Source organism: Vibrio sp. 811, assembly GCF_033339195.1.
Map to the genome: position 1 here is coordinate 461,371 of NZ_JAWOUB010000001.1, position 57,671 is coordinate 519,041.

Genomic DNA, 57,671 nt, shown 5'->3' on the forward strand with positions numbered 1-57,671 from the left:
AAAGAGACCAAGCTATGCTTAGTCTCTTTTTGTTTTTTAAGCGAAGTACTTTATTACAGCACTGCTTTCTCTTTATCGCGTAATAGTCTATCCATTTCATCTCTGTTCGCGACAAAAGTAGCCATCTCTTTCTTAGGAACAGAACTCGCCATTGGGATATTTGCTCGCATAGCGTTAACTGGACGGCCGTATTCAATCAACTCATAGTGAAGGTGTGGCCCAGTCACTCGACCTGTTTTACCAGAAAGACCGATACGCTGGCCTCGAGAAACCTTTTGCCCTTTCTTCACCAAAATCTTACTTAGGTGTAAGTAACGGGTTTTGTATTTGCTGCCGTGCTCAACAACCACGTAGTTACCCGCATAGGGGTGTTTACGAGTCATGATCACTGTACCATCACCAGTAGAAACGACTGGTGTACCGGTTGGTACAGCAAAGTCAGTGCCGTTGTGCGGCGCAACACGCCCCGTTACTGGATGTAAACGATTAGGGTTGAAGCCAGAACTGATACGCCAACGGCTACTTACAGGGTAACGCTGGAATGCGCGCTGTAAGCTTTCACCTTTGGCATTGTAGAATTGACCATCAGTATGAAGGTAAGCGGTGATCTCGCGGCCGCGATTATAAATCTTAATCGCCTCAATTTCGTTCTTACCTGTTGGTACACCATTGATGCTTTGTGAGCGACGAACAACTTCAAATCGATCACCTGCACGAAGGTCACGTCCAAAGTTAAGTTGTTCTTTGAGTAAGCTTACGACTTGACTCACTTCCGCCGACGTTAAACCTAAACGACTCGCAGAAGAAGAAAAACTGCCTTGAATAACGCCAACTAAAGGCTCTTGGCTCCACACGCCAGGAATGGAAATATCAGTAAAGTCATAGCTACCATCACTATTCAGCTTGTAGACCACTTTATCTGCAATAGAAAATTGCAGTTCCATTTTCGCTAACTCGCCTGTCGCATCATCACGCCAGAAACGGAGCGTATTGCCCGGCTTAAGTGTATCAAGTGCCAAGTAGTTCAAATCCGTTTCCATTACTTTCATTAACGAGCTGTAACCGAAACCGAGCTGACTAAAAATAGTGCTTAGGTTGTCACCTGCTTGGATTTGATATTCGAAGTTCGGGGGAGTGACAACTTCGGCAGTTGTCGCATCAAGAATTTTTTCAACGACCTGAGATTCAGGTAGGTTCAATGCGATGGTTTTGGTTAAAGATGACTCTTTGAGAGAGTGAGAAACACCAATCGCAACTAAAACTGGCAAGGAGTATAACAGCAGCGCTCTACGACTTGTCAGATTCGGCAACCGTCTTGTAATTTCATTTGTAGACACGGGAATTACTATCTCCTTTCAAACAAGGCTCATAGCTTATGCATTCCCGAATAAGAAATCACTAGGAAATTTCGAGATCTAGCGCAGAAAATACTGAATTTTTACAGAACTCAAAAAAAATTCATCACTGTTGCATATGTAAGTTATTCCCTACACGCTGTAATGTGGATGAATTGAATTGATTTGGCGTGTCTGCCATTGCTTGATCGTCACCGTGCGCTAAATATGAAAGCGTGATAGTTGTATCACTTTTCCATTCGAGCTGAGTAAATTTCACGCGGTCACCAACAAAAATACTGTCTAAAAGTACAACTCGGCTCGGCACGGGGTCAAACTTGAACAAGCCAACATAGTTAAACGAACCGCTACCTTGTGTCGTTACAATCATCGGTGCAACAACCCATGAAACACCTTCAATCTCACGCTGACTAATCGACGCAGTTGGGACAAGTACCTGACCTTTCGTCGCACCTGCATCATAGTCACCTATCAAATAGCCGTTTTCTTTATCCCACTCATCAAGAAAAGTGACCGCACCCTGCTCGGGGACTTGGATCGTCCAAGGATTACGTGCAGTGATACCAAGCGTCTCTTGCACAATAACGTTAGTTTCTACTTCTGTTTGAGGAAACTTAGCCATGATCTCGTCATCAGACAAACTAAAACGATAAACACCCGCGATCACAACCACAACTAATAAAACGATTGGAATAAGTAGAATAAGTGGTATCGGCAGGATTTTTTTGTGAGTCATGAAAGCTTCCTTGTTTCAAGGTATAAACGAAAAGCGAGTATACCATTGTATACCCAAATGATTTCACCTCTTCAAGTGTTTCAAAATTAAACTAAACTGATTATATCCAAATAGTTTCAAGTCCAGAGCTCATAACGAGCTAGTGACACAAGCTCTGTGCTCTAGGTCTATTGGTGTATTGGGACAAATAGGTAATCACGATGACAAAAACCATTCATACATGCGAGTGCGCCTGCGGTTTAGTTGAGATCCGTTGTAAAGGAGAGCCCACCCACACGTCTGTCTGCCATTGCTTCGAATGCCAAAAACGAACTGGCAGTGTTTTTGGGGTACAAGCTCGCTTTGAAAAAGAGCACGTCACTTTAAACGGTGAAGTCACTAGCTATACCCGAATTGGCGATGATGGCAGTGAGGTTCAGTATGACTTTTGTCCATCCTGCGGCACGACAATGAGGTTGTTCGTTGCTGCATACCCAGAAATCATTATCATTCCCGTCGGTCTATTTACCGATAAAGAGTTCCACCAACCTACCGTTTCAGTCTATGAACAAATGAAACACGGGTGGGTGAGTTTCGAATGCACAACGGAACACATCTGCTAGCGGGCAATCCACGTTCACATATTTACTTTGGCTCGGACAAACACCCTATAAGTGAGATTTTTTTGAGAATGATCAATCGAGTTTTACTGTAAAGGGTTTCGTAACTCGGTGTGAGCGTTATAATCGGCTCCTAATATTTGGTGGGGGTTTATTGTGATTTCCAGACTTCCTCGTTGGGTGGAATATGGCGCGTTTCTACTAGCTCTTCTCGCGGGCTGCGTCAACGCCGTTGGTCTTCTCGGCTTTCAACACCAAGCGATAACTCATCTTTCGGGAACCGTAACTCAGCTAGGGAACAGCTTGCTAACAGGTGTGGATAGCTCCATTCACCTGCTCTTCATCGTATTTAGCTTTTTGATTGGCGCTGCCTTTAGCGGCTTTTTTATTGAAAGCAGTGCGTTAAAGCTAGGACGAAGATATGGTGTTGCACTGTGCATAGAAGGAAGCTTGCTCTTACTCAGCTTGGGCTTTTTGGTGCAAGGGGATTTGTACGGCCAATATCTAGCATCAGCAGCATGTGGATTACAAAACGCAATGATCACCACGTTTAGCGGCGCAGTAGTCAGAACCACACATATGACCGGAATCATCACCGATCTAGGGATTATGATTGGAGAGAGCTTGAGAGGTCGTCAATTTGACCGACGTAAAGCAAAATTATTCCTATTCATTTTCTTTGGCTTTTTGTTTGGCGGCGTCGCGGGAGCGGCTCTATTTACGGTATATGGTTTATATACGCTGGTTTTCCCAGCAATATTGGCTTTTTCTACAGCTCTGATTTACTGGAGTTACCTATACATACTTAGCCGTCAACAAAAAGCATAAAATTTCGATCCGATTGAAGCGACATGCTTCAATCGGATTTGGCTCAATAGGTTCACACTGCAACGGTACAAGAAACGCTGAACGGTATTTTGACACCACTAAAAACCTTAAAATAGATAAGGCTAACTGAATTTCTGGCAAAGAAGTTAGTTAGATCAAAATCACATTTGTTTACCATTTTATTATTCCAGTCACAATGCGCCCCATAATTCACTGCGCAATTCGCCTCTCGTGCTACAATTTTCTAACACAAGCAACATATTCGCATACACTTAGACGTTATTTGACCAATTACCCGACAAATCGGCTGAATAACTAGATGTATTTAATGAATAGTATTGCAATGGATGCAGTTTGCGGGTACCCTCCGCAAAACTGTGATTAAATACGGATGTTTAGTGAATATTTATGTCATGGAAATGGCAAGTATTGACTAGTAGTAACACGAGACAACTATGCATAACACCACTAATGCTACTGAAGCTCCTAAGGGCAACTTTTGGATGTTTTTCATCCCTTCCCTAATTGGTCTTCTACTCTTTATGGCTCCGATCTCTTACGATGGCGGCCTAACCATTCCCGTTGCCGTGATGGCAAAAGTCATCCCAGCGGTGTTAGGCGATACCTTGATTGCTATCGTCACCAGTATCATCGCTTTCATGGCCGTTGCTTCTGTTCTTTGCAAAATTTTTAAGCCAGCTGCAATTTTACGTAATGGTTTTTTAAACGGTCTCTTCAACCCATCTCCACTTTGGCTCGTTGTTCGTTTAATCGGCGGCGCTGCCGTGTTAATGACGTTCTTCCAAGTGGGTCCAAAAGCAATTTGGGAAGAGAACACTGGCGGGCTTGTTCTTACTGGTCTCCTACCTACTCTGTTTGCCGTTTTCATTTTCGCGGGTTTACTGCTTCCGCTTCTTTTGAACTTCGGTCTTCTGGAGCTATTTGGTGCGTTACTCAGTAAAATAATGCGTCCGGTATTCAACCTACCTGGCCGCAGTGCAATTGACTGTATGGCATCTTGGTTAGGCGACGGAAGTGTTGGTATCTTGCTAACCAGCAAGCAATACGAAAATAAGTTCTATACTCAGCGTGAAGCGGCTGTTGTCGGGACCACTTTCTCAGCAGTATCGATCACGTTTAGCCTAGTTGTTATCGCTCAGGTAAAACTAGAGCACTTATTTTTGCCTTTCTACGGCGCTATCTGTCTAGCTGGAATCGTAGCTGCGATTATCATTCCTCGCCTGCCTCCGCTTAGTCTGAAGAAAGATCGCTACATTGACGGCAGCAACCCTGATAAAGACGCAGATGCAGTACCAGAAGGCCACACCACATTCTCTTGGGGTATGGATCTAGCTCTTAAGCGAGCTGGTCAAGTCACATCGGTTCAGTCTGTATTTAAAGAAGGCGTACACAACGCAGTCGACATGGTATTTGGCGTACTACCTGTAGTGATGGGTCTTGGTACCGTTGCATTGGTGATTGCAGAATACACGCCTGTATTTGCAATTCTGGGTCAACCGTTTATCCCATACCTAGAGCTACTGCAAGTCCCTGAAGCTGTTGCAGCATCACAGACAATCGTTGTTGGCTTTGCGGATATGTTTATTCCAGCAATTTTAGCGGCCTCAATCGATAACGAAATGACACGTTTTGTTATTGCGGCAATGTCAGTAACTCAGCTTATCTACATGTCGGAAGTAGGTGCCCTACTGTTAGGCAGCAAAATTCCAGTAAACATTGTAGAGCTCTTCGTAATCTTCATTTTACGTACGTTAATCACGTTACCTGTGATTGCTGGCGTTGCTCATCTTATTTTCTAAAATCGAGACGTCAATAAACAAAGGCTCCGCATCGTCGGGGCCTTTTTTATACCCAAAACTCCGTTCACATTAGGCTTTTAGTAAAAAGCTCATAATTTACAAAGACAAAACTTCAACAAAACACCTGCCAGCACCAACAAAATTTTCATCACCTCACCTGCAAAGCCAGTTGATGCCACTATTTGTTAAGCAATTCTTTTCATTATGACGATTTCATTAATCGAGCTCGCAAACATGATCACACTCACAAGTTTTAACGTAAACTACCGTTTTGTTTAAATTTAGTTAAAAAAGACGACAAATGAGTTCATGTTTTTGACAAAGATGTCGATAAAAATATAACCAAACACAATAGGTTTCTCTTTATGCCCAATTCGCTCGGTTTAAAAGAGGCGAAAGCAAAGTGGAACCAACCGGGAGAATCAGAGGAAAGCTCATGAAATTCAGACATAAGGTTGTCACAGCCTCTTCATTTTTGCTGCTAATTACCGTGTCGTTATTGTCGACACAACAAGTTATGACCATCCGCTCCCAAACTCAGGAGCAAATCGACTCAAGTGTAAACGAGATATTGACCAGTGTTGGTAACACTGTGCAATCAGAAATGAATGCAAAGAAGGATCTCGCTCGCTCCATTACTGAAGTGATTGAGCTTGACCCCAGTTCACATAGCTATGTTCAAAACATACTTGAAAGACCCACGCCAAAAAGCAGCTTCCTTGCCATCGGTTTTGGTTATGAAAGTAATGGCTTTGTGATTGAAAATGACGACGGCTGGGATGCGGGCCCAGACTACGACCCACGTCAGCGTCCTTGGTTTATTGCAGCTAAGAGCAAAGGCGATTTGGTCGTAACCGATCCGTACGTCGATGCGTCTTCGAAAAACGTTATCATCTCTGTTGGTACGCCAGTAAAAGAAAATGGCCAGTTTTTAGCCGGTATGTTTTATGACCTCGAATTAACTACCCTTTCTGATCTCGTCAACCAAGTGAATCTGTTTGATGCTGGTTACTTATTTTTGGTCACCGCTGATGGCACAACCATTGCTCACCCTCAAAGTAAATACAACGGTGAGAAAGTCGGTAGCTACCTCCCACAAATCGAACTTACGCAATCAGCACAACATGTTGAGATTGATGGCAACCGCTACATGGTTAACCTGACTCACATTCCTGGCGAGAACTGGTACGTAGGTTCGGTGATCGATGAAGCTGTTGCCTATTCTGCCGTAGGAGAGCTTCGTAACAACGCTATTATTTATTCAATCATTGCCGTGATTGCATCTATTATCGCCCTAACTCTGTTGATTCGCACTCTCATGCGTCCTTTGGACACGCTAAACAATGCGATTAAAGATGTAGCATCAGGGAAAGGCGACCTTACACAACGCCTCGAAACAGATACTGACCAAGAGTTTTCTGAGCTTGCCACAAACTTCAATACGTTCATGGAGAACTTACAACAGCAAATCATTGAGTCGAAACGTATTTCTGATCAAATTTTAAATGGAACTCAAATCACCGCTGAGGGCGCAAAAGACTCGGCAGGCGCAATTCACACTCAGCTGCAAGAGCTAGAACAACTTGCTACCGCGATGCATGAGATGTCTGTCACCGCGACAGAGGTTGCTAATAATGCGCAAGGTGCGGCAAGTGCAGCCAAAGAAGCCGACCAAGCAACGGTTGAGGGGTCTTCTATCGTTGGTGAATCGACACAAACGATAAACATGCTTTCCGATAGCATTGACCTTGCAGTCGAAGAAGTACAAGTGTTGGAATCTGCTACCGCCAATATCGAAACGATTCTAAAAGTCATCAACGATATTGCGGACCAAACGAACTTACTCGCGTTGAATGCCGCAATCGAGGCTGCACGTGCGGGAGAATCTGGCCGAGGCTTCGCCGTTGTTGCAGATGAAGTACGTACACTGGCACAACGTACCCAAGAGTCGACAACAGAGATTCGTACTATGATTGAGCAACTACAATCTGGCGCTTCATCTGTGGCAAATGCCATGCATCAAAGCAAAGGTAGTGCTATAGAGGCCGTTGAAAAAGCGGGTTTAGCAAATAGTGCGTTACAACGCATTCGTGATGCGATTCAGCGTATTTCCGATATGAACTTGCAAATTGCCTCAGCAGCGGAAGAGCAAAGCCTCGTCGCTGAAGAGATCAACAACAATACGGTGAATATTAAAGACCTATCGACTCAAGTCGCCGAATCGGCAAATCGAACCAACGACGCGATGCAGGCGCAACAAGAAGATGTACATAAACAAGATCAAATCTTAAATAGATTTACTGTCTAACACTCATCTAAGCAAAAACAGCGAGCATCGGCTCGCTGTTTTTGTTTTTAACCCTCAACCCTAGTATTGGTCGATGTTACGTGTGCCATGTTGGTGCTTTTAAGCTCAACATTACAAGAACGCCGACTATGTGTCCTTTCAAGTTTAATTGAACTCGACATGGATATAGCGATCATTAGAACGACGATAATAGCGGTCGTCCACTTTTAGATAAGTGAAATCTCCAATCTTTATGTAGGTACTATTCCGAGGAATTCGGTCATGGTAATAGTAACTGCGCCTTGGTCGTCGGGTCTCCACATAAATAACGTCACGATGTTTGTGTTTATGCTTGTGCTTGCGCTTGTGTTTATGATGGTGGTGATGCGCATGATGGTGATCGTACCGATGTCGATGCTTATGCTTCGGGTCAGCCACCGCTTCTGTACTCAACACACCTAAAGACAACATAACGCCAACCATGGCAAAAGATAATTGCTTTGACACAACAGAGCCTCTTATTCATATCAACATCGATATAATAGAAGGGTGAATCACTGTACATGTCAGCCTTTCGCTAAGGAGTTTTACTAAAAAGTCAGCGCTAACCGTGATTATCAGAGAAACGTCAAACATCACAAATGCTGATGACTTTGAGTGGCCTGGGTTCGGCTATGAATACAAAAAAGCCGCCCGTTTGACTACGAGCGGCTCAGTTTTTAAATAAGCTAGCGTGATTTTATACTGCTTGGGCAAACAGCAAGAAACAGCCGAATAGGAAGATCATGCTCATTCCCATTGCGCCGCCACCAGCTTCATAAATATTGTCATCTTTTACCGGCACTCGGCGCACTTTCATGGTCATTGATAATGGGACAAAGACCGCGAGAAACACAAGAATAATCCCCGCGTAGCTGAGAATAGCTAGGAAGTGTTCTGGCGCAAATACAGCACCTAATAGTGGTAGCACAAAAGTAGTAACAAAAATCACTGGCTTACTTGCTTTCAGTAGGTCTGCATTTTGATCGTATAGCGCCATTGCAACACCTAAGAACGACGTTAGTAGTGCCAAACCAGTAAACATGGATAGGATGAACTCTAAGCCCTCGTATTGCTGACCTAGTACCGAGATCAACTCTGTTACGTTGGAGTATTGAACAAGCTCATGAGGTGGTAGGTTGCCGACAACCGCTAACAACCATAATAGGTAACAAACAAGCGGAATAGTTGAGCCCACGATAATCATATTACGCAGCTGTATTTTACTCGCTTCTTTGTTGTAAGTTACAAGCGATGGGATCACGACCATAAAACCGAAACTGGTGAAAAGCACCGAACTGGTTTTGATAAGTGCCATTTTATCGTCGCTCACAACCTCATCAAGTCCTTCAAACGAGACGCTTGGTGCAAGCGCAAAAAGTGTCAGGATCAGCGCTACGATCATGCCTAGGAACAAACCGCGATTCAGCTTATCTACTACCCCTGTACCTGCCGAAACAATGATACCAACTAAAAGAGTAAAACCGACTTGGCTTGAGATCGTAGATGTTGGAAGCCCAATTGAGGCTGTTACTTTTTGTACCAGATCACCCGCACCAATGATGTAAGCCATTAATAGACAAACTAACAGGGCGTAAAGCAAGCTGTTGGTTACCAACTGGCCTCCTTTACCAAGCGTTTCGCGAGCAATTGCATTCATGCTCACACCACCACCTACTTTGCAACTGGCTTCAAGAAGGAGCAGCGCAGCATAAGTCGTTCCAGCCCAGATGAACAACATAAGAAGAGTGCCCCAAAGGAGGCCAAATTGAGCAAGCACCATTGGTATAGCAAGCATACCAGCGCCAAGAGCAGTACCTGCAACGATCAGGGAGCTGCCGACAAGTTTTAGGTTCACGGTTAATACCTCTAAATTCAATCCGTTAATTTCTCGCCAGTTGTGCTTTATCTAAAGCACACAACAAAACGCTCCGACTTAGTCAAAATTTGGTTACAAGAGCACTATGTTACAAGAGCCCTGTATGGCTAAGAAAACACGCAACAAAAGGTGGTTAATCATTTGCACATGAACACTTGAGAGTCGTTTTTGGCGATGTCATCGCTGATGAAATGTGCGCAACTTTGGGTTCGAAGCAAAATTGTTCATCTTAATTCATCAACCCCATTCGTTATGAATGGATTTGGTTCGAAAAGATTGTAAGGCATAAGCAGGACGATTGAAAAGCAAAAGGTCAATCTTATAGCGATATATTTTAACAACTCTTATCTTTTACCTAAGATGCGTTGTTTTTTTCGTCACTAATTAGTCTTTTATCGCTTAAAGAGAAGGAAGAACGTGCTCAATGGCTCAATTTGGCTGGGTGTACAGATTAATTTACAGTTTAAGTGAAGGTGTTAGATTCCAAGGACGTAGCCTAGATCGGACAATATCGCTATTATTCGCTGCGTACCGACACTGTTCGGTTCACATACCTCTAAACACTGATTTACGGTTCGAAAATATAGGTAAATGAGTGTCCGAATGCTGGGTGTGGTTCCCCAGCATTTGCATCCTTTCTTTTAGATGTCATCAATTGATCGAAATTGCGTAAATCTTGTATCGCCCGACTTTACGACTGTGTTAATACGCTTTATCTAGAGCGCCAATGATATAAGTTAACACTGGAATACCCATATCGGCGACCTGCTTCTCAGTCTCACTCATATTTTCATGCGCCATCCGCAGCTCTACTTCACTTATCGATTCTTTGTGAAGGTAAAGCTCTTTGTAGTTCATCAATCGCTGTTGTGACTGTTGAATCAGTGTCACAACATTCTCTTTAGTCTCACGATGTTGCTGATCAATTTCACTAAATAAATGATCTAAAATGCGTTGCATTTTGCGAATAGAAGCTTTCGTTTCTATTGATTTGTATGATTGATACTTTTCCATTGAGTTAATAACTGACTAAAATATTTACGTTTTTATAAGACAGTTATTTTTATACTGATTGCAAAGCAGGTAAATATGTGGTGGTTAAACTGGTCCACTTCTTGCTCCGTTTAGGTCAAAACTGTCCTTTCAGGAGAGCACATGCAGGTAGACCCTATAATTCAAGCACTGATCGCAAGACGAAAATCGAATGGCCTCTCCCGTGAGCAAATGGCAAACATCGCTGGAATGAGCGTAAAAACATATCAAAGGATCGAGCGCGGAGAGTCCGATCTTAAACTCTCACAATATCGTGCCATATTGCGTTCGCTTCATTTGACTGACCTAGATATTGCCTTAGATGTACGTGATGTTAAGCATGTCACAGCAAATGACTTAACGGCCGTGGCGCGATTGCTCTCACCGGAAGCTCAGTCCCTGCTCGTTCGCCTGTTATCGTTAATCCTTGAACAAAAGAACAAGAAAGGTGATTAACGACATTGCTCATACCCAAACGATGAATGCCCTGTTGAGCGTTGAAACATGAATCGTTTAGACAAAAATAAAACTCGTCAAATGACGAGTTTTATTCTTTATATCAGTCCGTTACTCTAGGCTTTTCAATTCCGATGTATCAACGCCTTTTATTGCATCTTTCGCCACTTTATCAGGATCAAAGACATCACGTTCTTCATATGAATTATCAATCATGCCTTGTCCTATCGCGGTCGCCTGCTTTTGTAACTTGTTACCCTCTACCTCACCAGCATCCCAGCCTTGCCGATAATCTGAGTCGGTTTGATACCTTGTTTCGTCCTTAATATAGTGTTCAAAATCATTCCCTGCCTCTTGCATACCACTATGCCGACCGTCATGAAAGCCTTGGATATAAGCTTCATCATAACCGCTCTCTTTTAACGCGCTGTCACTCGTACCACAGCCTGAGAGGAGAACAAAAAATAGCGAAACGAATACCTTATGAAACATATTTAGGCCTCAAAGCTTTCAAATAAATTAATCATAGTTCGCGATTTCAACTTCTGCTTACTTCAAGCTACTAGATAGCATTGTGACTCGACGAAGCCTGTGAACTTGAGTCCCTACAGTGAGTACAAAGCTGGACAAAGCATCACACCTACTGATAAACATTATACTCAACGCGCGTTTAATACTTCCATCGCAAGTGCTTCATCATCTTGCTCAGCCAAACCGCTAATGCCAATTGCACCGACGATTTTCCCCTCTTGTTCTACAGGTACACCGCCCATAAAGCCCGTGATCTTTGGATCAGTCCAATAGCTCAACTGCTTACCCGTCTCACGAGCCCAAGCGCCCAGATTGCCACTAGGCTGACGGTCTCTAGCCGAGGTGTAGGCTTTGTTTTGTGCCAACAAACCTGCTTGCACGCTCACATCATCCATTCGGGCAAAACCGAGCAATTCGCCATGTGTATCAACCACGGCAACCGCAATGTTTTGCTTGCGATCAGCAGCAATTTCCAATGCCGTTTGAATCAGAGTTTGAACTTGTACGTATTTCATTTTTCTCTCCTACGGGATCTCATGACCAAGGGTTTTCTCGAACAATCCATACCAATGACTGCGTGATAGCTTGACGTTCTCTACTTGAGCACAAGCGCGAATACGCTGTGGGTTTGCGGTACCAATAACAGGCTGTATTTGGTTTGGATGACGCGTCAAGAAGGCTAAAACAATCGCCTCGGACGACACGCCATATTCAGCTGCTAGCGCCATCACCATCTCCGCCGTCTGTCTAATATTGTGATCATCAGAATGTAAGCCACGCTCTGAGAATCTGCCCTGCGCCATACTGCCCCACGCTTGCAGTTGGATATTGTGCCTACGGGCATGCTCCAGTGTTCCCGCAACGTAGTCAGATGCAGACGAAGGAAGCCCCATGCCCTGCTTGATGAAGTCAGACTTAGCCAGACTCATTTCCAACTGGTTCGCCACAACAACTTCGCCCGTTGCTTGTTGGAGAAGATCAATTTGAGCACTGTTCATGTTAGAAACACCGAAGTGGTTAACTTTGCCAGCTTGTTTCAGGGCTTGTAGCGCTGTGCCTAGTTCTTCAAATTCAACCAAAGGATCTGGGCGATGCAGCATCAAAACATCAAGGTTTTCCACGCCAAGGCGTTCAAGAATGCTCTCAACAGAAGCCGTCACCCATTTAGCAGAGAAGTCATACTGCTTCACACCTTGCTCATCTCCTAAACGGATGCCGCACTTGGATTGCAGATAAATTCGCTCTCGTAAGGTTGAGTCATTGGCTAAGATGCGCCCAAACACTGCTTCTGCCTTACCGAATTTGTAGATATCCGCATGATCAAAGAGATTGATGCCAACCTCTAATGCTGCCTCTACAGCGGCATAAGCTTGGTTTTCATCTTTGGCGGTTAACGGGTTGCGATTCCACTCCCCTCCAAGCCCCATGCAGCCGAAGACCAAGCGGCTAACGTTAGGTAAGGTTTTGGCGAGCGGTAGTGTTGGATTGTTCATCGTTGTTCTCACTTTTCCGATTTCTGCATTTTCAATTTCTGAAATTAACTCGAACCATCTTACTGTTCGTAAAAATTAGTTTAATACCGTAAAATCGAATTCATTATCCTCGTTAGCGAACAATCGAGATGACAGATTACAAAAGAATCGAAAAACTGATGCTGTTTGCCGAAGTGGCTCAAACACTCAATTTTTCTAGAGCAGCGGAGCAACTTGGCATTTCTAAAAGCTACCTGTCGGAACAAATCAAGCGATTGGAATCAGAACTCGCTACTCCTTTGATTGTTCGAACCACACGTAGCGTGAGATTGACGGCAGAGGGTGAGTCGATCTTTGCACAAGCAGAAGATCTCAAACGCCGCGTAATGGAAATGGAAAAGAGTCTAAGTCAGCAATCTGAGCAAATAGACGGTCTGATTCGTCTTACCGCTCCCAAGATGTTTGCTGAAGCGGTGCTGCATGATTTGTGCGTAGCGTTTCGCGCTCTACATCCAAACGTAGAATTCGAGATTCTTTCTAGCTATCAAGCGTTTAATCTGACGGAAACCAGCGTCGACTTTGCGTTTCGAGCAACAAGAACGCCGCCCGAGAATATGATTGCGCATCACCTGCTGGACTACCACCACTGGCTGGTTGCCTCACCTCTATATCTGCAAGAAGAAGGTACGCCAGAGACGTTAGCGGATTTAAAACAGCATCAATGCTTAACCACGTTGCATCAAAAAGAGTGGCCTTTAAAAACGGGAACAGTTCAAACCCAAGGCTGGCTTTCAAGCAATGAAAACCGCTTACTCAAAGAATCAGCCCTGTCTGGCAATGGCATTGCTCGGTTAGCAAGTTACTTTGTCGAACAAGACGTTGAACATGGTCGTCTAATGCAGGTTTTATCGGAAGAAACCGACCACCAGCACAACGCGGTTTACTTGGTGTACCCACAACTTATCTATCAATCGGCGAAAACCAGAGCCTTCATTGAATTCGTGAAGCAGCACTTTGCTAAATAACTAAGGTAGTTAATCTGCCGACCACACCGAGCGGATATCTGGCCAACCCCAATTGGTTAAAGCAACGTCTTCTAATACACCTTGGAAGCGCAAAGTTTGTGTATGGTGGAACATAGGTGCAATCCAATACTCGCTGATCAACGTCGATGAAATTGGCTCCAATGCATTAAGGTAGTCCTCAAGTGGAACGAAAGATCTGACTCTCTGTAGTTGTTCATCTAACCATTGTGCGTTCTTTTCTCCCAAAGTGTGGAATAGCACAGCGTTGCTGAAGAAGTTCGTGAACGCTGAGGCATGACGATTATCATCTAAGTTTATGTTCGTTACGACCATTGTCTCATTTAGCTCACCGTTCTTAGCCTTCTCGTTCAGCTCACGGTAGGAATACATAACAATTTCTACTTTACTGCCAACACTCGCCAAACGATTAGAAATAGCCCGCGCACAGCGACGCAACGCGGTATAGTTATATCCCGCTATCGTAATATGTTTAGGTAACTTAAGCGGCTCACTAAACGGACGGAGCACTGGCTTCCAACCTGGTAGCAGGTTATAAGCGGGTATACTCCCAAATACAATATTCTCGCGGCGCATCACTTCGGCCAAGTGCTCAGGTTGAATTAGCTCACTAATATAACGGCGCTGCGCTAAAGAAAGTTTGTGCTTAGCGTGCTGATTAAATAAGGCGAATAAGCAACCATCTTCTATTCGGCTACGCTTGCTCGCCGATGAGTTTTCTCGGTTTTGCGTCGACATATAGTGTCCACACAAATCCTCCTCGGGCGAAGCATCCCTTTGCAACGTATTTGCTGCCAATGACGGGTTCTCCATTTGCTCGTCATTAACAATCCAGATAGTCACCAAATCCGTTAGAACTCTACATGCATAATAACCATTAAATGCTTGCAGTTTTAAACGACTTTCATTGTGCTCGACAACAGAGAATGGGCCACTTCCGACCACCAGCTTGTTATTCGCTACGTTAACTTGGCTTACTGGTTGAATGCCGTATTTCACTCCAGAAATAAGTCCAGCAAAGCCCAAGTCAGCTCGATTAAGCTTAAAAACAACTTTCAATGGCGTTGGCGCAGTAATGTTAGCAACATGTGCCAACTCTTTTTCGTAGTACTGTAGTGAACTCAACTTTGCAAACAAGCTAACCACTGTTTCTGCATCAATGGAATTACCATTGTGAAAAGTCAGACCTGGACGAAGGTAGAAAGTCCATTCGTAGGTGTCTTCGTCATAACGCCAGTGATGTGCGAGTTCTGGTTGCACTTTCCCATTGTTATCACTCGAAACTAAGCAACAATAGATTTGCCTTAATAAGAAACGTTCGCTGCTACGCTGAAGTTGATGTGGAACGACGCGCTCAAACATTCGCTTATAGGTTAATTGAATATTGAGCTGTCCTTCTTGAACAGAAGCACCAGACGTTGTTTTTAACAAACGGCCAAATGCCATTTCGTCTTCATCTAATATCGCCAGTGCTTTTTCATACTTGCCTAACTTGATACGTTCAAGAGCCAAGCTCTCTTTTAAAACGTCTAACTCCATATTCAGAATAAGAGTCGATCGTTGGTTCCGCCCAGCTTTCGGGTGCCAGCTCAACCACGCCTTCTGCTGCATCTGCGTTAGCAGGCTACGAGCATGCCGAGAAGAAGTGAACATGATGTCGGCAATGTCCTGTAACGTGGTTTTTGTTTCATCACCAACGCTAAACGAGAGTAATCGTTGGTAATAGCGAAACAAATTGAGATCAGACACTGAATCAACCTTAGATCTGTGAAGTTTGTGGATAGGAATAGTTTACTTAAGTTGGCGGTAATAAAATAAGAAAACTTCCTAATTATCTGTTCCCCTTTTCCACAATTAACCTCCAAATTCGGCTTTAAAGCCCCATATATTTACGTTATTAGGAAAAAAGCCAACAAAAGCACTCTCTTTTTTATATCCCCTTTTATACACATAATTTACTCGTCAGCTAAAGGAGGAAAAAATGAAGAAGCCAATGATGGCGCACTTTTTTCAGCAACGCCTAGCTCAATCGAGTAATAAAATAGAAGTGATGACTCTGGTTTATCTTAACGATATGTTCCAGTGGTCATAGCCTAACCTCAAGCAGAACTTAGCTCCTGATACTACACCCCCACTTCGTTGTATCTTAAGTTCTGCTTTTTCATCTTTTGCACTCTACTACCTTATTGCAGGTTACTAAAAGTTAACTAGTTGAAACACCGCAAAACAGAGTCTACATTGAAGTCTCATCCCCCAATCGCTTTGTTGAGAAAGGGGCATTCATGGATATACACCACCAATTCGGGAGTCAATATGGCAACTTCAGTGAAACTTAAAGCGGGCGACAGCTTCCCTCATCTTCAAGCCACTTTGCTAGATGGTTCAAGCGTAACGTTGGGTCAGCCGCAAGGTGATGCGACTTGGCAAGCAGTATTCGTTTATCGTGGTAAACACTGCCCTCTTTGTACTAAGTACCTCAACGAGCTTGAGAGTTACAAACAGGCTTTCGCTGATGCTGGCGTCGATATTCTTGCCGTTTCTGGCGATTCAAAAGCACAGCTAGAGGGGCATCTAGAGAAACTCGAAATCAGCTTCCCTATCGCTTACGGCCTGACCGAAGAACAAATGAAAACGCTAGGCTTGTATGTATCTATTCCTCGATCTGAACAGGAAACCGATCACAATTTCGCAGAACCAGGTCTGTTTGTGGTGAATGAACACGGCGACTTACACGTGGTGGATATTTCAAACAACCCGTTTGTTCGCCCTGAGCTTGGCGCGCTATCACGCGGATTGGCATGGATTCGCGATCCAAACAATAACTACCCTATCCGTGGCACGTTGGATTACTAATATCTTCTACACCCAAGTAAACTTTCTATCCTTAAATAAGCTAGGATTCTTGCCTTAGTGAGAATAACTTGGAATGCATATCAGATCCGTGAGATCTGATATGTATCAACAAGTTGGAAATAGAGTCCTTGTTCATTATACAACGCCTTGATGAAAAACAAGATCAGTGAAGCCCAGGCTCCCCTCAAACAACGTTAGTTATTTACTTCTAAGTCACTTTCACGATAAATACATGAAATTAAGACTAAAAACTTAGACTTAACGGATATATAAATCATAACGGTACCTACACAAGTAGTTGGCTAGCGATTATTATCCTATTGCAACTCACAATTGTGCAAATCTAATAATTCATACCATAAATGAAAACATAGATACCGTAAGAGACAAAATAAAAGCAAACGATTAAATTACCAATAAAACACCGTTCAATTAAAATAAAAAACATTTCACTTTATAAAAATGTAATTAATCGTTATTTGCAATCACACATCTTAATTGAGAAATACAGTATGAATAAAATCTCTTTGCTTTATATGGCCGTTTGTATCGGATTAGTTGGATGCGGTTCAGGAGGAAGCGACAACGATCCAGCAAAAGATATACATCCCACCATTTCAAATCCGGAACAAATCAACGCAATGACGGTGGACAAAGGTCATTTCTATTGTTCTGTAAACCAACAAAAACTGGAACACGGAGGGACATCTGCAAGCATGTCCTACCTGATTGAAAAGAAAAGAAATTCTACGGTTGTTGACGATTATGAATGTACCGAATACGGTTTAAAGAAAGGTGAATCAATTATCGTCACTAAAAGTACAATTGAAAACTTTTCATACTCAAAACATTATAAAAGCACGAAGAAGGATGACATTAATGGGTTTAAAATCATCTACCCTACAGGGCTTACGACTCCGATTAATAAAGATTATGAAAAAATTACGATCACGTATAATACGGAGAGACCTGACGTTAACATTAAGATAATTCAATATTTTGACGAAAAGTCTAAATTATATACCATCAAAAAATATGAAAACCACGTTAACGACAACTCACCAATAGGTTTAGTTGAGAAAGAGGAATTCGATAAATATTCCGATTTTGAAAAGAAGCTGGAATTAAATAGTGCTTTTTTAAATTCAACTGAAGTGAGTGATTTATTCTACAACTTACTAAGTATGATAAATAATAACTAAAAATCAAAAACTTAAAAAGTACGATTATGCTCAAGTAGCCTCGATATGCCTGACTCGAAAGAGTACGTTGTTTTACGAAACAAATTACGATTTGAATGAAGCACATCTAAGTTACTTGGGTAAAAACGGCGATGTATTGTTAATCAGCTTTCAAAAGAGAGTAACGTTTGCGATTAACTACTTTGGTCTTAACGAAGCTCAATTTGATGCTTTTCAGACCAAATTCGCAAATCATCAAGAATCTTAAGTGCGGTACGGCCGAACTCTGTTAGTTCATAGCTTACGGCAATTGGGCGGTCGCTGATCACTTTGCGCACCACCATACCTTCCGCTTCTAGCTCTTTAAGGCGTTGGTCGATCATCTTTTTACTTGCACCGCCTAGCATGCGTGCTAAGTCATTGAAACGAACTGGGCCGTCTTTCAAATGATAAATCAGAGAACCTTTCCATTTACCACCAATTAGACGCATCCCTTTCTCGATAGCACATGGCTCCGCACATACGTTCGCCACTGACTTACGACCTTTGCTATCTACACTGATTCTGCTTTCCACAATACACCTCAAGATACGCACCTAATCTAGGTAACGAAAAGTAAGCTAGATACATTTAGTGCTTTAGAGTAATAAAAACGTCACCTCGCCGCAAACAAATAAAAATGGACCGCATGCAGCAGTCCATCTCAATTCATCATTCAGTTCGCACTATCTTTCTAAAAGGATTAGAAGTTTTCGTTAATGTGAGCTTCGAAACGAACAAAATCGTTTTCGATATCTGCGTTCTTCATCACGTCGTAACAAGCGAATGTAGGCAGTGCTGACATACCAAAGAAGCGGAAGTTAGCGTGCATGTGGAACATCAAATCGTCCACGCCTTTACCTTGGAATAGGTATTCGCTCTCATCATCAAACGATTCTTCTGGCGCGTTGAATGTCAGTGACAGCATGTATTTGCTGTTGGTTTGAGTGCCGCCTGTACCATAGTTTTTCTTTGGTTCTTCTGCGCTACGGCCATCGAATGCACATAGTGCGCCGCCCATACCCGCAGTAAACACGTCGTCCATGTATTTTTTGAATGACCAAGGCACAGACATCCAGTTGATTGGGCTTTGGATGATCACGCGATCAGCCCACTCAAAGTGTGCGAGTTGCTCATCTACGTTGATCTCATCTTGCATTGTCACAACGCGAACCTCATGGCCTTTTGCTTGCAGAAGCGTCTGTGCTTTGTCGACAAGAGAAGCATTTAGACGACCTTCTGAATATGGTGATGGTTCGTGTGCATTGATGATCAGTACGTTGCTCATGGGATTACCTTTAAATAAGTTCACAAGATGACGCAGTAACCATTGTGCGTCGGATGTGGTTTATTATGGTAACCTAGAAATATAGTGCAATTAGTTAACTTTTAGTAACCTACGTAATTTTTTATTATATAACTGTTTTTAAAACATATATTTTTTCAATTTTTTATTCATCGTTATTCTACGATTAATTTTTTCATCGAGTTGTTGCATCTTCCACAGAGCAGGCGTACACTTTATCGCAATTCGACGATTAACTATTAAGGCCAGCGAATGAGTGATAAGTGCAAGGACACGTGCGAAGTTGTTTTTCAGACAACGCAACAACAGCTCGAGAAAGAACAAACTCTCGCAGCGCAAGCAAAAGCTTTGTCGCATCCAGCACGTTTGCGCATTCTGCATATCCTGCACACGCTCGATACCATGGGCGGTTGTTTGAACAGTGATTTGGTTTCTGAACTGGGTCTTGCGCAATCTACTGTTTCCGAGCACTTGCGTATTCTCAAGCAAGCAGGCTTTATCAGCGCCGAGCCAAACCCACCTAAGGTGTGTTACCGCATTCAACGCGACGCGTTTGATCAGTTCAATCTAGGATTTTCCAAGTTATTTGATTAATTCCCTTTGCACGCTGGTCAGGCGTGCAGAGATAAACTATACCTTTAACTATCGTCTTTCGACGATAAACGAATAAGAGAACACTATGACTACTCAAGTTTTAAATAGTGCCAGCGACAAAATGAGCTTCTTGGACCGTTACTTAACGGTGTGGATTTTTGTTGCAATGGCAATCGGTGTAGGTATTGGCGCAGCATTCCCTCAAGTTGCTGAGTGGAACGAGTCAATGTCAGTTGGTAGCACAAACGTACCGCTAGCGATTGGTTTGATTTTGATGATGTACCCGCCACTCGCAAAGGTGAACTACAACCTGCTAGGCACAGTGACGAAAGATAAAAAAGCAATCACGCTGTCTTTGGTCATGAACTGGATTGTCGGCCCTATTTTGATGTTCATCCTTGCATTGACTTTCCTAGGTGATCATCCGGGTTACATGGTTGGTATCATTCTGATCGGTCTTGCTCGTTGTATTGCGATGGTATTGGTATGGAACGATATCGGTGGTGGTAACAAAGAATACGGCGCAGCCCTAGTTGCATTAAACAGCGCTTTCCAAATCGTGACTTACAGTGTGATGGCGTGGTTGTTTATCACTGTGTTGCCACCAGTCTTTGGTTACGAAGGTTTCGTAGTTGATATCTCGATGATGGACATCGCGGAAAGCGTTCTTATTTACCTTGGTATCCCATTCCTAGCGGGCTTCCTAAGCCGCAAATGGCTGGTCGCTGCGAAAGGTGAACAATGGTACAACGACGTATTCATCCCACGCATTTCACCAATTACGCTTATCGCCCTGCTTGCGACCATCGTACTGATGTTCAGCTTGAAAGGTGAAATGATTCTTGAACTGCCAATGGATGTATTCCGTGTAGCAATTCCACTGGCTATCTACTTTGTGTTGATGTTCTTTGTCAGCTTCTTCGTTGGTAAGAAAATGGGCATCGACTACGACAAAAACGCGTCAATTGCTTTCACGGCAACAGGCAACAACTTTGAATTGGCAATTGCGGTTTCTATCGCGGTGTTTGGCCTAAACTCAGACCAAGCTTTTGCTGGTGTCATTGGTCCACTGATCGAAGTGCCTGTATTGATTGCTTTGGTGAATGTAGCATTGCGAATGAAAGCCAAATATTATGGCTAACCTAAAAAGCACAAAAAATACAAAAGCGGTAAAACATTAACTCACTACCGTTTTAATATACTCGCTGGGCGTTAGGCCGAACTTACTTTTAAAGCGTTGGCTAAAACGCCCCTCTGACTGATAACCACACAACTGTGCGAGCATAGCAACGTTATACGAGCCATTTTGCATCAAGTAAAGTGCGTGATTTAAGCGCACTTCTGCCAATACTTCACGATACTGGGTACCTTCTTGTTTCAGTTTGCGTATCAATGTTGCTCGGCTCATAGCAAAGTGCCCCGCGACCATGTCTAATGGATGCTCCTCCCCTGGAGAGCGCGATAAGTAACGACTAACTTTCTGACTAAAAGAGATATGTGAACTCGAGAACAACCGATGCAATAACCCTCTCTCAGCTAGCTGCTGATATAGGCCCATAATCCAATAGCGTTGTGTCGCTTCACTTAAGCTTTCCCGCTCAAACGAAAACAAAGCATTTAACGTCGCTTTCAATGCTTTATCTGTCTCAACAACGGGTACATAGTTTCCTAATGCGTTGCTCATGCTTAGCTCCAACATTTCATCGCTAGGCACACAGTGAAAACTGAACATTCGAGAAAGAAATCGCCCTTGTAGAGGAAGGTTTTCAAAATTTAGGGATGCATTTGCTTCACAAAGCATGATATTTGGATCATGGATGTCGAGTACTTCATCTTTCCAGAAAAGATGTTTACTCCCCTTAACAATCTGAATAAGGCTTGGGGAGTGAATCCTGACATTACGAAGCTTCTGCTGCTGCTCCGCACGAAACAGCGTAACCTGATATTGGTGACCCATTCTCTCCCCTTATATTCAATTATCGCGTGTAAGTCGTGGTTAATGTCGCTTTACCCAAAGCAACACTATTCAAAGTAAACCCTACAATGGCTGGAGGCGTGTTTTCATCCAAATTCAGTTCTTCAGTTGGCAATGACCACACCGTAAACTGGTAACGATGCATCCCATCATTCTTTGGAGGACACGTGCCGCCGAACCCCGTTGTGCCGTAGTCAATACGAGATTCTTTGCCGCCTAACTTGTTCATATCAATGCCTCGAGGCAGCTCGCTAACGGTGGATGGAATATTAAACGCTATCCAATGCCAAAAACCACTGCCTGTTGGCGCATCGGGGTCATACACGGTGATCGCAAAACTTTTTGTGCCCTTTGGAGCTTCTTTCCACATCAATTGTGGTGATTGATTCCCGCCATCACATCCCCAACCAGAGTATTCAAATGTCTTCGCCATCGGGTGGCCTTCTTGAATATCTCTACTCACGAGTTCAAATGCATGGGCAGAACCGACCGCAAAAACACTCAATGCCAAAACTGATTTGTAGATCGCTTTCATGTTTTTCTTCCTTTCAATGAATTCAACACTAGTGTAAGTACCCAGCAGTCCGAATCCTTGTCAGTAAGTATCAAAAAACACAAAATAACTATAATTTTGACACTTTAAGATTCTAACACAAATTTCTTACTCTCTTAATTGCACTTGGTTTATGCTAATTAATCGCTCACGGAACAAGGAAGGAAAATGGAATTGGATATCTACGTGGTGGACGCCTTCACCGATACGCAATTCAAAGGCAACTCAGCAGCGGTGATACCGTTAGAGGAATGGCTAGCCCCAGAATTGATGCAAAATATCGCGACAGAAAACAACTTATCAGAGACGGCTTTCCTAAAGTCCATTGGCGCAAACCAATATGAGATTCGTTGGTTCTCTCCGATTACTGAAATCGATTTCTGTGGACACGCAACACTGGCCTCTTCGTTAGTTCTGTTTGATGAGTTTGGCATTAATGGCACGATTGAATTTCATACTCTGGAAGTAGGGCCCCTCACCGTAGAGAAGAATGCGCAAGGTAAGATCGAGATGACGTTCCCTGCTCGTCCTCCAAAAGCCGTTTCTGATATTCCCTCGGCATTGATTGAAGGCCTAAGTTGCGATGTGGAACGCGTACTGCTTAGCCCTCAAGCGTATTTCGTGGTGGTCGGCAACCAGCAGGAGGTACTTGAGGTTCAATACCGTTCAGAGCACCTCAAGACACTCGCTCCTTACGATGTGGTCGTTACCGCAAAAGGCGATCAACAAGACTTTGTATCTCGTTACTTTTGGCCTGCAAATGGTGGTGACGAAGACCCCGTAACTGGCTCGATTCACGCTGGGTTAGCACCGTTCTGGGCAGAAGCGTTAGGCAAAACATCACTGGTCGCTTACCAAGCTTCTCAGCGCGGAGGCATTTTGCACTGTGAAGTTACTGGCGAACAAGTAAGAGTATCTGGCGACGGCGTGCTCTACATGAAAGGCAAGATTTTTGTTTAAATGATATTCATGTAATCAACTTAAAAGAGCCAAGTAAAGCACGGCTTCCGCAGGATCAAGCCAGCTTCAACAATTAATCAATTGATGAATATTGAAGGAATTAACTTCCTAGCCGGACAAAACTGACTCACGTTACACTGAATGCAGTCCCATACTCTTCTATAGCTTGATACGAGTTCGAGCTCACCTTCTTAGAGGAAGCGTCGCATGATGAAGCGAATCATTCTTGGCACCCTAGCCCTGACTCTTTTAACTGCCTGTTCCAAAGATGACGGACAGCAAGCCCTTGGCACATTAGAACGTGACCGCGTAACCTTCACTGCCACCTCTAGCGAGATAATTCGTGCCCTACCCATTAAGGAAGGCAGCCAAGTCACCGAAGGAGAAGTGCTGGTTCAGCTCGATACAAAGAACCAAGAAGCCGTTTTAGCTCACGCCGTTGCCGAACAAGCCAAGGCTGACGCCTATCTTTTGAAATTGACCAATGGTGAGCGACCAGAAGACATTGCCGCAGCGCAAGCTCGCGTTGCCAGAGCGGAAGCTCAATTGATTGAAGCGCAAAAGAACTACCAACGTAAAGCGGAGTTAGTTCGTAAAAAACTCATCAGCCAATCAGAAAAAGACACCGCTTTAGCAGCCAGAGATTCTGCCCGTGCAGAGCTAGACTCCTCACAAGAAGAGTTCAGCAAACTGACCGCTGGCTCTCGTCCTGAAGATATTGAACAAGCGAAAGCCGCACTCATGGCTGCAAAAGCCGATGTAGCACTACAAGAACAGAAACTGGCAGAACTCACCATCACGGCCACGCGAAATGGCTTGCTAGATAACCTACCGTTTAACCTTGGTGAACGCGTTCCGGTGAATGGCATTGTTGCCGTAATTCAAGCGAGCCGCGTCCCATACGCCCGTGTTTATGTTCCTGCCAATTATCGAGTCAACTTTGTGCCGGGTAAAACGGTTAACGTGCATGTAGATGGCGTTGAGCAACCATATAGCGGCACCGTTCGTTGGGTAGCGACTGAGCCTTCATTCACGCCTTATTTCGCGCTTACCGAGGAAGAACGCTCGCGTTTGATGTACCTAGCAGAAGTCGACCTTCAAGACTCAGCAAAATCCTTGCCTTCAGGTATACCAGCGCAAGTGGATTTGGTGGAGTAAGCCAATGACCGAATTCGCGATTCAAGCTGAAAATGTAGTGAAGAAGTTTGGTGACTTCACCGCCATCAACAACATCACGCTTAATGTGCCTAAAGGCAGTATCTATGGTTTTCTTGGCCCTAACGGCTGCGGTAAATCGACAACCATTCGAGTGTTGACGGGATTGCTTAGCCCAAGTGAAGGCAATGTTGATGTACTCGGGTTAGAGATCCCAAAACAATCTGAGCTTCTGCGCCTCAAGATAGGCTACATGACGCAAAAGTTCTCCTTCTACGATGACCTGACGGTTCAAGAGAATCTTGAGTTTATTGGACAAATCTTTGGAATGGAAACCAAGGCCCTGAAAGCTCGCATCGGAGAACAACTAGCCACCTACGGTCTCGACCAACTGCGTAAACAGCGCGTCGGCGGAATGAGCGGCGGCCAGAAACAACGCTTATCTCTCGCCGCAGCCACCATGCATAAACCCGAACTGTTGTTTCTCGATGAACCCACGTCTGCGGTTGACCCAGAGAACCGACGCGATTTCTGGGAGCAGTTGTTTGACCTCTCTGACCAAGGCACGACGATTTTGGTCACTACGCACTACATGGACGAAGCCGAACGCTGTCATCGTCTGGCGATTATGGAAGCGGGCGAAATCCGCGCCGATGGTGAGCCAGAAGAACTCATGGCGCAAATGGGCGTTAACATCGTCGAAGTCAAAGCGGATAATTTACGCGAGCTAAAAGAGAAAGTCATTCAGCGTGAAGAGGTCCGTTCTGCCGCACAACTAGGCATTCGCTTACGCATTTTGATCCACCAGCACATCGAACAACCGATCGAATGGTTAACCCAGACCTTTCCTGAGCTTGAGGGCTGCGAGATGAACATTGCTCGCCCGAGCTTGGAAGATGTGTTTGTCAGCGTGACGGGAGAAGGTCGCCAATGATGAAATCTATTGCCCGTATGAAAGCGGTGATGATCAAAGAGATCCGTCAGCTTTCACGTGACCGAATTACCTTTGGCATGGTCGTGATGATCCCGTTGATTCAGCTTTTGCTGTTCGGCTTTGCCATTAATACGGATATTCGCAACATTCCCGTTGGCGTCGTCGATCAAAGTGGCAGTACTGCCGGGCGCGTGATTACCGAATCCGTCAAAGTCACACAAGTGGTCGATGTGGTCGAAACCTTCGCTACCGCTTCTGAAGCCGAGCAAGCCATTCAAGACGGTTTGGTGCGAGCGGCTTTAATTCTGCCTAGCGACTTAACCCAACGTATGGTGCAAGGGCGAGAGCTTGGGCAGTGGATTGTAGATGGTTCAGACACCATGATCAGTTCTGCGATTCTCTCACTGCAAACCATGCCGTTAACAGATTTTGATTTTGAGATACGCCCTGCTCCAACCAAAACCTTTGAAGTTGCGCTGTATTACAACCCGAGTCGGCGCTCGGCGGTGAACATTGTCCCTGGTTTATTGGGTGTAATTCTGACCATGACGATGATCTTATTCACCAGTGCAGCCATTGTTCGAGAACGGGAACGCGGTAATTTAGAGTTACTGATTACTACGCCAATTCACTCCATCGAACTCATGGTGGCGAAGATCATTCCCTACATCTTTGTTGGTCTGATACAGGTGTTTATCATTTTAGGCTTGGGTCACTGGATATTTGGCGTGCCGATAAACGGCGCCATTAGTCAGATACTGTTTGGCACGCTGTTGTTTATCGCCGCGAGTTTAACCTTAGGTTTGGTGATATCCACCATTGCAACGACACAGCTTCAGGCCATGCAGATGACGGTGTTTATTCTTTTGCCATCGATTCTTCTGTCCGGATTTATGTTCCCTTATGAAGGAATGCCCGTCGCGGCACAATGGATATCAGAAGCCCTACCAGCCACTCACTTTATGCGCATTATTCGTGGTGTGGTGCTGCGCGGTGCAGACTTAATGGAGCTATGGCGAGATACAGTCTGGTTACTTGGATTCACTGTTATCGGCCTTATTGTCGCTTCATTTCGCTTCAAAAAATCACTCGACTAATCCCACGATATTGCGTTCATTCCTTAAAAACAAAAATAGCCCCAACGAAGGGCTATTTTTTGTTTGTGTATTCATACACTGTGCTATCGAGCTCAACTCTCAGACAATATTAATAGTACTCACCGTAGGAACAATCTCGTAAATCGGAAATATTGTAGTTTTTCAAAGAGTTTATTTTAAAGTTGAACACTACCTGTTTACAGACAACGCCTTCGCGATCCGTGTACGTGATAATACCTTCACTGTACGCACGCTGACCATCAGAGGATGTCACGTCAGCAACAAGTTCCAAATGGCCCTTATGCGCGTCTACGCGATTCATCATCTCAAACACATCGACCCACTCTTCGCGATTTGCCATTTGTATTAGCATGGACTTCGCCTGTGTTTCCAACTGCTGGGGGTATACATAATAACGGTTGTAACCAAAGTATGCGCACATAAGTAATAAAACGAGTGCAAGTGAGGTTGTTCTTGTCATACAAGCTTCCTCTTGTTGTTATAAAAATCTTGCTTCGTTAATTCAGTATAGGAAGCGAGCAAAGTTTAGGTTATAGAACTTGCCCAAATAACAGAGGACAGTCAGAGACAGTCAATTCTATGACAAGCTCAACAACAAACTTTATTGCACTCTCATCATGGGCTTGAACAAAAATACGCCATAGAGACAGTAAGAAGTAAGAAAGGAAAACTAACCGGAGCGCGGTGATAACAGAAAAGTAAAAGGAGTTGGAAGAAAAAGACAATCCGAGTGAATGTAGTGAGAGCGGAAATCAAGATTAGATTATCCGCCCATCAACTAGGCTCAAATTGTCAGTGACCACAACAATGTGACTCACCGAATTTAAACGTGTTGGTAACTATCTTCGAGAGACTCTGTCTGCGTTGTTTTTTCGCTCACTTCCACTTTAACCGCAGCGACCTTGAACTCAGGGATCTTCGCATGCGGATCCGTCGCCGTTGTCGTTAAACGGTTGACTGGCGATTCAACAAAGTGGAATGGAATGAACACCACTCCTTTTTGAATACGCTTAGTCACAAAAGCATCAATCTCAATGCTGCCGCGACGTGTAGACACCGTCAGACGCTGACCATTACTGATGCCAAGCGTTTCTGCGTCTTCCACGCTCACCATCGCTCGTGGACCAGCCAGATTATCCAACCCTTTAGTTTTGCGCGTCATGGTGCCGGTGTGGAACTGCTCAAGTACACGACCCGTCGTCAACACAAGTGGGTACTCTTCATCTGGTAGCTCAGCCGCATAACGGAACGGTACACCCACCATTTGCCCTTTACCACGAGTAAACTGGGTTTGGTGCATGATGCGAGTACCCGCAGGGTTGTTCTTGTTGCTCGGCCATTGCACACCGTTTGGCGTAATGGCATCCCAACGAAGACCCGCGTATTGAGGTGTCACTCGTGCGATTTCATTAGTGATATCAGACACGCAGTGGTAATCCCAATCACTGCCCATGGCATTGGCGATTTCTTGAATAATCCACCAATCTTCTTTCGCTTCACCCGGTGCGGTTACGACCGGATTCACACGCTGAACACGGCGCTCCGTATTGGTGAAGTGACCCGCTTTCTCCGCAAACGAGCAAGAAGGCAGAACCACATGCGCATATTGTGCAGTCTCCGTTAGGAAGATGTCTTGAACCACCAAGAAATCGAGCGCTTCTAAACCTTCAATCACATGCGCTTGGTTCGGGTCACTCAACACTGGGTTCTCACCCATGATGTACATACCACGAACGTCACGATGGCAAGCCGCATCAATGATTTCTGTCAGGGTTAAACCTTGCTCAGAAGGCAGATTTGGTGCGTTCCATTCAATCGCAAACTTCTGACGCACAATTGGGTTGTATACCTTTTGGTAGCCTGGGAAGCTGTTTGGCAAAGCACCCATATCACACGCGCCTTGCACGTTAGATTGACCACGTAGCGGGTTAATGCCACCACCTTCAATACCGATGTTGCCACACAGCAATTGCAGGTTAGCGATAGAACGCACGTTGTCATGACCTGTCGTATGCTGAGTGATACCCATCGAGTAGTACACAGCCGTACGATCTGCCGTACCGATCATGCGCGCCATTGCTTGAATGTCTTCGGCTTTTACGCCCGTAACCAACTCCACTTTATCGAGGTTGTAAGCTGGCGACATCACCTCTTGCAACAAGGTATCAAAGCCGTCAACACGTTCTTCGATGTACTCTTGATCGTACCAACCGTTCTTGATGATCTGCTGCATGACACCGTTTAGGAGCATCACATCCGTACCCGGACGGTGCGCCATATACAGTTCAGCATGCTCTACCATATCGACACGTTTCGGGTCAGCCACAATCAAGCGAGCGCCGTGGTGACGAATTGCTTGTTTGATATGTGAAGCGATAATCGGGTGCGCCGATGTGGTATCCGAACCAATAATAAAGATCACATCAGAGTGCTTAATGCTTGGAATGTCGTTGGTCATTGCACCACTACCGAGTGATGCCTCAAGGCCAGTCACACTCGATGCGTGACACAAGCGCGCACAGTGATCGACGTTATTGGTGCCCAGTTCACGACGGACAAATTTTTGGAACGCGTAGTTGTCTTCGTTGGTGGTTTTTGCAGAAGAGAAACCCGCTAATGCGTTGCTGCCAAAATCTTGCTTGATGCCAGAGAACTTGTTCGCAATCAGTTGAATCGCCTCTTCCCAGCTTGCAGGCTGCAACCAACCATCTTTACGGATCAATGGCGTGGTAAGACGCTCTTCACTGCCAATGAAATCAAAACCAAAGCGCCCTTTCACACACAGCATGCCTTGGTTCACCGGCGAGTCACCGCCTTTCACGTAACGAATCGTATTGGTTGCTTCGTCCACGAACATAGTCAACTTACAACCCACACCACAGTACGTACAGATGGTGTCGACCGCTTTCAGATCTTCAGTACGACCTTGCGAACGGTCACGACTATCGACCATCGCGCCCGTTGGACACACTTGAACACACGCGCCACATTGTACGCAGTTCGAATCGCCCATTAGGGTTAAGCCATTCTTATTACTTCCAAAGTGTGGGCGATCATCAGGACGTAATGCTGGACGACCTTGTTTATCGCACACAAAGTTCAGTACACCGTGCACGGCTTTGTCGCGACACGCTTGGATACACTGACCACAGCTAATACAGCGGTTTGCATCAAACTCAATAAACTCAGAACTGCGGTCAACTTCGTACTTATGACGCAGGTCTTTCGCACGAAGATCTAACCAATCTTGATGCGATTTGATCTGCAAAGAGAAGTCAAAGCTTTGCTCAGCTTCATATTCGGTGGAGTAATCACGCAGCGCACAATCGGTATTTGCCTGACAACCACATTCTAAACAGCGCGCCGCTTCCTTCATCGCTTCTTCGTTATCAAAGCCCAACTCCACTTCAGCGAAGCTTTGCTCGCGTTGCGCTGGAGTCAGTTCAGGCATGATAGATCGAGCGACTTTTTGGATGTTCTCGAAGTGAAGCGGATCGACTTGCGAGAGTTTCTTCTCTTTACGCGAGTTGAACGCCGCCTTTGGCATATCCGCCATATCGCCATTCAAAAACAGGTCAATGGCTTTTGCCGCAACGCGACCATCACCCACCGCTTCAACTGCCGTTGCTGGACCACGGCGGAAATCACCAATACTGAAGATGTTACCCGTGCCGGTGTGCATGGTCTTTTCATCTGCATCAGAGGTGTTCCAGCGCGTAAGCGGAATCGACAAATCTTCACCTTCGAGGAAGCTCAGATCTGGCTTTTGCGATACTGCCGCAATTACGGTGTCGAACTCTTCGGTGAAGAACTCGCCGGTTGGTTTAGGGCTTCGACGACCAGATGCATCCGGCTCACCCAACGCCATGCGCTCTAGACGAATCGCATTCACGCGTCCGGTTTCATCGGCAAGGTTTTCTGCAGGGTTGGTCAAGAAGTGAAATTTCACCCCTTCGTGTTCCGCTTCGACAATCTCGTAGTCTTCTGCCGGCATTTCGTCACGGGTACGACGGTAAATCAACGTGGTGTCTGCACCAGCACGACGCGCTGTACGAGCACAGTCAATTGCCGTGTTACCACCACCGATCACCGCGACTTTCTGACCCGTTACATAGTTTTGCTCGGTAACGTAATCTTTTAGGTAATCAACGCCTAAGTAGCAACCCTCAAGATCGCTGCCTGTGTAATGCATTTCGACCGCTTGAGACGCGCCGACAGCCAAACACACTGCGTCGTATTCTTCGCTCAATTGAGAAAGCGTGAAATCCACACCCAGCTTTTGATGGGTGTGAACTTGCATACCATTGCGGCACATCAGTTCGATTTCTTTATCGAGAATGTCTTTTGGTAAACGGTATTCTGGAATGCCATAACGCAACCAACCACCCGCTTTTGGCATGGATTCAAAGACCGTAACGTCGTAGCCTTCATTCGATAGGTAGTAGCCAGCCGTTAGACCACCAGGACCACTGCCGACGACGGCAATGTTCAAACCTTTACTTGGTTTCTTTTCTGGTACATAGGCTTCATGCGCAGACAAATCCGCATCCGCGGCATGACGTTTTAGTTGGCGAATTGCAATAGGCTCATCGACTAACGAACGGCGACATTCACTTTCACAAAATGCTGGGCACACGCGGCCAATCGATAACGGCATAGGGAGCGTACGCTTAATCACTTCAATCGCTTTTTGATGATCGTTCTGTGCGATGTGATAAAGGTACGATTGGATATCCACGCCCGCAGGACACGCGGTTTTACATGGCGCTTCACAGTCGGCGTAATGGTCCGTCATGATGCGGTTGAGTGCTTTTCTGCGGTGCTCGCTTAATTGTTCTGATTGCGTGACCACATTAAGGCCGCGGTAAACTTCGAGTTCACACGCACGCTTAGTACCGCCGCTTTCGACTTCAACCACACACAAGTCACACGGTACTTTTTCATTACTTTTGTTCATTCCGCACAGCGATGGGATCTCGACCCCACACACTTTTGCTGCTTCTAAAAGGGTTAGACCCTCTTCTACAATTCTATATTTTCCATCGATGACAATTTCTATCATGCAACCCCCGCAGCAAAGCAAATCCAAATCTGCACAAGTAAAACCATGCATTCTATAAGGATAATCATTTGTAAGACAAGTTAGTGTGATGTAAAACTTATAAACCACATTTTTCACGTGTCATAAAAAGCGAGGGCTTCTTTCGCTAATTTTCAACACTCGGTGTTTAACAAACGTTTTACTCCCTCGAAAGTGCGAAAACTGAAGGGTTGGACTATTTTGATAATAAGAGTAATAAATGATTGACCTTACCCTTAGGTTAACCTTTAGAATCGAAGGGTTTTCATCATTTTCATCAAACACATGGGAAAAGGTATGCACTTAAAATCGCTGCATACAATCTGGTTAACTCTCTTCACGACGCTAGTACTATTGGTATCTAGTGTGGCGAACAGTGAGACGTTGATGAATATTCAAATGATGTCTACTGGCATGGCTCATCATCCTTCTATGATGAGTGACAGCGAACACTGCGGTATGCCCGGCATGATGGACGTCTCCATGACAGACGCTTCTATGTCCGAAGATGGCGATGCAAGAGAAACCAGCATGAACTGTGGTGGAGGCTCTGGCATGGTTCATACCTGCTGCACTGCCGCGTGTACGATAGTTTTCGTCCCCCTACCGAATCCTATCAATAGCCCAATGCCCGTCGTCTATCGCGCAACTATTACTCCTGAAGTTGCTTCCCCAGTCGTACACGTCAGCCGCGACCTGTACCGACCTCCTATAGCCTAAATCCGTCCTAGCATTCGACCCTGCGCGTGTATCGCAGGTTGTTTTAATGCGCCTGAACGATGAGGTAACAAGGCTTTACTGTTCCCGCAATAAAATCCGCACCTACATCGATCCGGCGAACACTGGATTTAGATTATGGATATCAAACCATACCGCTTAGCTGCACCTATTTTTATGGTGGCTCTGGTCGCTGCGCCAACCTTGGTTAACGCCGCAGGTAAAGAGACGCACGCAGCGCAAAATTCCGCATCAAGTGAGCGAGATTCAACGACCAAGCTTGCCCAACTGATCAACGTCGCTTTGAGTAACGATGGCAATCGTAAGCAATACTCAGCGCAATCTGCTGCCATGCGTGAAACGGGCGTCGCGAGTGCGACCTTAATGGACCCAAAACTGAAAGTGGGTTTTGGTGGCTTGCCTGTCGACAGCTTCAAATTCGATGAAGACCCAATGACCAACATCTCCGTTGGTTTAATGCAACAATTTGAGCGTGGCTCGACGCTTGATTTACAGCAGAAGAAAGCCAATCAACAAGCTGACGGCCTTGGGCTTCAAGTCCATGCTCGTGAGCTTGAGGTAGCCAACAGCATGACTCAACTTTGGTTAGAACTTGGTTACCAGCAACGCGCGGAGCAAATCATGCTTGAGAACCGCAAGTTGATGAAGGAAATGGAAAGCTTTATTCAAACCAACTATTCGATTGGTAAGAGTGAAGCGCAAGATCTGCTCAACGCCCAACTTCAAGTCAGCAAGTTGGATGAGAAACTGCAAGCCAATGCACAAATGCAACGTCGTCTTATCTCTCAACTCTCCGAATGGTTGGGGTCAGATTGGTTGGCGAATGAACAGGCCCTGCATGCGAGCAATCAACTTAATTGGGACACACTGAACAGCAAACTTGCTGCCAGTCAGGGTTCCACGAAGCATTATCAGCAACTCAGCCAACACCCGATGGTTAAGATGGCAGACGTCAGCATTTCTGCCAATAAAACTCAGGTGGAGATTGCTGAGCAAGCCTACAACCCGCAGTTTGGCGTCGAAGTAATGTACGCCTACCGCCAAGCCGACAACATGATGGGTGAACCTGCCTCCGATTTGGTCAGCGCTTACCTAACCATGGACATTCCGTTGTTTACGGGTGACCGCCAAGATCGCAATCTCGCGGCCGCTCAATACCAAGTTGGCGCGGCACAATCACAAAAGGACACCTTACTGACGCAGATGAATGCCAAGGTGAACACTTTGCTGGTTGATCGCGGCAACTTAACCCAGCGTTTAGAACGTTATCAATTCACCTTATTGCCTCAAGCGAAAGCGCGCATTCAAGCCGTTGAGCGAGGTTATCAAAACAACACAGCGCAGTTTAACGATGTGATTTCCGCCACGACTGACGAGTTGGCTCTGCAATTGGAGCAACAACGTCTACTGACCGATCTCAACATCGCAAACAGCAATTTAGCCACCCTACTCGGTGGTTTCGACTACCAAGTGGCTTCACCGGAAGCTCGCTCTATTTCGACATATTAATTTGTGATTCCCCAAGACAGTTGGGGCTACAGCTAGGCGGCAAACGAGAGAATCCCATGAGCACTTTCCCTTATAAACCAAGGGATCTGCTATGTGATTTGGGTGAACGAGAGCAGGCAACAACGCTGTAGCGTCAAATGTGAAGGGGAAAATAAGGTAAAACAATGAAAACATTTAAGATTGCAACCATCGCGCTGATTGTTGGTGGTGCTTTAGGGTTTGGTGCTAATCATTTTCTTACGGGCTCGGCTCACGACATGAGTGCGATGGGTGGCGAATCTGCTGCAAGCTCTAATGATCCGCTTTACTGGGTTGCCCCAATGGATCCGAATTACAAACGCGACAAACCGGGTAAGTCCCCAATGGGCATGGATTTGATTCCGGTTTACGCAGAAGACCTATCCGGTGAACAAGATGCACCAGGTACAGTGACTATTGACCCTTCAGTAGAAAATAACCTCGGGGTTAAAACCGCAAACGCGACACTACAGCAGTTGTCACCACGCATCGAAACCGTTGGTTATATTGCCTTTGATGAAAGTCTGTTATGGCAAACCAACGTTCGTGTGGCAGGTTGGGTAGAAAAACTCTACATCAATGCCGTGGGTGAGAAAGTGAAGAAAGGCGATGTGCTTTTCACGCTCTACTCTCCTGAACTGGTTAAAGCACAAGAAGAATTGCTGAATGCGTACCGCACTGGCCGCAAAGGTCTGGTAAAAGGCGCGACCGAACGCTTGGTAACGCTTGGTGTTGACCGCGCTCAAATCAAATCCATTACTCGTAGTGGTAAAGCATCGCAAACCATTGAAATCAAAGCACCTGCTGATGGCGTTATCGCGAGCTTAAACGTGCGTGAAGGTGGCTATTTGTCCCCTGCTCAAGCGGTGATCAGTGCAGGTCCCTTGGACAATGTTTGGGTTGATGCAGAAGTCTTTGAGCGTCAAGCACACTGGATGAAAGCGGGCTCTCAAGCCACGATGACCCTTGATGCGATTCCGGGCAATGAATGGCAAGGCGTCGTGGATTACGTGTACCCAATCCTCGATCCGAAAACACGTACGTTGCGTGTGCGTCTTAAATTCCCTAACCCAGATGGCGCATTGAAGCCAAACATGTTCGCCAACATTGCCCTTCAGCCTGTCACTGACGACGCAGTATTAACGATTCCTAAATCATCTGTTATTCGCTCTGGCGGTATGACTCGCGTTGTTCTGGCTGAGGGCGAAGGCAAATACCGCTCAGCTCGAATTGAAGTTGGCCGCGAAGCTGGCGAACAAATCGAAGTATTACAAGGACTTAAACAAGGCGATAAGATCGTTACTTCATCTCACTTCATGCTCGACTCTGAATCAAGCCAGTCGGCGGATCTGTCTCGCATCAATGGTGTAGAAGCGGCGGCGGAAACAGCATGGGCCAAAGGTGAGATCACGGATGTGATGAAAGATCACCGCATGCTGACCATCAACCACCAACCTGTACCAGAATGGGATTGGCCGGGCATGGTAATGAACTTCACTTTCGCAGATGGCGTTGAAATGGGTGACTTGAAAAAAGGTCAGGCTATCGAATTTGAAATGCAAAAGACCGAGTCCGGTCAGTACCAAATCATCGACTATAAGGCAGACAACAGCGTCATTGCAGCAGAAGTTTGGCTAACTGGTGACATCACCATGCTGATGGCCGACTTTGGCATGATCACCTTAAACCACTTACCGGTTGCAGAATGGAACTGGGATGCAGGCGAGATGAACTTCTCTGTGGGTGAAGACGTTGATCTAACGGGTTTTGAAGAAGGACAGAAAGTTCGGTTTCTAGTTGAAAAACAAGGATCTGACTACGTTCTTAAACAGCTAATTCCTGCAACAACAGCCGTCGAGGGTTAATTATGATCAATGCTATTATTCGTTGGTCACTGAGCAACCGATTCCTAGTGTTGGTCGCGACCTTAGCCCTTGTATTAGGCGGACTTTACAGTGTAAAGAATACGCCTGTTGATGCGATTCCGGATCTTTCTGATGTGCAAGTGATCATCAAGACAAGCTATCCGGGGCAAGCTCCTCAAGTCGTTGAGGATCAAGTTACTTACCCACTCACCACCGCCATGCTTGCCGTGCCGGGTGCTGAGACAGTTCGTGGCTACTCCTTCTTTGGTGATTCTTACGTTTATATCATTTTCAACGATGATACCGACATGTACTGGGCACGTTCACGCGTGTTGGAGTACTTAAGCCAAGTAGCACCAAAGCTGCCACCGAACGCAAAACCAACCTTAGGTCCTGATGCAACGGGCGTGGGCTGGGTTTACAGCTACGTATTACAAGACAAAACCGGCAAGCATGATTTGGCAGATCTTCGCAGCCTGCAAGACTGGTTCTTGAAGTACGAATTGCAAACCGTTGATGGCGTTTCTGAAGTCGCTACCGTCGGCGGTATGGTGAAGCAGTATCAAGTGCAGATTGATCCCGCCAAGCTGCGTGCGTACAACCTCACTCTGCAACAAGTGAACATGGCAATCCAAAACGGTAACCAAGAAACCGGCGCGTCCGTTATCGAAGTTGCGGAAGCCGAACACATGGTTCGTACCACGGGTTACCTAACCAGCATTGAAGACATCAAGTCACTGCCTCTCAAAGTCACTGAGAAAGGCACGCCGTTGCTATTAGGAGACATCGCAGACATTAACCTTGGTCCACAAATGCGACGAGGTATCTCAGAGCTGAATGGCGAAGGTGAAGCGGTCGGTGGCGTTATCGTAATGCGCTTTGGCGAAAACGCGAGTGAAGTCATTGCAAAAGTAAAAGACAAACTTGCAGACTTACAACGCAGCCTACCTGAAGGCGTGGAAATTGTCGCAACCTACGACCGCTCTACCCTTATCGATTCAGCGGTAGAAAACCTATGGAAAAAGCTTGCAGAGGAGTTCATCGTCGTTGCGATTGTGTGTGCGTTGTTCCTGTTCCACATTCGTTCTTCGTTGGTTATCGCTCTGAGCCTACCGGTTGGCATTCTCACTGCGTTTATCGTAATGCATTGGCAAGGCATCAACGCCAACATCATGTCCCTTGGTGGTATCGCGATTGCCATCGGTGCCATGGTGGATGGTGCAATCGTGATGATTGAAAACGTTCACAAGCACATTGAACGAACGCCACTGACCGACAAAAACCGCTGGCAAGTAATTGGCAAAGCTGCAGAAGAGGTTGGCGCACCGCTGTTCTTCTCGTTGCTGATCATTACTCTTAGCTTCGTACCAGTGTTCGCCTTAGAAGGTCAGGAAGGCAAGATGTTCTCGCCGCTTGCGTTCACTAAGACTTACGCCATGGCAGCGGCAGCAGGTTTGGCAATCACACTCGTGCCTGTACTTATGGGCTACTTCATTCGCGGTAAGGTGTTACCGGAACACAAAAACCCAGTTAACCGTGGCTTGGTCGCGTTGTACCGTCCGTTGCTGAACACCAGCTTAAAATACCCTAAGACCATGATTGTTATCGCATTAGGTCTGATGGCATCGGCTTACTACCCAACCAGTAAACTGGGTAGCGAGTTCATCCCGCCGCTGGATGAAGGCGACTTGATGTACATGCCAACAACCTATCCGGGTATCTCAATTGGTAAAGCACGCGAGCTTCTACAACAAACCAACAAGCTGATCAAAACCGTTCCAGAAGTGAAAACCGTATGGGGCAAGATTGGCCGAGCTGAGACCGCAACCGATCCAGCGCCACTCACCATGATTGAAACCGTGATTCAGTTGAAGCCACGCGATCAATGGCGTGAAGGCGTAACAACCGAGTCGCTACGCAAAGAGTTCGACAAGCTGGTTCAGTTCCCTGGTCTTACTAACGCTTGGGTAATGCCTATCAAAACGCGTATCGACATGCTGGCAACGGGTATCAAAACCCCTATCGGCATTAAAATCGCGGGCCCTGACCTGAAAGTGATTGAGAAGATCGGTTCTCAGTTGGAGCCAATTCTTAACGGCGTACAAGGCACGGCATCGGTTTATGCAGAACGTGTAGCAGGTGGTCGTTATGTCACGATCGACATTAAACGTCGTGCCGCAGCGCGTTATGGCTTAAGCATCAAAGACGTTCAACAAGTGATCTCCACTGCGGTGGGTGGCATGAATGTGGGTGAAACCATTGAAGGCTTGGAGCGTTACCCAATCAACGTTCGTTACCCACAAGACTACCGCGACTCAGTGGTTAAACTGCAAAACCTACCATTGGTGACACCAAATGGCGCTCGTATTGCGCTGGCTGATGTAGCGGACATTCGTTACGAAGACGGCCCTCCGATGATCAAGACGGAAAACGCGCGTCCAAACGGCTGGGTGTTTGTCGATATAGATGGTCGTGACCTTGGCTCTTACGTCGTGGAAGCACAGCAAGTCGTGGCTGATCAATTGGAGCTTCCTGCGGGTTACTCGCTGGCTTGGTCTGGTCAATACGAATACATGGAACGTGCGAAAGATCGCTTGAGTGTCGTGGTACCAATCACCATCGCCATCATTATGCTACTGCTTTACTTCAGCTTCCGTCGTGTCGGCGAAGTAATGATCATCATGCTTACGCTACCACTCGCTATGGTCGGTGGTTTGTGGCTCATGCATATCCTCAACTACAACTTCTCGATTGCCGTCGGGGTCGGCTTTATTGCCCTAGCAGGCGTCGCGGTTGAAATTGGGGTCATCATGCTCGTCTACCTTAACCAAGCATGGCACTACAAAAAGCTAGATGCGGAAGAGAGCCAACAGAAGCTTGAGGCGAAAGACCTAACCGATGCCATTCGTGAAGGTGCGGGCCTGCGTGTTCGCCCAGTAATGATGACAGTACTGACGGTCATTATTGGTCTGATTCCGATCATGTACGGCGAAGGTACAGGATCAGAAGTGATGCAACGTATCGCCGCACCAATGATTGGTGGTATGGCATCAGCACTGCTGCTGACGCTGTTGGTACTTCCAGCCATCTTCAAGCTGTGGAAACAACGCGAGTTGCGCCAAAGCAATGCAACTAATCACCAAGCTAGTGATGTAAACAACAACGCTTAATCCCTACCTTCCCCTCAAACATGTCGTTTTGAGGGGAAGCAACCAAGTTATTAATGAATTAAAACAAGGATATAAAAATGAAAAAGACACTAATCACTCTTGCTCTAGCCCTAACAACAACGACTGCGTTTGCCCAAATGGATCATTCAAACATGGATCACGCGAACATGGATCATAGCAACATGAAGCATGAAAATATGGACCACGGCAGCATGAAGATGGACCACAGTAAAATGGACCATTCAAACATGATGGATATGCCGGGCATGTCGGCAGTAGGTATGCCAGCAAAAGGGGCAAAGCCAGACAAAGTGGTACACGTTATCTTGGGTGATGACATGACCATCAAGTTCAAGAAAGACGTTAAGATTGAGCCAAACGATGTGGTGCAATTTGTGGTGATGAACACCGGCAAGATCAACCACGAGTTCACAATCGGTTCTGCCAAAGAGCAGCTAGAACATCGCGAAATGATGAAGACAATGAGCGGTGATCACATGCACGACTCGGGCAACTCTGTGACGGTAGAACCGGGTAAAGCGAAGCAGTTGTTGTGGCATTTCCACGGTGACAACAACGTTGAGTTCGCGTGCAACATTCCGGGGCATGCAGAAGCAGGCATGGTTAAAAAGATTGAACTGTAAGTAATTATCCAAATAGACAAAGGAGCTGATGATTCAGCTCCTTTTATTTCTGGATCAAACTATTCGTTAGCTCATGATAAGAAATTCTGAGCCAGTGTCTCTCGCTAAGATATTTTTGTGACCGAATCACCGACGTAATATATAAGCCAAACTACAGGCCTTGATAGCAACACTCTTCTCCCCATATTGAGACCGTTTAAGCGTATTGCAAAGAATCCTACATAAAATAGACATAGATTTAACAGTGTTTAGAGTATTGGCTCGTTATAGTTTACGTGACATCGCTACTGTGCGAACTAAAACTAAAATTGAAGAACACGATCCATGAAAAAGTTATTTTTGTTGGCTGGGCTAATGGTTTGCTCAACCCTAAGTTACGCGTCCCAACTGAATGAGGACATTTCTCTCCTCGAGCAACAAACCTCAAGCAGAATTGGGGTGTCAGTTTGGGATACCCAAGCAGACGAGCGTTGGGATTACCGTGGCGATGAACGCTTCCCACTCATGAGCACATTCAAAACCCTAGCTTGTGCCAAAATGCTAAGTGATATGGACAGCGGTAAGCTAAGTAAAAATGCGACCGCAAAAGTCGATGAGCGCAGTATCGTTGTATGGTCTCCAGTGATGGATAAGCTCGCAGGCCAAAACACACGCATAGAGCACGCGTGTGAAGCCGCTATGTTAATGAGTGATAATACTGCAGCCAACTTGGTATTAAATGAAATTGGCGGCCCTAAGGCCGTAACAATGTTTCTGCGAACAATTGGAGATAAAGCAACGCGCCTAGACAGAATAGAACCTCGCTTGAACGAAGCCACACCAGGCGACAGCCGCGACACAACCACACCTAACGCCATACTAAACACTCTACGAACTTTGGTCGAAGGCGAAACGTTGTCTTATGAGTCTCGTGTACAATTAAAAATCTGGATGCAAGACAACAAAGTTTCAGACTCGTTAATGCGTTCTGTATTACCAACAGGTTGGTCTATTGCAGACCGTTCTGGTGCGGGAGGTCATGGTTCGCGTGGCATTAACGCGATTATATGGAAGGAAAATCATCGACCTGTTTACATTAGTATTTATGTCACAGAAACCGAGCTCTCACTTCAAGCTAGGGACCAACTCGTTGCGCAGATAAGTCAGTTGATTTTACAAAAGTACAAAGACAATTAAGTCACCACTCACCTGACCCTATTTGTATCCTTTTCTAGCCCTTCTATTCCAGAAGGGCTCATTCTGTACTTCCATCTTAAAAACACCACTTATTGAGTAATGACTTACTTATAAATAGGTATAAGATTTACTTATTTAGGGTGAGTTAACGCCCACATTAAGCAACCAAATGCACACAAACGGCGATAATTAAACCATACTCTTACCAAGAAGCACATTTTCTACAAAATAGCTTCACGTAATTTATTGTTGGTATTTGCAACATTGCCAAGGAGATGTCTATTGAGACTTGAAAGAACTTTTAACCCTGATGACTTATCGATGCAAAACATGGAAAGTCCGATATGTATGCCGATAGGGTTTGTTCACTTTTTAGCTCAATCGGAAACACTACAGCAAGTACTTGATACGGTGGCAGAATGGATAAATCGTATATTTAATTCTGACCGTGCGAGTATCACACTTTATGAAAACAATGATCATTTAAAGGTCTACTCTTTCTCTGGTAGTAAAGCGATTCCCGCTGAATTTTTAGTGCCCATTCATCAAGCGTTTGTTGGCCGAGTGTTCAAAAAGCAACAACTGATGATCTGCGACGATGTTACGCAATCTGATGAGATCGATTGTGTGATGCTCGCATCCAATGGTATGGGTACGTGTATGGACGCGCCTTTAATGCACGGTAAAGTCTGCCTAGGAACGCTTAATGTTGCGCATCATCAAACGCACATTTACACAAACGAACAAGCGGCACAGCTTCAGTGCATCGCTAATTGGATTGCTTTAAACATTGCCCTTCATATACAGATTATGAAAATGGAACACCTCGCCACGACGGATGATCTAACAGGTATTCCAAACCGCAGAGAGTTCATGCGACAAATCGAAAGCCGCCTAAATGAATACCGAACCCAGGGCATTGACTTCCATGTTGCTATTTTAGATCTCGACAATTTTAAAAGCCTCAATGACCGATTTGGTCATGACGCAGGCGATAAATCACTGATCCATGCAGTTAATACTATTAAAAGTCATCTACTTGATTGTGACTTACTTGCCAGAGTTGGCGGTGAAGAGTTTGCCATCGTATTAAGAAGTCGCTCATCACAGCAAGCTCTAGACACATTAGAAACGATTCGTAATGCACTAGAAACGACGACAGTTCAACATTCAGGTTGTGATATGAGCTTCACCGCGAGTATTGGGGTAACTCAAGTCTGTCGTCTCGACGACTCATTTGAACCACTCGTTAAACGCGCCGACTTAGCACTTTACAAGGCAAAAGAAACTGGAAGAAATCGCGTTGAGTTTCATATTGGTGAAGAAAGGTAGAAAAAATAAAAAAAGGTAGCGACTCATTGCGCTACCTTTTATCGATTCTAACCCGCTTAAAATAACTAATACGAACTTTAAGCCAGTTAAAAATAAGAATGAGCAAATTTAATTATGCTTTCTTAAGATCTTTAGCTGGGTAAGTTAGTGTTTTTTCGCCTGCTTTTACATGTGTGTAAAAACCGCCACTGCTTAAACCTGTAACAACCATTTCGCCAAGATCGATACCTTTAGTCGCTACTACTACGTCACCGATTGAAAACATATTGAATACCTTGTTTGTTTAGATTAAGACACTAAGTCGTTGCGCGGTATTTAATACGATATTAGGCAAAGCACCTAATCGAGTTTTTTATCGTAAAGATTAATTTATATTTGTCGTGAACTCTAAGTTTCCACATTGAAAATCACAGGATATTTTCCAAAAAAAGATGCGCTATTCTTGTGAAATACGGTAATATTTTCTAGCATCAAGTGCGGAGGTATTCTCCGCCCTCATTGGAGAAAAATGATGAAGAAAGGCCTAAAAATGCGTGCATTAGAGCGTTCTGATTTGCGCTTTATTCATGAACTGAATAACAACCGAAATATCATGGCCTACTGGTTCGAAGAACCTTACGAGTCTTATGACGAGCTCGAAGAACTTTATCGAAAACATATACATGATGACGCTGAAAGGCGTTTTGTCGTCGAAGATGAAGACGGCATCGTAATTGGCTTAGTTGAGCTGATCGAGATTAACTACATTCACCGCAGCGCGGAATTTCAGATAATCATCGCCCCAGAGCATCAAGGCCGAGGTTATGCGACAGAGATGATTAATCGTGCGTTAGATTACTCATTCTCAATTCTTAATCTACGTAAAATCTACTTATTAGTCGCAGTGGATAACGAAGTCGCTATTCACTTATACAAAAAATGCGGCTTTATCGAAGAAGGTCACCTTGTAGAAGAATACTTTATTAACGGCGCTTACAGCGATGTTAAGCGCATGTATATATTAAAACACCAATACCAGAAAAAGATCGAAGAAAACAACTCAATTCACTAGTTCATTCTATCAAAGTAAAAACGCAGCTATTTGGGCTGCGTTTTTATTTATTCGAATTGATATGATAATACGATGCGCTCGTCTGCTTCATCCAAATAGGTGTTGTTGTCCATGACAAACGTCATTACGTTAAACGAGTGGCGTTTGCTCACGAGGTAACCAAGGCCGATACCACCAAAGAAGCCTTTGTAGTTCTCTCCTTCACTGTTTTCTGAGCCGTAAGTGCCCGCTGCGAAGCTGATTAACGTCAGCTCTTTGGTAAACGATTTCAGCGCAAATGCACCAACGTAACCGCTGCTGCCTGAAGAGCTCATCATATTGAAGCCATTCTCTGCACTTGGAGTGCCCGTAAAGTTAGGCTCGCTACAGTGGCTACTTTCTGCACCGTCACAAACAGGAACATCACCAGTGTTGTACGTATAGCCTGCCATTGGGAAAATTTGGAAGCCTGCTGGCTCAATCCCGAAATAACTTAGCGGCATAAAGGTACCAACGCTGTAGTTGGTTTGATCCGCGCCGTTTACGTATTCATTTTTACCGAAGTTGAAGTTCACGATACCGACCGGAAACAACCACGAGCCACCAATACGCCACTCGCTCGCATCATCATTGATACGCAGGTTAATTTTGCGCGCTTGGTCAAGCGCAAGTGAGCCCGAGAATGAGATGTTTTGATCATCAAAATCGTAGTTGTTTGCGTAAGACGCGCCAAATTTCGTGATGACTTTTGTTGGGTCATCCGCCAACTTGTTTTTATTGTCTTTTACTCGATGCTCGGCACCATGAGCCAGCGTACTAACCAACAAAGTTATACACACTAACGCTAGTTTATTTTTCATTTTTTAGTCCTTTGAGATGTTGAATACCCGCACTTAGCTGCGCAAATATTTTTTGAATCATCACTCACTGGATGTGACAAAAGCGCCCTAACTACCTTAGATGACGTGACAGCATCCAGTGCAGGTAGTTAGGGTAGAATGGCCTGTAAGGAAGGCGTTTTAGCGATTAGGAATGATTAGTTTTTCCAGTTGTAGCTCATGCTCATGAAGTACAGTGCAGGCTCATCAAAGCCCGCTTGGAAGCGTGGCGTTTCTGACGATTCCATCAAGATCGCTTCAAACGCGAAACCAATTGAGTTTTCTGAATCCAATTTGTAATCAATGCCTGTACCAATGCGGTACGCCTTGCCAGTAGGAACGGTAATGTCACCGTTTGATTGGCTTTCATACATGCTGGTATCGAATGCAAAACCTGCATTCCACATCATTTTTTCATTCAGTTTGTACTGAGTACCCAATGCGATTTGGTAAGTGTCTTGTGTCTCTACGTTCAGCGTGGTTGTGTATTCGCTCCAGTCTTGCCAGTTCACGTTCCACATCACCGCTAGGTCATCATTCACTTCGTGGTAAGCACTGAAGATCAGTTGTTGCGGAGCAATGGAGTTACTATTGTCGAATTCAAATTCGGTTTCAGAAGAGTAAGACAGACCAAGACGCGTGCCTGGTGTTGCTTCATAAAGCACACCTACTCGGCCGTTGAGCTGAGTATCTTGGTCTTCGTCATTGAAGTTCAAGGCTCCCTTCGTTTCCACTTCATACATACCGTACTGAATGCCAAGCGCCGCACCCACAGACCAGTGATCATTGATGCGGTAAGAAGCGGAAGGTTGAATGGTCAAGGCTTGCGTCGTTGCTGTAGGAATATCTAAATGATCACCCAAAAGACCTTCGTACTCGAGGCCAAGACCGTAGTTGCCATACAGACCAATACCCAGCGTCCATTTGTCGTTCACTTGTTGGCTGTAAAATGCCGACGCCATAGGAACAAAACCAATCACGTTGCCCGCATCGCCAGTCATCGTGTCTAGTTGCGCGTCACCGTAAAGGCCAATCAGGTTACCAGAGAAAGATTTACCAGAAACATTCGCCAGACCAGCCGGGTTTGCTGCCATTACTGAGGCATCTTGCGCACGAGCCGCCATACCAGCGGATGCCAAACCAATATCCGATGCTGTGGTTTCGTAAAGGTATAACCCACCCGCTTGCGCAGCAGCACAAGTCAGTAGAGAACTCGCTACGACGATTTTTGAAAGATTTTTCATGTTAAAACCTATTATTGTTAGGGGAACCCACGCTGCGACGGTGGTTGTATATCAATGAAAGGCATTGGCCAATCGCACACAGCGTGGGGGTGTTGTGGAGTCAGTCAGTTGAAATCAGCGTTATTGCTCGCTCACCTCAAGTTCAGTGGGTTTCTTTCGCTTAAACTTCTCGCGCAGAGATTGCATCATCACGAAGAACACTGGCGTCAGTAACGTGCCAACAAACGTAGAGAGAATCATGCCGCCGAATACCGCAAAGCCCAGTGAGTGACGAGATGCCGCACCGGCACCCGATGCAATCACCAACGGGAATACCCCCCAGATGAAGGCGAATGCGGTCATCTGTACTGCTCGGAAACGGATTCGAGCAGCTTCTTTGGCAGCATCAATGATGGATAAGCCCTTTTCTTCTCGCAGAACTTTGGCAAATTCCACGATAAGAATCGCCACTTTGGCGGACATACCAATCAAGATGACCACACCAATCTGCACGTACAAATCGAACGGTTGCCCCACAAGCAGTAGCGTGCCCATTGCGCCGAGAATAGCGACTGGAACCGCCATCATTACCGCAGCAGGAATGGTCCAACTTTCGTACTGAGCCACCAAAAACAAGTAGGTGAACAGCAAAGACAATGCGAACGCGATTGGTGCCATGTTGCCTGCTTTCATCTCTTGGTAAGTCATGCCTGACCACTCGTACGAGTAACCACTTGGCAAAGATTCCGCAGCCAGTTTTTCAATGGCTTTTACAACATCACCCGAGCTGTAACCTGGCGCTGGCGCACCGTTCACGGTTGCAGAACTGAACATGTTGTAGTTCGACAAAGTATCAGGGCCGAAGATCGGCTTCACTTTCACTAGCGTTGCCAGTGACACCATTTTTCCAGAGCTTGAGCGAACAAACAGATGGTTGATGTCGTCGATGTTGTCACGGTATTGCTCTTCTGCTTGCACTTTCACTTGGTACGAACGACCAAACAAGTTGAAGTCAGAAATGTAGGCGCCGCCCAACTGTGCTTGCAGTGTGCTGAAGATTTCATTCAACGGTACGCCCATCGAAATCGCTTTATCGCGATCAATATCGATGTAACGTTGCGGAATATTCGCACGGAAAATCGAGAACGCACGTGCCACTTCAGGCAGTTGGTTGATTTGGGCAACAAAATCAGCGGTTGTTTTTGCCAACTCTTGTGGAGAACGGCCCAAGTTGTCCTGCAGCACAAGGTTGAAACCATCCACCGCACCCATACCTTTGATTGCCGGCGTCGCGAAAACGAACGAAGCGGCATCTGGCGTTGAGTTCAGCATTTGGTTAACTTTATTCATCAATGCGCGTTGGTGTAGTTCAGGGTCTTTACGTTTGCTCCAGTTATCCAGTTTGATGATCAACATGCCCGAGTTTGGAATCGACGCCATGTTAATTACCGAGAAGCCCGCAACCGAAACCACGTTCTCCACACCTTCCATCTGTTTTAGCTCATCAACGTACTTCTTCATTAATGGTGCAGTACGCTGCAGTGCTGCAGCGTCTGGCAAACGCATTTCGACCATGAACACGCCTTTGTCTTCGTTCGGAACGAAAGAAGAAGGTACGGTCATGAACGCAAATGCCAGCACCGCAATAAGCGCGCCATACACACCGATACTCAGCACAATACGACGGCTCAAGAAGCCAACTAAACCTTGGTATTTACGCGTTATTGCTTCAAAACCGCGGTTAAACGCACGCAAAGGCGCAATAGGTTGCGAGTGAGTAGATTTCAACATCAACGCACAAAGCGCTGGCGTTAACGTTAATGCGTTGATCGCAGAGATCAGCACCGACACACAGATGGTGACTGCGAACTGGTTGAACATTCGACCGGAAATACCCGGCAATAGCGCAACCGGTACGAATACCGCCAACAAAATAAGCGTTGTTGCCAATACTGGCCCCGTCACTTCTTTCATAGCTTGGATAGTGGCCGGAATCGGGTCTAAATGCTCTTCATGAATAACCCGCTCCACGTTCTCTACCACGATGATCGCATCGTCCACCACGATACCGATGGCGAGGATCAAGCCAAACAACGAAATGGTGTTGATGGTCATGTCCATCACGCCCATGATTGCGAACGTCGCTATGATGGAAACAGGAATCGCTAAGGTTGGAATGATCGTCGCTCGCCAGTTCTGCAAGAAAACGTACACAACGAAGGTTACAAGAAGTACCGCAATCACCAGCGTCTCGTACACTTCATCAATCGATGTCTCTACGTATTCGGTAGAGTCATAAGCGATGTCGTAGACCAAATCATCTGGGAATGATTTCTCGTACTCTTTCATGGCCTCTTTCACGCGTTCCATCACGTCTAGCGCGTTCGCTGTCGGCAACTGGTACAAGGCCAGAACTGCGGCTGGTTCGTTATTCATACGACCATCAGCTTCGTAGCCTTGTGCGCCAACTTCGACACGAGCCACATCTTTCAAGCGAATCAAAGAACCTTTCTTGCTCGCACGGATGATGATGTTCTCGAACTCTTCCGCAGAAGTAAGGCGACCTTTGGTTTGCAAAACATATTGATATTGCTGGTCACCCGGAGCTGGCATACCACCGATCTTACCCGCCGCCACTTGGATATTTTGCGTTTTAATTGCGCCAATAACATCGCTAGCAGAAAGCTTCAAGGTAGCCAGTTTATTTGGGTTCAACCAAATACGCATTGAGTAGTCTTTCTTACCCAGCAGCGTAATGTCACTCATACCTTCGATACGTTTTAGACGCTCGACAATATTGAGATCCGCGTAGTTAGAAAGGTAGATACTGTCGTGAGACTGTTTCGGAGAACGCAGTGTGATAACGCCCAGCATGTCGGAAGATTTCTTCTTAACCGTCACACCGATTTGGTTTACTTCTTGTGGTAGAGACGACGTCGCCTGTGCCACCAAGTTGTTCACACGAACCTGCGCCATATCGCCATCTGCGCCCACTCGGAAGTAAATACGCAATGTGTATGAGCCATCGTTACCAATCACAGAAGACATGTAAATCATGTCTTCAACGCCGTTGACTTTGGCTTCTATCGGTTGTGCTACGGTCTTTTTAACCACGTCCGCGTTTGCACCCGGATACATGGTGCTCACCGTAATTACCGTTGGGGAGATTTGAGGATACTCAGAAATTGGCAAGACTTTCAGGGCGATCATACCCATCAATGTCATCGCCAGTGAGATCACCAAAGCAAACTTCGGCCGGTGAATGAAAAATTTACTCAACATCAGTACTCACTCAGCCTTGTTCACTCTGTAGCTCAACGTCTTTCACCGTTGCACCCGGACGCACTTTTTGTAGACCATTGACGATGACTTTTTCGTTAGCCGCCAAACCAGTCAGCACAGCACGTTTCACACCGTAGGTCTGACCGAGTTCAACGTTACGACGAGACACCACGTGATCATCACCAACCACCATGACGTAGTCACCCGCTTGGTCTTGTTGAACAGCCGCCGATGGGATAAGCAAACCATCAATGGTTTTGTTGCGCAGCTTGATGGTCAAGTTGCCATATTCACCCGGCATAAGCGCGTAAGTTGGATTATCGAATTGTGCTTCTGCTCGAATTGAGCCTGTTTCTAAATCGATCTTATTGCCAACGGCGTAGATCTTGCCATCAAGCGGATACAATGAACCGTCTGAAAGCGTCAGTGTTAAATCAACATCCAGTTTGTCATCGTTACGATGAGCCACATCAATGGCACTTCTTACTCGGCGGTAGAGCTTCTCATCCACATCAAAGCCAAAGCGAATTGGGTCTACTTGAGTGATCGAAACAAGAGGAACGATTTGAATTTTCGAAATACGGTCACCCACTCGGAAGTTGCTGAAACCCACGCGGCCAGAGAAAGGAGCGCGCACAGAACTAAATTCAAGATCGAGCCTTGCTGAAACCAGCGTCGCTTTCGCCTCTTCTACCGAAGCAATCGCTGCGGCGTGCGCAGCAATGGCGTCATCGTATTGCTGCTCACTGATGCTTTTATCTTTGATGAGTTTCTTCACACGTTCTGCATCACGCGTAGTTTGAACGAGTTGTGCTTTTGCTTTTTGCAACGACGCTTTTGCATACGCCAGTGCCGCTTTGTAAGGACGGTCGTCGATTTCAAACAACAATTGGCCTTTTTCGACCATATCGCCATCTTTAAAATGAATCGCGGTTAATTCGCCACCGACTCGCGGCATAATATCAACGTCATTTACCGCTTCAGTTCGACCGATAAAAGTATGATAAGGAGTGATTTTTGTTTCGGTTAGGGTAACGGTTTCAACAGAGGGTGCTTGGGCTGTTTTCGTTGCGATATCGCCAGTTTTGCATCCTGATAGTAATGCAGAAGATATAGCAATAGATACCAACGCAAATTTATATTTGGCTTTCATGATAAACCTACTTTATGTAGAAAGTGCTTAGGCCTAAATATTTAAATATATGGATAAACACACTTTCTATTCTGGAAATAAACGAGGGAGTTAGAATTGGTAGTTAAATTCGATACGGTGATCACCATCACCGAAATTAACGTGCTCATTCCAGTTTGCAAAGTAACGAATATTTGCGCGAGGATTAATTTGATAAGACAACGCAAACTCATGAGTCAAGATATTATCTTCACCCACGTAATAAGTATCTTTATATTGACTAGACCCTGACAACGTATGCATATACATTGGGTTGTAGTTAATCCAGATTTTATCGGTTAATTCAATTTTTGAGTACATACCCACAACGGTGAAAGTACCTGGAATTTCATAACCTTTGTCATCGCCACTAAAATCATTAGCAATAGTGACACCCGCACCAGCTAAAGGAAATATCTGCAACATACCAAACTTAGGTAGACCTTGAATAAAGCTGTAAGATGCATCTAATTTATCGTTATCAACGTCGTAGTTTACATCTAATTGACGGCCTAGACCTTTTGCGACTTCTACTTGGAAATTACGTAGTCGGAAAGAGTCAATGCTGTCATCAACGTTGGCATATATTGGATCATCATTGTCACGAATGCCAAATAGCTCACCACCAATGCCTTTCATTTCAATGATGTTCATCGCCATGGTACCAGGCTGGCTAGATTGGTAAGTTTGACCGATTTTGATGTTCGCGCCTTTATCAGTAATACCAAAGCCCGCTTGGGTGTATACCGCAAGTGGGTCAGACATATCTTGTAGTTCTTCGTTATTGTTTGTCTGCGCATAGGCAGAAGACGCGAGTTGTAGGGCTGCAACCATAATGGCAACAGACGGTTTCACTAAATTCATAAAACTGTATCCATTTTAATGATTATAAAATTATTCACGTCATGAGGTCATCATAAATAGCAAGCAACACAACTCGCTTTGGATAACATAAATTATCAAAGCAAATTCAATAATGACGAAACATTCGACGTTTTAATTAAAATAAAATAAAGCATCGTAAAAGTTCAATCACCGCTACTTATATCTTATATAACTTGAAATTTGGTAATACCAATGAAGAAGGAAATATTAAAACTTATGAAAATTCAATTATCATTAGAACAAATGATTAATTAATTTTACCATATAAATAGAGAGTGCAATGGATTTAGGTGATCGCGATCAATGTTTCATTTCTATCGTACAACACTCTTCAGATTAATTAGAACATTATAATAATTTAAAAACCTTAGTTTGATTAGCCTAGTATCAGATTAGAATAGTAGGCCTATAATAAATAAAAAGGGAATCACTCTCTGTGATTCCCTTTTATTATCGAGCGATAAAGCGCCGATGCGTTTCGATAACTAAAACGCAAACAATTCGCACTATTGCAGTTTCTCTATTCCCATATTGAACAGTGCAAAACTATAAATATCTGCATTTGTCTCAATTATTTTACGCGTTGGTGTGCCTGCACCATGTCCTGCATTGGTTTCGATGCGAATTAAGGTCGGATTTGAACCCGCTTGCTTCGATTGCAACTCAGCAGCAAATTTGTATGAGTGAGCAGGAACAACACGGTCATCATGATCACCGGTTGTAATCAATGTTGCTGGGTATTCCACCCCCGCTTTTACATTGTGCACCGGCGAATAACTTTTCAGATATTGGAACATCTCTTTACTTTGCTCTGCCGTGCCGTAATCATACGCCCAACCAGCACCTGCGGTAAAAGTATGGTAACGCAGCATATCCAGTACGCCGACTGCTGGCAGCGCCACTTTAAACAGCTGTGGACGTTGCGTCATAACGGCCCCCACTAACAAGCCACCATTCGATCCACCGTTAATGGCTAACTTGTTTGATGACGTTACCTTTTCATCAATTAGAAATTCAGCCGCCGCAATAAAGTCATCAAACACATTTTGCTTTTGCATTTGAATGCCAGCGTTGTGCCACTCTTTACCATACTCCCCACCGCCACGAATGTTCGCTACCGCGTAAACACCACCAAGCTCCAGCCAAGCCGCACGTGTCGGGCTAAAAGATGGCGTGAGGCTAATGTTGAAACCGCCATAACCATATAGGATGGTTGGTGCACTGCCGTCCATCGGTGTCCCTTTTTTATAGGTGATGATCATCGGCACTTTTGTTCCGTCTTTTGAGGTGTAAAACACCTGGCGAGATTCATACAAAGCAGGATCAAATGGCGCCTTAGATTTGTAGTACACCTCGCTATCACCATCTTTGATGTTCAGACGGTAGGTAGTGCTTGGCATCTTGTAGTTGGTGAAAGAGTAGTAGACTTCGGTTTCTTCTTTTTTCCCCGAGAAACCGTATGCGCTGCCAATATCAGGCAATTTGATTTCTCGGATGAGTTTGCCGTTCATGTCGTATTGCTTCACCATTGAGATCGCATCAACAATATAGCTCGCAAACAAATTGCCACCCGCGGTAGAAACACGTAACACGTTCTTTGTTTCAGGAATCACATCTTTCCAGTTTTTGGGTTGCGGCTGACTTGCATCCACCGTCACGACGCGTTTGTTCGGCGCATTAAGGTTCGTAACCAAGTACAGTTTCGTGCCTTGGTTGTCTATCACCCAAGTATCAGAACTGGTGTTATCTAAAATGGTTTTCAGCGGGCTATTTGGCTTACTCAGGTCTTTGAAGAACAGTTTGTTGCCCGACGTCGATACGCTGGCTGAGATAAACAAGTAGCGTTCATCTTCCGACGTGTAACCCCCAACGTAGCGATACTTTTCGTCCTTTACACCACCGAAAATTAATTGGTCTTCACTTTGTTTCGTCCCTAGTTTATGAAAGTAGAGCTTGTGTTGGTCTGTCTTCGCAGAAAGTTCACTCCCTTTTGGCTTGTCATAACTTGAGTAATAGAAGCCTTGATTGCCGAACCAACTGATGCCACTGAACTTAATATCCACCAGCGTTTCGCCGACGGGCTTTTTGGTTTCTGTGTCTAACACAATGACTTTGCGCCAATCGCTACCGCCTTCCGAAATGCTGTATGCAACCAAAGAACCATCACGTGAAAAGCTCACTCCCGCTAACGATGTGGTGCCATCTTCACTAAAAGTATTTGGATCGAGGAAAATTTCTGCTTCGCCATCACCTAACTGCCGATAAAGCACATCTTGGTTTTGTAGCCCGTCATTTTTGTAGAAATAAGTGAACTTACCCTCTTTGAACGGTTGGCTTTGCTTTTCGTAGTCCATGAGCTTAGTGATGCGCTCTTCAATCTGCTCGCGGTAAGGGATTTTCGACAGATAATCAAACGTCACTGCATTTTGTGCCTTAACCCATTCTGCGGTTTCTGGGCTGAGATCGTCTTCCAACCAGCGATAAGGATCACTCACTTTTGTACCAAAGTAGTCATCGACAACATCCACTTTTTGTGTGGTTGGATACGTGATGGCTTTGGGGCTTACCTGTTCAACCGACGATTGCGCCGCTTCATTTGCATACGCCACAGACAACACACTTCCGAGTACGAGAGCCGTTGTGAGTGCTAGGGTATTCTTTTTCATGAAATTCCTTTTTATTTTTCTGTTGTCTTTTTGTGCAATACATCAGAACTCTACTATATATCGACAAAATGAATCTAATTTCATTAAACGAGTTGTGAAAGCCATCCTAACTCCCTCATTTCCTTCCAGTTCTACAAACTAGTAAGTGGCGGTGTAGAACTTGGGAACAATACTGAAGAGCTACGATGGCGTTTACTCTCTTTCGTCTAAGTCAGCTCGATTTGGCGCAAAACCCCAGACTCAGAAGCGAAATCTTGGTCGTGACTGATCAGAACAAATCCACCTTTGTATGTATTTAACGCCTGACTAAGCATTATTTTTGACTCGAGGTCGAGATGGTTATCTGGTTCATCAAGCAGCAGCAAAGGCTGAGAATTTTGGTGGCTGACTATCAGCATCGCGAGCTTCATCTTCTCGCCACCGCTCAGTAGGCGCCCCAATCGAAACACTGCATCTCGACGAAAACCGATCCCGGCCAATAAGGTCCTCGCTTCACTTTCCGTCATCTCTTGGCAGCTCTCCATTACGTTCTCAAGTAACGAAAGATTTGGATTCACTGCACCAAAATGTTGGTCGAGATAATACAAAGGCGTATTCACTTTCAGCTCACCACTCTGCAACGATAACTCGCCAAGCAACGTCTTTAACAAGGTTGATTTTCCGCAGCCATTTTTCCCTTTGAGATGGACTTTGTCGTTCGCAAAAATCTGCAACGTGATAGGTGTAGAATTCCCAAAAGGTAATATACCTTCTTGTATCGACAATACTTTTCGCGAACGGTTCGGATTATCTGTAAGATAAAGCTTTTGCGCCTTGAGTTGCTCATGTCGCAATTGCAACGCCTGTTCTTTGGCTTGTAAATGCGCTTGTCTGAGTTGCTCATTCTTATTGCGATTTGAGGCGCTGGCGGTCGCACTATCCTTTTTTCCATCAAGCAAAATTTTGGGCTGACTGCCGTCTTTGCGCAGTTTGTTCCCTTGCGCGGCGCGTTGGTCTGCTTTTTCGCGATTTTTCTGGGTTTGCTCGGCTAACCGTTTTTTCTGTTTATCGACTTGCGCTAACTGCCTCTCGATCGCTTGCAGTTCAGTGCGTTTTTTCTCGGCGTACACATCGTAATTTCCACCAAAAACTTGTAAGCCTAGGCCCGAGAGTTCCCAAATTTCCTCCATCTCTCGCAGCAGCTCACGATCGTGACTGATGAGTAAAATCGCGCCGCTGAAATGCGTCATAGACTCTATCAGCCATTGTTTCGCCTGGGTATCGAGGTGATTGGATGGTTCATCGAGAATCAAAAGCTCCGTTTCGTTTTCAAACAACTGCCATAGCTGCAAACGTGCCAACTGACCACCACTGAGCCGAGCACAAGAGAAATCAGGGTCTTGCGGTAATCCCATCGCAGCGAGCTGCTGTTTGAGTTTTAATTCAATATCCCACTGCTCACCAACCAGTTCGAACCAATGTTCAGAAACATCACCTTGTTCAATCTGCTTTAAAGCATGCAAGACCGCATCTTTGCCCAGAAACTGGGCGATCGATTGCTGACCTGAAAGCAGATCAGACGGCTGCTGGCGATACATCATGAAAGAAGAGGGAGCAGTCACAACACCGCTGGCAGGCTGAGTTTCTCCCGCTAAAATGGAAGCCAAAAGCGACTTGCCGATGCCATTGCGCCCAACCAAACCAACACGTCGTTTAGTCATGGAACAAGAAATAGACTGGAATAGCGTATCGCCATTATCAAACTGATGGCTAACATTAAAAGCTTGTAAAACTGGCATAATTTGCCTCCTGTATGACAGGGACAACAGCCGTAGCTATGATTTGAAATGGCAACAAAACGCGTGCACAAACGCATTAAGCTCTATGTAAAGCTCGACGATATACGTCAAATCAAAAAGTCGTCTTGTTGCAAAGAAATATCGGAAAGTGAGCTACGCCTACTAACCCTGCAGATCCAAAAAATAAGTAAAAATATGGATGACAGGTTTAGTTCTTCATGTTGGCGTAATCTCCTAGAGAAATGATGCACAGAGTGTAGCCGCTTTTTTGTTCAAAAAGCAAGCTTTCTAACCAAATGTGAACAAAAAGAAAGTTTCACAGTAAGTTGTTATATCACATTAACTTTTTAACAAGTCTTTGAACAATTTCGAGATCTTAGCAACACAATTTTTATCCAAGCCATACTATGCTTAGGGTAAAGATAATCCACATAAGGGCGTGGTTATGAAATACAAACATATCCTTGTTGCACTCGAACTGTCAGATGAAAGCACCGTGCTTATCGACAGAGCGGTATCAATGGCAAACTATCTCGACTCCGATATCTCCTTTATTCATATTGATGGTACGCACGGAGAAATCTATCGTGAGCTTGTAGACATTAAAGAAAACCCGGATCAAAGGCCGTTGAATGAGCATTCAATGGAATGTTTAAAAACATTTAGTGATTACATGGATTACCCACTTAAACATTTCTTCGTAGGTACTGGCGACTTGGCTGATAAATTAGAGGTCACCATTAAAGAGCAAGAAGTGGATCTTCTGATTTGTGGTCACCACCAAGATTTCTGGAGCAAGATTATTTCTTACTCCAGACACTTAATTAACAAGTCACCGGTGGATATTCTAGTCGTCCCTATTCATGATTAGTAAAACGTAACGCTTCCCAAAACCACCAATTTATTTGGTGGTTTTTTATTGATATTGAAACAGCTTAAACAGTTTTCCAAACTAGCTTGGCGATCATTTATGAGTTACATTTTCTAACCAACCCGCGCTCCTACTGGGCATGGTTATTTAGATAGCAAGGATCCCTATGGCAAATAAAAAAGTACTCATTCTCTTTGCTCATCCTTCCCAGCATCGTTCAGAAGTGAATACTCCACTTTTCAAAGAAGCTCAAAAAATTGAAGGCGTGACATGTGTTGATCTCTATGGCGAATACCCTCGTTTCGATATTAATATCGACCGTGAGCAGCAACGCTTACGTGAGCATGACGTGGTGATTTTCCAATTCCCACTATATTGGTATTCAACGCCTGCGATTTTAAAAGAGTGGCAAGATCTGGTTTTGGAATATGGCTTTGCTTACGGTACAGATGGCACAGCACTGCAAGGCAAGACCATGCTTTGTGTGCTGTCTGCAGGGGGCAAAGAAGAAGCTTATAAGGCAGAGGGCTACAACCACTTTACGATTCGTCAACTGCTTGCGCCTATTGAACAAATGTCCGCACTGACCGGCATGAACTACATTGCCCCTCTCGCGATGTTTGGCGCACGTACAGCAGATGAAGAAGGGCGAATCCCTCGTCATGTTGAGCGGTACAAGAGCCTGCTAACAGCTTTAGTCGAAGATAGGTTGGATGTTGAAGCTGCGGCGTCATTAATCAAGCTTAACAGCGCATTGCCAGAGCTCATTAAGGAGGCTTCATGACAGGGATATTCTTACAAGCCTTCGTATATTTGATCGCTGCTGTAATTGCAGTCCCACTTGCTAAGCGTTTGGGACTTGGGTCCGTTTTAGGCTATCTCATCGCAGGTGTGGTCATTGGCCCAATTATCGGTTTAGTCGGTGAAGAAACAACAACAATACAGCACTTTGCCGAGTTTGGCGTGGTGATGATGCTGTTTCTCGTTGGTTTAGAGCTCGAACCCAAAATGTTGTGGGCGATGCGCAATCGCTTAATGGGTTTAGGAGGTCTGCAAGTCGGTGGTACCGTCGCGGCGATTATGGGTATTGCCTTATACTTTGACCAGCCTTGGACCATAGCCTTAGCCATAGGTTTGATCTTCGCCCTCTCTTCTACTGCGATTGTTTTGCAAACTTTTAACGAAAAAGGATTAACGAAGACGGAAGGTGGACAAAACGCTTTCTCCGTGTTGCTTTTTCAAGATATTGCAGTGATACCAATGTTGGCGTTCATTCCCCTATTGGCCTTACCTGAATTAATTGAACAGGCACAGTCCGCAGCACAAACAGCCGCAGCGCACCATGAAGAATTAAGCCTCGTTGCGGGGTTGCCAGGCTGGGCATACGGCATCGTAATCACAGCATCGATTGCAATCGTCGTCGTTGGTGGACACTTTTTAAGTCGACCTCTGCTCAATTATGTGGCTAGCTCTGGTTTGCGAGAAATCTTTACCGCAACTGCACTCATGCTTGTCATTGGTATCGCTGCACTGATGAGTTTAGTGGGCTTATCTCCTGCCTTAGGAACCTTCTTGGCTGGCGTTGTATTGGCGAACAGTGAATTCCGCCA

48 protein-coding genes (1 of these 48 running past the window's edge) are annotated in these 57,671 nt (G+C 45.2%); 25 read left to right on the top strand and 23 right to left on the bottom strand.

Annotated elements, in window-relative coordinates:
- Window positions 1–53: 53 nt before the first annotated feature.
- Window positions 54–1,337: a peptidoglycan DD-metalloendopeptidase family protein gene (locus tag R7Q46_RS01975; protein WP_025768471.1), complete on the bottom strand. Its 1,284-nt coding sequence runs from the start codon at window positions 1,335–1,337 to the stop codon at window positions 54–56.
- Between the two features lie 124 nt (window positions 1,338–1,461).
- Window positions 1,462–2,091, bottom strand: a complete 630-nt coding sequence (locus R7Q46_RS01980) for a hypothetical protein (RefSeq protein WP_017635850.1) — start codon at window positions 2,089–2,091, stop codon at window positions 1,462–1,464.
- Between the two features lie 200 nt (window positions 2,092–2,291).
- Between R7Q46_RS01980 and R7Q46_RS01985 the strand changes: the two genes are divergently transcribed.
- The 4 genes from R7Q46_RS01985 (at window position 2,292) to R7Q46_RS02000 (ending at window position 7,646) form a co-directional block, all read left to right on the top strand.
- A complete protein-coding gene (locus tag R7Q46_RS01985; protein ID WP_258491424.1) occupies window positions 2,292–2,693 on the top strand; it encodes a GFA family protein in 402 nt (133 codons plus the stop codon).
- Between the two features lie 153 nt (window positions 2,694–2,846).
- Window positions 2,847–3,518 carry a YoaK family protein gene (locus R7Q46_RS01990; protein ID WP_005375484.1) on the top strand — a complete coding sequence of 224 codons (672 nt, stop codon included), beginning with the start codon at window positions 2,847–2,849 and terminating at the stop codon, window positions 3,516–3,518.
- 455 nt (window positions 3,519–3,973) lie between these two features.
- Window positions 3,974–5,338 carry a YjiH family protein gene (locus R7Q46_RS01995; protein WP_017635848.1) on the top strand — a complete coding sequence of 455 codons (1,365 nt, stop codon included), beginning with the start codon at window positions 3,974–3,976 and terminating at the stop codon, window positions 5,336–5,338.
- A gap of 436 nt (window positions 5,339–5,774) precedes the next feature.
- Window positions 5,775–7,646 carry a methyl-accepting chemotaxis protein gene (locus R7Q46_RS02000; RefSeq protein ID WP_017821611.1) on the top strand — a complete coding sequence of 624 codons (1,872 nt, stop codon included), beginning with the start codon at window positions 5,775–5,777 and terminating at the stop codon, window positions 7,644–7,646.
- A 144-nt stretch (window positions 7,647–7,790) separates the two neighbouring features.
- On the opposite strand, the gene R7Q46_RS02005 is transcribed toward R7Q46_RS02000, so the two are convergent.
- The 3 genes from R7Q46_RS02005 to R7Q46_RS02015 all read right to left on the bottom strand — a co-directional run bounded on the left by R7Q46_RS02005 (window position 7,791) and on the right by R7Q46_RS02015 (window position 10,557).
- Complete coding sequence (locus R7Q46_RS02005) at window positions 7,791–8,132, bottom strand: hypothetical protein (RefSeq protein WP_213871208.1); 342 nt, start codon at window positions 8,130–8,132, stop codon at window positions 7,791–7,793.
- A gap of 232 nt (window positions 8,133–8,364) precedes the next feature.
- Window positions 8,365–9,522, bottom strand: a complete 1,158-nt coding sequence (locus tag R7Q46_RS02010) for an amino acid permease (protein WP_318077254.1) — start codon at window positions 9,520–9,522, stop codon at window positions 8,365–8,367.
- Window positions 9,523–10,245: 723 nt separating this feature from the next.
- Window positions 10,246–10,557: a hypothetical protein gene (locus R7Q46_RS02015; protein ID WP_005375472.1), complete on the bottom strand. Its 312-nt coding sequence runs from the start codon at window positions 10,555–10,557 to the stop codon at window positions 10,246–10,248.
- Between the two features lie 141 nt (window positions 10,558–10,698).
- Between R7Q46_RS02015 and R7Q46_RS02020 the strand changes: the two genes are divergently transcribed.
- Window positions 10,699–11,031 carry a helix-turn-helix transcriptional regulator gene (locus R7Q46_RS02020; protein WP_213964117.1) on the top strand — a complete coding sequence of 111 codons (333 nt, stop codon included), beginning with the start codon at window positions 10,699–10,701 and terminating at the stop codon, window positions 11,029–11,031.
- 111 nt (window positions 11,032–11,142) lie between these two features.
- Here the strand turns inward: R7Q46_RS02020 and R7Q46_RS02025 are convergent, their stop codons facing one another.
- From R7Q46_RS02025 to R7Q46_RS02035, 3 genes are all read right to left on the bottom strand, one after another.
- Window positions 11,143–11,523 (bottom strand): hypothetical protein, encoded by a 381-nt coding sequence (locus tag R7Q46_RS02025; RefSeq protein ID WP_005375467.1) that lies wholly within the window; start codon window positions 11,521–11,523, stop codon window positions 11,143–11,145.
- A 167-nt stretch (window positions 11,524–11,690) separates the two neighbouring features.
- Complete coding sequence (locus R7Q46_RS02030) at window positions 11,691–12,077, bottom strand: GlcG/HbpS family heme-binding protein (RefSeq protein WP_276439594.1); 387 nt, start codon at window positions 12,075–12,077, stop codon at window positions 11,691–11,693.
- Window positions 12,078–12,086: 9 nt separating this feature from the next.
- Entirely contained in the window at window positions 12,087–13,055 is a 969-nt protein-coding gene (locus R7Q46_RS02035) for an aldo/keto reductase family oxidoreductase (RefSeq protein WP_318077255.1), read from the bottom strand.
- Between the two features lie 128 nt (window positions 13,056–13,183).
- On the opposite strand from R7Q46_RS02035, the gene R7Q46_RS02040 reads away from it, so the two are divergent.
- On the top strand, window positions 13,184–14,059 hold the full coding sequence (locus tag R7Q46_RS02040; RefSeq protein WP_318077256.1) for a LysR family transcriptional regulator: 876 nt from the start codon (window positions 13,184–13,186) through the stop codon (window positions 14,057–14,059).
- 9 nt (window positions 14,060–14,068) lie between these two features.
- On the opposite strand, the gene R7Q46_RS02045 is transcribed toward R7Q46_RS02040, so the two are convergent.
- Window positions 14,069–15,826, bottom strand: a complete 1,758-nt coding sequence (locus R7Q46_RS02045) for an SgrR family transcriptional regulator (RefSeq protein WP_193837212.1) — start codon at window positions 15,824–15,826, stop codon at window positions 14,069–14,071.
- A 564-nt stretch (window positions 15,827–16,390) separates the two neighbouring features.
- Between R7Q46_RS02045 and R7Q46_RS02050 the strand changes: the two genes are divergently transcribed.
- Both R7Q46_RS02050 and R7Q46_RS02055 read left to right on the top strand, forming a co-directional pair.
- A complete protein-coding gene (locus R7Q46_RS02050) occupies window positions 16,391–16,930 on the top strand; it encodes a redoxin domain-containing protein (RefSeq protein WP_005385152.1) in 540 nt (179 codons plus the stop codon).
- Window positions 16,931–17,442: 512 nt separating this feature from the next.
- A complete protein-coding gene (locus R7Q46_RS02055; RefSeq protein ID WP_053350501.1) occupies window positions 17,443–18,132 on the top strand; it encodes a hypothetical protein in 690 nt (229 codons plus the stop codon).
- A gap of 188 nt (window positions 18,133–18,320) precedes the next feature.
- On the opposite strand, the gene R7Q46_RS02060 is transcribed toward R7Q46_RS02055, so the two are convergent.
- Both R7Q46_RS02060 and R7Q46_RS02065 read right to left on the bottom strand, forming a co-directional pair.
- Window positions 18,321–18,686: a winged helix-turn-helix transcriptional regulator gene (locus tag R7Q46_RS02060; RefSeq protein WP_005375456.1), complete on the bottom strand. Its 366-nt coding sequence runs from the start codon at window positions 18,684–18,686 to the stop codon at window positions 18,321–18,323.
- A gap of 167 nt (window positions 18,687–18,853) precedes the next feature.
- Entirely contained in the window at window positions 18,854–19,438 is a 585-nt protein-coding gene (locus tag R7Q46_RS02065) for an NAD(P)H-dependent oxidoreductase (protein ID WP_017635228.1), read from the bottom strand.
- A 270-nt stretch (window positions 19,439–19,708) separates the two neighbouring features.
- On the opposite strand from R7Q46_RS02065, the gene R7Q46_RS02070 reads away from it, so the two are divergent.
- On the top strand, window positions 19,709–20,050 hold the full coding sequence (locus tag R7Q46_RS02070; RefSeq protein ID WP_005375451.1) for an ArsR/SmtB family transcription factor: 342 nt from the start codon (window positions 19,709–19,711) through the stop codon (window positions 20,048–20,050).
- A gap of 85 nt (window positions 20,051–20,135) precedes the next feature.
- Window positions 20,136–21,191, top strand: coding sequence for an ACR3 family arsenite efflux transporter (arsB, locus tag R7Q46_RS02075; RefSeq protein ID WP_005385145.1), 1,056 nt, complete (start codon window positions 20,136–20,138; stop codon window positions 21,189–21,191).
- Window positions 21,192–21,227: 36 nt separating this feature from the next.
- Here arsB and R7Q46_RS02080 read toward each other — a convergent pair whose 3' ends face one another.
- Window positions 21,228–22,007, bottom strand: coding sequence for a helix-turn-helix domain-containing protein (locus R7Q46_RS02080; RefSeq protein ID WP_318077257.1), 780 nt, complete (start codon window positions 22,005–22,007; stop codon window positions 21,228–21,230).
- A gap of 19 nt (window positions 22,008–22,026) precedes the next feature.
- The gene (locus R7Q46_RS02085; RefSeq protein WP_213871212.1) at window positions 22,027–22,560 is read right to left on the bottom strand and encodes a YbhB/YbcL family Raf kinase inhibitor-like protein; all 534 of its coding nucleotides are present in this window, start codon (window positions 22,558–22,560) and stop codon (window positions 22,027–22,029) included.
- Between the two features lie 186 nt (window positions 22,561–22,746).
- Here R7Q46_RS02085 and R7Q46_RS02090 point away from each other — a divergent pair, with 186 nt between their 5' ends.
- The 4 genes from R7Q46_RS02090 (at window position 22,747) to R7Q46_RS02105 (ending at window position 26,724) form a co-directional block, all read left to right on the top strand.
- On the top strand, window positions 22,747–23,538 hold the full coding sequence (locus R7Q46_RS02090; RefSeq protein WP_206958957.1) for a PhzF family phenazine biosynthesis protein: 792 nt from the start codon (window positions 22,747–22,749) through the stop codon (window positions 23,536–23,538).
- 207 nt (window positions 23,539–23,745) lie between these two features.
- Window positions 23,746–24,696 carry an HlyD family secretion protein gene (locus tag R7Q46_RS02095; RefSeq protein ID WP_372584765.1) on the top strand — a complete coding sequence of 317 codons (951 nt, stop codon included), beginning with the start codon at window positions 23,746–23,748 and terminating at the stop codon, window positions 24,694–24,696.
- A gap of 4 nt (window positions 24,697–24,700) precedes the next feature.
- Window positions 24,701–25,627: an ABC transporter ATP-binding protein gene (locus R7Q46_RS02100; protein ID WP_213871213.1), complete on the top strand. Its 927-nt coding sequence runs from the start codon at window positions 24,701–24,703 to the stop codon at window positions 25,625–25,627.
- Window positions 25,627–26,724 (top strand): ABC transporter permease, encoded by a 1,098-nt coding sequence (locus tag R7Q46_RS02105; protein ID WP_017635233.1) that lies wholly within the window; start codon window positions 25,627–25,629, stop codon window positions 26,722–26,724. Before R7Q46_RS02100 ends, R7Q46_RS02105 begins: the two co-directional genes overlap by 1 nt.
- A 109-nt stretch (window positions 26,725–26,833) precedes the next feature.
- Here the strand turns inward: R7Q46_RS02105 and R7Q46_RS02110 are convergent, their stop codons facing one another.
- Window positions 26,834–27,205, bottom strand: coding sequence for a hypothetical protein (locus tag R7Q46_RS02110; protein WP_141135663.1), 372 nt, complete (start codon window positions 27,203–27,205; stop codon window positions 26,834–26,836).
- 363 nt (window positions 27,206–27,568) lie between these two features.
- Window positions 27,569–31,807 (bottom strand): formate dehydrogenase subunit alpha, encoded by a 4,239-nt coding sequence (gene fdhF, locus R7Q46_RS02115; protein ID WP_213871214.1) that lies wholly within the window; start codon window positions 31,805–31,807, stop codon window positions 27,569–27,571.
- A 315-nt stretch (window positions 31,808–32,122) separates the two neighbouring features.
- Between fdhF and R7Q46_RS02120 the strand changes: the two genes are divergently transcribed.
- From R7Q46_RS02120 to R7Q46_RS02150, 7 genes are all read left to right on the top strand, one after another.
- Window positions 32,123–32,545, top strand: a complete 423-nt coding sequence (locus R7Q46_RS02120) for a hypothetical protein (RefSeq protein WP_318077258.1) — start codon at window positions 32,123–32,125, stop codon at window positions 32,543–32,545.
- A gap of 135 nt (window positions 32,546–32,680) precedes the next feature.
- Complete coding sequence (locus R7Q46_RS02125; protein ID WP_042521533.1) at window positions 32,681–34,072, top strand: TolC family protein; 1,392 nt, start codon at window positions 32,681–32,683, stop codon at window positions 34,070–34,072.
- Between the two features lie 164 nt (window positions 34,073–34,236).
- Entirely contained in the window at window positions 34,237–35,955 is a 1,719-nt protein-coding gene (locus tag R7Q46_RS02130; RefSeq protein ID WP_213906046.1) for an efflux RND transporter periplasmic adaptor subunit, read from the top strand.
- A 2-nt stretch (window positions 35,956–35,957) separates the two neighbouring features.
- Window positions 35,958–39,125 (top strand): efflux RND transporter permease subunit, encoded by a 3,168-nt coding sequence (locus tag R7Q46_RS02135; protein ID WP_318077259.1) that lies wholly within the window; start codon window positions 35,958–35,960, stop codon window positions 39,123–39,125.
- Between the two features lie 77 nt (window positions 39,126–39,202).
- On the top strand, window positions 39,203–39,769 hold the full coding sequence (copI, locus tag R7Q46_RS02140; RefSeq protein ID WP_138954725.1) for a copper-resistant cuproprotein CopI: 567 nt from the start codon (window positions 39,203–39,205) through the stop codon (window positions 39,767–39,769).
- Window positions 39,770–40,093: 324 nt separating this feature from the next.
- Window positions 40,094–40,945: a carbenicillin-hydrolyzing class A beta-lactamase CARB-42 gene (locus R7Q46_RS02145; RefSeq protein WP_005375420.1), complete on the top strand. Its 852-nt coding sequence runs from the start codon at window positions 40,094–40,096 to the stop codon at window positions 40,943–40,945.
- 282 nt (window positions 40,946–41,227) lie between these two features.
- The gene (locus tag R7Q46_RS02150; RefSeq protein ID WP_053303796.1) at window positions 41,228–42,277 is read left to right on the top strand and encodes a sensor domain-containing diguanylate cyclase; all 1,050 of its coding nucleotides are present in this window, start codon (window positions 41,228–41,230) and stop codon (window positions 42,275–42,277) included.
- Window positions 42,278–42,389: 112 nt separating this feature from the next.
- On the opposite strand, the gene R7Q46_RS02155 is transcribed toward R7Q46_RS02150, so the two are convergent.
- A complete protein-coding gene (locus tag R7Q46_RS02155; RefSeq protein WP_005375418.1) occupies window positions 42,390–42,542 on the bottom strand; it encodes a hypothetical protein in 153 nt (50 codons plus the stop codon).
- A gap of 246 nt (window positions 42,543–42,788) precedes the next feature.
- On the opposite strand from R7Q46_RS02155, the gene speG reads away from it, so the two are divergent.
- Window positions 42,789–43,328 (top strand): spermidine N1-acetyltransferase, encoded by a 540-nt coding sequence (gene speG / locus R7Q46_RS02160; protein ID WP_005375417.1) that lies wholly within the window; start codon window positions 42,789–42,791, stop codon window positions 43,326–43,328.
- Between the two features lie 47 nt (window positions 43,329–43,375).
- Here the strand turns inward: speG and R7Q46_RS02165 are convergent, their stop codons facing one another.
- The 7 genes from R7Q46_RS02165 to R7Q46_RS02195 all read right to left on the bottom strand — a co-directional run bounded on the left by R7Q46_RS02165 (window position 43,376) and on the right by R7Q46_RS02195 (window position 55,190).
- Window positions 43,376–44,167 carry a hypothetical protein gene (locus R7Q46_RS02165; RefSeq protein WP_213871218.1) on the bottom strand — a complete coding sequence of 264 codons (792 nt, stop codon included), beginning with the start codon at window positions 44,165–44,167 and terminating at the stop codon, window positions 43,376–43,378.
- A 176-nt stretch (window positions 44,168–44,343) separates the two neighbouring features.
- The gene (locus R7Q46_RS02170; protein ID WP_065275413.1) at window positions 44,344–45,429 is read right to left on the bottom strand and encodes an OmpP1/FadL family transporter; all 1,086 of its coding nucleotides are present in this window, start codon (window positions 45,427–45,429) and stop codon (window positions 44,344–44,346) included.
- A gap of 120 nt (window positions 45,430–45,549) precedes the next feature.
- A complete protein-coding gene (vmeQ, locus tag R7Q46_RS02175; protein ID WP_318077260.1) occupies window positions 45,550–48,690 on the bottom strand; it encodes an efflux RND transporter permease subunit VmeQ in 3,141 nt (1,046 codons plus the stop codon).
- A 10-nt stretch (window positions 48,691–48,700) separates the two neighbouring features.
- Window positions 48,701–49,843, bottom strand: a complete 1,143-nt coding sequence (vmeP, locus tag R7Q46_RS02180) for an efflux RND transporter periplasmic adaptor subunit VmeP (protein ID WP_005375406.1) — start codon at window positions 49,841–49,843, stop codon at window positions 48,701–48,703.
- Between the two features lie 90 nt (window positions 49,844–49,933).
- Window positions 49,934–50,725: a hypothetical protein gene (locus tag R7Q46_RS02185; protein WP_025768495.1), complete on the bottom strand. Its 792-nt coding sequence runs from the start codon at window positions 50,723–50,725 to the stop codon at window positions 49,934–49,936.
- A gap of 527 nt (window positions 50,726–51,252) precedes the next feature.
- The gene (locus R7Q46_RS02190) at window positions 51,253–53,412 is read right to left on the bottom strand and encodes a prolyl oligopeptidase family serine peptidase (protein ID WP_318077261.1); all 2,160 of its coding nucleotides are present in this window, start codon (window positions 53,410–53,412) and stop codon (window positions 51,253–51,255) included.
- 206 nt (window positions 53,413–53,618) lie between these two features.
- Window positions 53,619–55,190 carry an ATP-binding cassette domain-containing protein gene (locus tag R7Q46_RS02195; protein ID WP_318077262.1) on the bottom strand — a complete coding sequence of 524 codons (1,572 nt, stop codon included), beginning with the start codon at window positions 55,188–55,190 and terminating at the stop codon, window positions 53,619–53,621.
- A gap of 445 nt (window positions 55,191–55,635) precedes the next feature.
- Here R7Q46_RS02195 and R7Q46_RS02200 point away from each other — a divergent pair, with 445 nt between their 5' ends.
- The 3 genes from R7Q46_RS02200 to R7Q46_RS02210 all read left to right on the top strand — a co-directional run.
- On the top strand, window positions 55,636–56,061 hold the full coding sequence (locus R7Q46_RS02200; protein ID WP_005375398.1) for a universal stress protein: 426 nt from the start codon (window positions 55,636–55,638) through the stop codon (window positions 56,059–56,061).
- A gap of 166 nt (window positions 56,062–56,227) precedes the next feature.
- Window positions 56,228–56,845 (top strand): NAD(P)H-dependent oxidoreductase, encoded by a 618-nt coding sequence (locus R7Q46_RS02205; protein ID WP_005375391.1) that lies wholly within the window; start codon window positions 56,228–56,230, stop codon window positions 56,843–56,845.
- Window positions 56,842–57,671: the 5' portion of a monovalent cation:proton antiporter-2 (CPA2) family protein gene (locus R7Q46_RS02210; RefSeq protein WP_318077263.1), read on the top strand. The gene runs 1,135 nt beyond the window's last position; 830 of the gene's 1,965 nt are visible here — the first part of the coding sequence; the start codon lies at window positions 56,842–56,844; the stop codon falls past the right edge of the window. The genes R7Q46_RS02205 and R7Q46_RS02210 overlap by 4 nt, the downstream gene beginning before the upstream one ends.

What these genes read in the sequence shown, in the direction of transcription:
- R7Q46_RS01980 (WP_017635850.1), bottom strand. Translation starts at nt 2,091, where the DNA reads ATGACTCACAAAAAAATCCTGCCGATACCACTTATTCTACTTATTCCA.
- R7Q46_RS01985 (WP_258491424.1), top strand. Translation starts at nt 2,292, where the DNA reads ATGACAAAAACCATTCATACATGCGAGTGCGCCTGCGGTTTAGTTGAG.
- R7Q46_RS01995 (WP_017635848.1), top strand. Translation starts at nt 3,974, where the DNA reads ATGCATAACACCACTAATGCTACTGAAGCTCCTAAGGGCAACTTTTGG.
- R7Q46_RS02000 (WP_017821611.1), top strand. Translation starts at nt 5,775, where the DNA reads ATGAAATTCAGACATAAGGTTGTCACAGCCTCTTCATTTTTGCTGCTA.
- R7Q46_RS02015 (WP_005375472.1), bottom strand. Translation starts at nt 10,557, where the DNA reads ATGGAAAAGTATCAATCATACAAATCAATAGAAACGAAAGCTTCTATT.
- R7Q46_RS02020 (WP_213964117.1), top strand. Translation starts at nt 10,699, where the DNA reads ATGCAGGTAGACCCTATAATTCAAGCACTGATCGCAAGACGAAAATCG.
- R7Q46_RS02025 (WP_005375467.1), bottom strand. Translation starts at nt 11,523, where the DNA reads ATGTTTCATAAGGTATTCGTTTCGCTATTTTTTGTTCTCCTCTCAGGC.
- R7Q46_RS02030 (WP_276439594.1), bottom strand. Translation starts at nt 12,077, where the DNA reads ATGAAATACGTACAAGTTCAAACTCTGATTCAAACGGCATTGGAAATT.
- R7Q46_RS02035 (WP_318077255.1), bottom strand. Translation starts at nt 13,055, where the DNA reads ATGAACAATCCAACACTACCGCTCGCCAAAACCTTACCTAACGTTAGC.
- R7Q46_RS02040 (WP_318077256.1), top strand. Translation starts at nt 13,184, where the DNA reads ATGACAGATTACAAAAGAATCGAAAAACTGATGCTGTTTGCCGAAGTG.
- R7Q46_RS02050 (WP_005385152.1), top strand. Translation starts at nt 16,391, where the DNA reads ATGGCAACTTCAGTGAAACTTAAAGCGGGCGACAGCTTCCCTCATCTT.
- R7Q46_RS02055 (WP_053350501.1), top strand. Translation starts at nt 17,443, where the DNA reads ATGAATAAAATCTCTTTGCTTTATATGGCCGTTTGTATCGGATTAGTT.
- R7Q46_RS02065 (WP_017635228.1), bottom strand. Translation starts at nt 19,438, where the DNA reads ATGAGCAACGTACTGATCATCAATGCACACGAACCATCACCATATTCA.
- R7Q46_RS02070 (WP_005375451.1), top strand. Translation starts at nt 19,709, where the DNA reads ATGAGTGATAAGTGCAAGGACACGTGCGAAGTTGTTTTTCAGACAACG.
- arsB (WP_005385145.1), top strand. Translation starts at nt 20,136, where the DNA reads ATGACTACTCAAGTTTTAAATAGTGCCAGCGACAAAATGAGCTTCTTG.
- R7Q46_RS02080 (WP_318077257.1), bottom strand. Translation starts at nt 22,007, where the DNA reads ATGGGTCACCAATATCAGGTTACGCTGTTTCGTGCGGAGCAGCAGCAG.
- R7Q46_RS02085 (WP_213871212.1), bottom strand. Translation starts at nt 22,560, where the DNA reads ATGAAAGCGATCTACAAATCAGTTTTGGCATTGAGTGTTTTTGCGGTC.
- R7Q46_RS02090 (WP_206958957.1), top strand. Translation starts at nt 22,747, where the DNA reads ATGGAATTGGATATCTACGTGGTGGACGCCTTCACCGATACGCAATTC.
- R7Q46_RS02095 (WP_372584765.1), top strand. Translation starts at nt 23,746, where the DNA reads ATGATGAAGCGAATCATTCTTGGCACCCTAGCCCTGACTCTTTTAACT.
- R7Q46_RS02100 (WP_213871213.1), top strand. Translation starts at nt 24,701, where the DNA reads ATGACCGAATTCGCGATTCAAGCTGAAAATGTAGTGAAGAAGTTTGGT.
- R7Q46_RS02105 (WP_017635233.1), top strand. Translation starts at nt 25,627, where the DNA reads ATGAAATCTATTGCCCGTATGAAAGCGGTGATGATCAAAGAGATCCGT.
- R7Q46_RS02110 (WP_141135663.1), bottom strand. Translation starts at nt 27,205, where the DNA reads ATGACAAGAACAACCTCACTTGCACTCGTTTTATTACTTATGTGCGCA.
- fdhF (WP_213871214.1), bottom strand. Translation starts at nt 31,807, where the DNA reads ATGATAGAAATTGTCATCGATGGAAAATATAGAATTGTAGAAGAGGGT.
- R7Q46_RS02120 (WP_318077258.1), top strand. Translation starts at nt 32,123, where the DNA reads ATGCACTTAAAATCGCTGCATACAATCTGGTTAACTCTCTTCACGACG.
- R7Q46_RS02125 (WP_042521533.1), top strand. Translation starts at nt 32,681, where the DNA reads ATGGATATCAAACCATACCGCTTAGCTGCACCTATTTTTATGGTGGCT.
- R7Q46_RS02130 (WP_213906046.1), top strand. Translation starts at nt 34,237, where the DNA reads ATGAAAACATTTAAGATTGCAACCATCGCGCTGATTGTTGGTGGTGCT.
- R7Q46_RS02135 (WP_318077259.1), top strand. Translation starts at nt 35,958, where the DNA reads ATGATCAATGCTATTATTCGTTGGTCACTGAGCAACCGATTCCTAGTG.
- copI (WP_138954725.1), top strand. Translation starts at nt 39,203, where the DNA reads ATGAAAAAGACACTAATCACTCTTGCTCTAGCCCTAACAACAACGACT.
- R7Q46_RS02145 (WP_005375420.1), top strand. Translation starts at nt 40,094, where the DNA reads ATGAAAAAGTTATTTTTGTTGGCTGGGCTAATGGTTTGCTCAACCCTA.
- R7Q46_RS02155 (WP_005375418.1), bottom strand. Translation starts at nt 42,542, where the DNA reads ATGTTTTCAATCGGTGACGTAGTAGTAGCGACTAAAGGTATCGATCTT.
- speG (WP_005375417.1), top strand. Translation starts at nt 42,789, where the DNA reads ATGAAGAAAGGCCTAAAAATGCGTGCATTAGAGCGTTCTGATTTGCGC.
- R7Q46_RS02165 (WP_213871218.1), bottom strand. Translation starts at nt 44,167, where the DNA reads ATGAAAAATAAACTAGCGTTAGTGTGTATAACTTTGTTGGTTAGTACG.
- R7Q46_RS02170 (WP_065275413.1), bottom strand. Translation starts at nt 45,429, where the DNA reads ATGAAAAATCTTTCAAAAATCGTCGTAGCGAGTTCTCTACTGACTTGT.
- vmeQ (WP_318077260.1), bottom strand. Translation starts at nt 48,690, where the DNA reads ATGTTGAGTAAATTTTTCATTCACCGGCCGAAGTTTGCTTTGGTGATC.
- vmeP (WP_005375406.1), bottom strand. Translation starts at nt 49,843, where the DNA reads ATGAAAGCCAAATATAAATTTGCGTTGGTATCTATTGCTATATCTTCT.
- R7Q46_RS02185 (WP_025768495.1), bottom strand. Translation starts at nt 50,725, where the DNA reads ATGAATTTAGTGAAACCGTCTGTTGCCATTATGGTTGCAGCCCTACAA.
- R7Q46_RS02190 (WP_318077261.1), bottom strand. Translation starts at nt 53,412, where the DNA reads ATGAAAAAGAATACCCTAGCACTCACAACGGCTCTCGTACTCGGAAGT.
- R7Q46_RS02195 (WP_318077262.1), bottom strand. Translation starts at nt 55,190, where the DNA reads ATGCCAGTTTTACAAGCTTTTAATGTTAGCCATCAGTTTGATAATGGC.
- R7Q46_RS02200 (WP_005375398.1), top strand. Translation starts at nt 55,636, where the DNA reads ATGAAATACAAACATATCCTTGTTGCACTCGAACTGTCAGATGAAAGC.
- R7Q46_RS02205 (WP_005375391.1), top strand. Translation starts at nt 56,228, where the DNA reads ATGGCAAATAAAAAAGTACTCATTCTCTTTGCTCATCCTTCCCAGCAT.